Below are 57,671 nucleotides of genomic sequence, written 5' to 3' on the forward strand. Positions count from 1 at the left end.
CCTGAAACGGTTTCATCTGCAGAAGCGACAGAACTTAAAGTAATACCCGCTACATAAAGTAAACGCTGTCGGATTTGATTACTAATTTCTTGTAATGATTGTGTTCGCTCATGACGTGGAGTGAGTTGAACATAAAGCGAAGCATGATTTTTTCCCTGATAGTTCGTTGAGTTAATCACCGCATAACTATCCTGAATATTTGGCATTTGTTTTAGAATGGCTTGAACCTGCTTGACTTTGGCAGCGGTATAATGCAGTGATGCATCTTCAGTGGTTTCAAACTTAACGCGTATAGCACCTTTATCGGCAACAGGGACAAATTCGGTACCAATCAAGTTGGAAAGCCCCAGCGCAGCCAGCAAGGAAATAATGGCAATGGCTAAAGTGAGTAAACGAAAACGTAATGCCCAGCTTAAGGCTTTTTCATAAACATGATTGAGGCGATCCAGTTGATGTGAGGTCCAGTGAAAAAAGCGTTGTAAGCGATTCGGGTTTTGTTGCTGTTTGTTTTTTTCAGCCCAGTGTGCCGAGAGCATGGGATCAAGGGTAAAGCTAACAAACATGGACAATAAAACTGCAACACTGACTGTCACACCAAATTGATAAAAAAAACGTCCAATGATGCCATCCATGAACGCAACAGGCAAAAAGACTGCGACAATCGTTAGGGTTGTAGCCAGTACGGCAAGTCCAATTTCCTTGGTTCCATCCAATGCCGCAGTCACATGATCTTTTCCTAATTCTGCATGACGGACAATATTTTCCCGCACCACAATGGCATCATCAATGAGTAAACCAATACTTAAAGACAGTGCCAGTAAGGTCATCATATTAATACTGAAACCCAATGCCCAAATTACAGTTAAGGTTCCTAATAGTGAAATTGGTAAAGTCAGGCCGGTAATAATGGTTGAACGAATGGAGCCGAGAAATAGTAAAACAATAACAACAGCAAGAATTGCACCTTCGATAATCGTGCGGGAAACATCTTTGATCGAACCCCGAATTCCTTGTGAAGCATCAGTTACAATGCTTAATTTGGTACCTTCAGGTAGTTGTTGATCAAGTTGTTGAAATCGTGAATTCAAGGCATCGACGACTTGAATGATATTGGCATCTGAATTACGCAAAATATCAATTGAAAGTGCAGTTTTTCCATTAAATATTGCACTGCTTTCGGCTTCTTCTTGATCATCAATAATATCTGCAACTTGTCCGAGGTGAATTGCAACACCTGCCCGATTTGCAACAATCAATTGATTAAAATCTTTTAAATTACGAATTTTTCCCTGAATTTCTACCACAAAATCTCGTTGCGAATTGGTGAGTGTTCCTGCTGGGATTTGTACATTTTCATTTTTTAATGCAGAAATGACTTCATTAATACCAACGCCGTAGCTTTGTAACTTCATTGGTTGAATGTTGATTCGGATCTGTCGTTTGGTTTGTCCTAACACATCAACACGTCCAACCCCTGCTACCGTGCGCAATTGCGGTAACATGCGTTGATCAACAAAGTCACTGAGCTGTTTTAAATCCAGTCGAGATGATTCTACGACTACAGACATGACGGGTGTTGCTTGAGGGTTATACCGTTCGATAATTGGCTCATCAATATCATCACGAAATTGTGCACTCACGGGTGCAATTTTGTCACGGATATCCTGTGCGGCTACAGCTGAATCTACATCAAGATTGAATTCGGCAATTACTGTGGACAAACCTTGACTAGAGGTAGAGATAATCTGTTTTAAACCGGAAATGGTATTAATTTGATCCTCAATTTTTTTACTAATTTCGCTTTCTACCACTTCTGGTGAAGCACCAGCATAGGTGGTATGTACGACGACAAAAGGAAAGTCTATATCTGGAAATTCTTCAATATGCATACGTTGCCATGATGCAATGCCCAAAACGAGAAAACTTAACATCATCATGATGGTAAACACAGGATATTTTACGCTAATTCTGGTTAACCACATTTTGGTGTCTTCCTTATTGTTGTTGGTGAGTACATATTTACAATTTTGTCAGCTTGGATCAGGATTGAATCTTGACGGCACGGTTTTGATCTTGCTCATTAAATTTGATGAGGCTGACATTGTCTTTATCATTTAAACCGCTGATTAATGCTTGTTCCTGTTGAGCATCTATTTGTAAGACACTGATATTTATTTTTTGTAGATGCTGATTGCGAATGACCCAGACAAAAGGTTTTTCTTGCAGATTTTGTATGGCACGTGTTGGAATTAATAATCCCTGTTGTGGACTATCTTGAATGATTTGCCCTTCAATAAATGCTCCAATACTTTGTGTATTTAATGGTTGTATAGGTTCTGCAAAAAATTCAAAATTACGGCTTGCTGTTTGACTAACAGGTGAAATTCGGGTGATTTTGGCTTGATATTGGCGAGAATTTCCTTGAATTTTAAATTGAATCAATTGACCAATGCGGATTTTTTGTTGTTCACTGGCAGATAGTGTGGCCTTAATTTGTAAACGTTCAGGATTAACTATTTCAAAAATGGTTTGTCCTGCGGCAATGGTTTGCCCAATATCAATTTGTTTTAAACTGATTTGTCCATCAAAAGGGCTTTTGATTACGGTGTCTTGAGCTGCTTTTTGTGCGATATTGACATTAGCTTGTTGTGCATGAACATTTTCTTGTTGTGTACGGTAATCTACCTGACTTTGCAGGTATTCAACCTGTGCAATAAAGCCTTGCTGATATAGGCGCTGTTTGCGTAGCATAATGGAACGATTTAGCTCAGCTTGCGCTTGTGCTGATGCAAGATTCGCTTGTGCTTGTGCAAGACGGGCAGTATTATCCTGAGAATTAAGTATGGCTAAGATTTGTCCTTTTTTGACAGTTTTACCTACATCTGTCTTCACTTGTATCACTGTTGCAGTGATTTGTGCTTGTATACTGGTTTGCTGTGCAGAATCTATACTGCCGGTAAAAGCTGTGAACTGCTGTAAATAGCCACTTCTTACTTGAATAATATCTTCTGGAATAATTTCCAGCGCTGTCTGTTGTGCCTGATGGTTTTGTGGATCAGGTTGTTGTTTTTGACACGCGGATAAGAAGATTACCATACTGTACAATACAGCAAGGCATAGTGGTCTTGTTTTAATTTTTGTTGGCATAAAGCAAATCATAGAGATTGTTGAATAGTTTGCAACTATATGGATTATTCTAGGCGTTGTAAACGTTGAATAATGTTATCGTAAAATTGAGTTTGTTGAATCAGATTTTGCTTTAGTTGCTCAATTACCTGACGAACACTTTGAGTGTAGGCATGATTTAGCTCCAGTTTTTGTTTTATTTCAGTAGATACTTTTTCACCATTACGCACGTATCCTGCTTGTTGCCGTAAAAGCTGTGCACGTTGTATTTGTAGATTATGCATTTGCTGATATTGTTGACTAAGCTGTTTTTGTATATTTCCAATACTTTCTTGTTTTTTTTGTTTGGCATGGCTAACGTTATGATAAGCTCGCTTGAGCTGTAAATCCTGTTGCTGTTGTCTGGATTGTGCAGCTCGTGCTGGCGCTTGTTTTAGATCTTTTTCAACGTGATAGGCAGGAACGTGCTTGATAAGATTCATATTGTGATCAAGTACATCATAGCCTCGCCGGATATGTTGTTGTGTAACACTTTTACTTACGGTTACAACACCAGCATTGTCATAATAACGATAATAAGCTGGTTGTGTAGCATGACTGATATTTAATGTAGCGAAAAATAATATCGCCAATCCAGCGATCAAATCAAGTTTGCATATTTGTGCTAATTTACTGCTATAACATACCAATCTTTGTAAAAGTAAATAAAGTAACATTGTCACGTATTCTATTTGTAAACTTTATGAGGGAATTGTGATCTTTAATTCATATTTTGGCAAGAGACTAAGGATCTAAATTCATATTTTTTTTATGGTTTTTATCAGTGTAATTGTAGTTATTGAATACTACAAATTGATCGAAAAATGATTAATACAATAGCATAATCATCTTAAGGACTTCTTGCGAAAGTGTACATTATGTTTTGATATCCCTTACAGAAGTTGATAGACATAATATCGCAAGAAATCCTAATAAAATTAATTGTCTTTAATCCATGTTTGGCTACGGCCAATGGCTTCGACTCCAACATAACCTCGCATAGTAATACGCGTACCATTTGGATTCACTCTGAGTGTGCTTTTATATAGTTTTCCGGACAATGGATCAAGGATTGTACCACCAGCATATTCAGATGGGTTTTTGGCAGAGGCTTTCATATCTTGTAATATGGTCAATCCCAGAATAGGTTTATTTTTTAAATGACCTGTACATTGATCACAAATGGTTTTAGGTGTATAGCCAGGACGGGGAATGACTTCGATAATTTTACCTGAATATGTATTATTGGCTTCTTTTCTAATTTCGACGATACCTTTGCTAAAACCTGTTTTATCATCAATTGTTCGCCATTTACCACTGATATCGATGTTGGCAAATACTGGAAATGAAACGGTAACTAGTGTTGTATATAATAAAAAAAGATTGAAATTTTTCATGATTTTCATCCTGAATAGCATGGATTAAAGACAGTTGAATTGGCAAAGGATTATATTTTTCTTGCCTTGATTACTGCGATGAAAATAAATAATAGACTGCTGGCAGCCAGATTGAAGTTAAAATGGCATTAATTGCCATTCCTAGGGCAGCATAACGACCAGCAATAATACCACGTTGCCAAGCCTGTGCAGTACCGATTGCATGTGCAGCCAGACCAATAGCAAGTCCAGAAGCACGTTCATCATTAATATTGCGCAGAATAATAGAGGAAAATGCAGCACCAATTACACCTGAAACAATCACGATCAAAGTGACTAATGCAGGTGGTGAATGCAGTAATTCTGCAATATTTAATGCGACAGGTGTGGTTAATGCACGAGTAGCAAAAGCCATAATAGTTGGTTCTGAGAGGTGTAACAAATAAGCCAACCCCATCGGTAATGCCACACCGATTACGCTGGCAAAAACTAAAATACCACATAATGGTTTTAAGGGTAAATCATCCAGTCGTATTGCTGCTAGAGGAATCGCTAAAGCAACAGTTACATAGCCGAGTAAATGACCAAATAGCGGGTGTATACGCTGCATATATTGTTCATATTGCCATGCGCATGCCCATAAAATTACAACTACCCAAATCATCGAAAATACAATTACAGGAATTCGAGGAACATGCTTTGAGCAAAATTTACCTAAAATATAGGCCAATAAGGTGATGAAAAAACCCAATAATAGCTGTGCAGTATCCGGAAGTTGATGAATCATATTGAGGACATCCTTGTCTTTATAACCAGCGTTTAGCCATTTTTGCATATAACCATAATGGTATCAGCGTACAGAAAAATAGAATGAAAACAATTGCGGGAAGCTCAGTGCCTAAAGTGGCCAGCATAATCACCGAACCTGCTGAAACAGGCAAAAAAGCAAAGGCACTTTCTTTCATGATTTTTGCATTGGCATCAATTAGTCGGCGAGGTAATGCGCTGACTTTTCTCCAAGTAATCAGAAGTATCAGGAAAAAAAATAGTCCAGCTAAATTTCCCAGTTCGGGGTGATTAAATTTTTCCATGATCCAGACCGAGCTTTCACGAACCAGAACAATTAAGATTGCTGTCAATAATAGTGCGATCCAGTCGATTTTTTCCTGCATTTCGATCACCTGTTTATGTTTATGATATGGATCAGTGTTGAAAAATTCATATCAGCACTGATTTTTATTCAAAACTGTCCATTTGTACTTTAAATTGTTGTGCTTGTTCACCCAGAATACTGTCCAGATCAAAATGATTTTGACGAATCATTTGAACAAGTTTATCCGCAGAAATACGAACATCAACAATGTGTTGACCTTGATCGTCATAATGTTCTGATCGAATCACCTGTAGGTGATGAAGTTGGCTATGCAACTTGCCATGCCTAGGATGTAGGCACAGGGTGAAGTGTTGTAGCTGCCCAAGCAAAGCTTCCTGTACGGCCTGATGCAAAAGGGGTAAGCCTTGGCCGGTATGAGCGGAAACATAAACACGATCGGGTAGATCTGGCTCGGAATATATGATTTTAGCCTGATCTTTGGAAAGGTCAATCTTGTTATAGACTTTTAAAATCGGAATGTCTGCGCCTATATCTTGTAATACCTCTTCAACTGCAGCGATTTGTTCCATCATTTCTGGGCTGCTGGCATCGATAACATGCAGTAAAAGAGTTGCCTGCAAGGTTTCTTCTAGTGTTGCACGGAATGAATCAACCAAGGCATGATTAAGATTTTTAATAAATCCGACTGTATCTGCCAGCACTACTGTTCCTACACCTGACCACGCAACTCGTCTTAACGTTGGATCTAAGGTAGCAAAAAGTTGGTTAGCCGCATAAACATCACTGTCTGCCAGAATATTAAAAAGAGTTGATTTCCCTGCATTGGTATATCCAACCAAAGATACAGTAGGAACCTCAGCCTTTTGCCGCGCGGCACGACCTTGTTGCCGTGTTTGTCTGACTTTGTCAATTTTCTCCTTGAGTTGAGTCATACGTAGACGAATCAAACGACGGTCAGTTTCCAGTTGGGTTTCACCTGGCCCACGTAAACCAATTCCACCTTTTTGTTGCTCCATATTGCCCCATCCACGAATCAGACGTGTAGACAGGTGTTTTAATTGTGCCAGCTCTACCTGTAATTTTCCTTCATGGGTACGGGCACGCTGTGCAAAAATATCTAGAATCAATCCAGTACGATCAATCACACGGCATTTTAGAATTTTTTCGAGATTACGTTCCTGTGCAGGGGAAAGGCTGTGGTCAAAAATGGCCAGTTGAATCTCATGTTCTGCAATTAACGCTGCAATTTCATCTGCTTTACCTGAACCAATAAAATATTTTGCATCTGGTCTTTGTCGTTGATGATGTAAATGTTGAATAATTTGCGCACCTGCCGATTGAGCTAGAAGATAAAATTCATCTGAATCATGATTGGTGAGGATTTGAACACTTACACTGATTAAAATGGCTGGTTCACCATCCTGATGATGGGATATAAATTCCACGCAGTAATATTCTCCGATAACAAGATTGTGCAGTTTAACGACTTACGCATCAAAAGGCGTGATTAATCCATGTAATTAATGATAATAAAGCTATTAAGCGTAAAGCTCATGTTAGGGCTTGGACAAAGATTAAAAATAGATTAAGGTGATCAACAATTCAAGTGATCCATTTTATTCTATTCATTTTGATTAATATTATGACTACAACGCCAACACCTGTTGCTTCAGCCACTTTACCGCCCCGTAATTTAATTTCCAGAGCTCTGCTGTATAGTAAAAAAGCCTTACATGGTCTGACGGTACTTTCAGAAGGGTTTTATATTATTTTTCGTTATGATTTATATAAACAGCCCAATAATCCGAAAAATACCCGTTATATCCAGTATTTTTGCCGAAAATTTTGTAAGGTCTTTAATGTAAAAGTGCAGATTCATGGTGAAATTCCAAGACATACTGCGCTTTGGGCAAGTAATCATGTGTCGTGGTTAGATATTATTGTCTTGGGTGCAGGGGCTAGAGTATTTTTTCTGTCTAAGGCAGAAGTTAAAAATTGGCCGATCATTGGTCATTTGGCAAAGTGGGGCGGAACATTGTTCATCAAACGTGGTTCCGGTGACTCTTCTCGAGTGAAAGAGCAAATTGCCATATTCTTAAAACAGGATATTCCGGTACTTTTTTTCCCTGAAGCAACAACTGGGGATGGCCGAAAAATCAAAAAAATTCATGGTCGTTTGCTTGAGGCAGCCATAGAAGCAAGGCAGCCTGTACAGGCTTGTGTACTGTGTTATAGCAATACCAAAGGTGAACTTGACCAAATTGTCCCATTTATTAATGATCAAACTTTTATTGATAGTGTCACAAAAATTTTGCAAATGGATCAGGTTACTGCACACTTAAAAGCCTTGCCAGCCATTGATTCATCTGGACATAGCGTAGAATCCCTGACAAAAGCCGTTCAAGATACCATGACAGTAGGATTGTATGAACTTCAGACAGAGGTTTTGGGTGAACATCTTTAAAATTATGGCGTAATTGGATATTTGCGTTGATCAATATCCATATTACATTTGACCTTCAATGGGTAGAATTGCCATAAGTTTCAAAGCAATTTTTTGCCACCATTTTAAATAGGGTTCATGATAATACGTTTTTAAACCTGAAGGTGTTTCTGTGGTCCAGATTATACGATTTTGTGAATCAAGCTTGACTTGAAAGGAATATTTTAGTAAATCCTTGTCCATATTTTCATTAATAACACTGGCAAGACCGGGACTGTCCAAAATTACGCCAATTTCTGTATTTAAATAGACGGAACGTGGATCAAAGTTGAATGAGCCAATAAAGACCTGTCGATTGTCCAGCGCCATAAATTTGGCATGTAAACTACTTCGGCTAAAGCCCTTTCGGTTAAATTTTTGAGTACCAAATAGACGGGTACGATGCCCTGAATCCAGTGTTGACGGAAGAACCGGTAAAAACTCATAAAGCTGAACGTTATCCTCAAGCAGTTCACGACGATGCTTTGCATAAAAGGCATGTACTACAGGAACATCATTGGCTTTGAATGAATTGGTTAATACTCGAATCTGTACGCCTTCATTTGTCAATGCTTTAATCACTTGCCGTGCATCTTTGTCTGGAACAAAGTAGGCAGAAACCAGATCCACATGCGATTGTGGATGGTTGAAAATATTTTTCATTTGAAAGCTAAGATGTTGTTCACGTGGAATTTCTTTATTGATTTTATTGGCAGAATCTTTGATGACTGTAGCATTGACCCAATCCAGATTGAGATCCTGTTTAAACCAGTGTTCAAAGGATTGATGATTTAGATCCTGAGTCAAATCATTGTCCAGATGCATATTTTCCCAGTGTTTGGCTAATTGCTGTCGTAGTCCTTTATAACTCAAACGTTGTGGATTATATTTTGCGACCTGTGTGATGGGGTAAGCGTATTCATGATTCCAGTATTCATCAAAAGAATGACGAATATCATCTACCGCACTTCCTACCAGAACGACATCCATATCTGAAAATTGGAAAGATTCTCCCACATCGTAATACTGGTTACTCATATTGCGACCACCAATTAAAGCAACCTGATGATCTGCAATAAAGGTTTTATTGTGCATGCGGCGGGTGATGCGGTTATAATCCAGTAAAATATCTAACGCACGCATTTTGCGGAAACGATAAGGATTAAAAACCCTGACTTGAATATTTGGATGTTGTGAAAGTGCCAGATAAGTGGATTCCAATCCTTTGCTGTTGTTATCGTCAATCAGTAAGCGAACTTTTACACCACGGTCAGCAGCACGGAGAATGGCAGCGAGTGCTAATGCACCAACTTTATCGTTGTCCCAGATATAATATTGTAGATCCAGCGTTTTTTGTGCTTCATTGATAAGTTGTAAACGGGTTTCCAGTGCTTGTGGTGGGTTATACAAGACGTGAAAACCGGTTTTTCCCGGATATTGCGCTTTTAACGGTTCAAAAAGTTGTGCAAGATAACTGTCTTGGGTATTGATTTGAGTAGAATAACTTGATGTGACTGCTTGTCTGGTGGGTAACGTTGAACATGCCTGTAACAAGCACAAGCAACAACTCAAGCATAAAACCAATACAGAATGAAAACGCATAATGCACGTTGTTCCTAAGTTTAAACTTTAAAATATAAGCTAGACTTACTTAAAGACATTAAATTTGCAAGAGTATAAAGTGGCTATAGTAAAATAGATATAGTCGTATATTTCCAACATCCTTATCCTGTCCATCTGATATGACGAGAAAAGCTAACAACAATGTATATTACACAAACTATTCACTGGATTTTATTGATTATTTTTGTTTGGGCATTGGCTCAGGCATGGCGTAGCAGTCAACGTACTGAAACCACTCAGCCAATTAAAGCTTTTGGTCTGTTGTTGATTTATTATGCTTCTTATTTACTTTTCCCATGGATTATCCTGACTGTATGGCAATGGTATCGTACAGAATTAACTCATATTCAGGCAATTTCTTATTTATTGATTGCTATGGTATTAATTTATGCACGTTTTATTGAGCCAAGTCATATTGTGGTCAAGGAAACGCATCTGGTATTGGATCAACAGAAACCTTTAAGTAAGCCGGTAAAAGTTGCGCTCATTGCAGATTTACATATTGGTCTATATTCAGGCAGAGAACAGCAATTGCAATTGATTGTGAATAAAATTAATGCACAAAAACCAGACTTTGTTGTTGTTGCCGGGGACTGGACCTATGAACCTGAAAATAAATTGGCAACAGAACTCAGTGTTTTAACGCAAATTCAATGCCCAGTATATTCAGTGAATGGCAATCATGATGAACAATATCCAGGGCCGCCAATTCAGGCGTTGCTGGCTAATGCACTTAAGGTGAATAAAGTGCTGGATATTGAAAATCAGATTGTTGAATTTGAAGATTTTCGTTTGTTGGGTATTGGAGATTTATGGGCTGGTAAAGTTAATCTTGAGGTTTTATCAGCCTTACCACAGGATAAACCTTGGGTCATTCTGGCGCATAATCCTGATACCGTTGCCATGGTGCCACAATTATCTAGTAAGCCATTAATGCTATCTGGGCATACACATGGTGGGCAAATAGAATTGCCTTGGTTGACCAGTTATGTTATGAAAAAAATTTCCATGTTGGGACATAAACGTGGTTTCTATGAACATGAAACCGCTAATGTCTATGTTACTGTAGGAACAGGGATGGTTGGTGCACCTTTTCGTTTCCGTGTACCGCCTACAGTAGATATTTTACATTTACATTAGGTTCTGTTGACATTGCATAAATGGATTGTGTTGTAGGCTAAAAAATTAAGCTTTTTGCAAAACTAAACCAAATGTCAATCATTCCTAATCAAACGCTCTGAGAGAAATAGATGTCAAATTTGACAGATCCACGTGTGTTATTGGCACTGGAACGCACATTATTGGCATGGATTAGAAGTGCATTGGCATTGATTGCTTTTGGTTTTTTAATTGAACGATCCACTTTGCTTGGTGAAATACTTCAACCTGCACAATATCAACAAAAAGCAATTGTTAGCAAAATTTTTGCAGTGATTATTGTGGTTGTAGGAATGGTGGTGAGTGTATGGTCTGTAAGGCAATATCAAATTGCTTTTAAATCATTGAACGAATATGAGCTTATTCCGGGTTATAAAACCAGTTTAGTGATGTTTATAGGGTGGTTTAACGTGTTTTGTGGTGTGCTACTGTTGATTACTTTTTTTATATAATCAGCTTTATTCGACTTCTGATCTGATTACCCATACAGGTAATCAGATCAATTTAGATTTAACGTAAGACACTTAAAAAGTACAAGTGTCTTTCATACTGATCAATAATGTCTTTTAATAAATCTTCTTGTGTCCATTCCATCACATCATAGTTTTGTCCGCCTTCGCGCAAGTAGACAGCCGCCTGATAAAACTCTTGCTCAATATCCATCTTTTCAGTCATAAAACTTGGTGGTAAAGTTTTGTCACAGATGATTTGATAAATAAAATTAATCTCATCGCGATGATTGATCCTTAAACTTAGTCCGTGTTCTACCTCGTCAATTGATACCTTTAAATTGCGGCGTTTTAATTCACTGGCAATACTGGTAAATGCCTGTTTAGCTGTTGTGGCAATATAATTTTCTACTTCCGCCTTGCTATGGGGATAATGCATGATTAAACCCAGACGTTGTTGCCAACTACGTGGTTTATGAATCGCGTAAGGTGTGGTACGTGCCATCTGTAAAGATTGCATTTTAATTACATCAATACGCAAAGCTTTAATCAGGCCGATACAGATGAGTAACATGATAAACGTGAATGGTAGGGCACTCATAATCGTAGCGGATTGTAATGCACCTAATCCTCCTGCCAGTAACAAAATAATCGCCAATGTTGCCATTAAAATAGTCCAGAAAAGGCGTTGCCATAATGGGGAATCTTCTGTTTTTGCGGTAAGATAATCTGTAACCAATGCGCCTGAATCTGCGGAGGTTACAAAAAATAGAATGACCAAAATGGTTGCCAGAAATTTAGACACTAATGCAAAAGGTAAAGTGTCCAGAAACTCAAATAAGGCAACAGATGAATCTAGCTGTACGGCAGAAATTAAATGGGCGTTTGCCTGTTGTAGTACAGTATATAATCCAGAATTCCCCATGAAACCCATCCAGATGATGGTGAAGCCAGTTGGAATAAGTAAAACACCAATAATAAACTCACGTATTGTACGTCCTTTAGAAACCCGGGCAATAAACATACCGACAAATGGCGACCAGGAAATCCACCATGCCCAGTACATAATTGTCCAGCCACCAATCCAACCATTAGGTTGATAGGCATATAGATTAAATGTCATGCTAAATAAATTAGAAATATACTGTCCGGTATTTTGTAATGTGGTTTGTAGTAAATAAATCTTTGGACCAGCAAGAAAAACGAATAATAAAAGTGCAACAGCCAGAATCAGGTTAAGTTCTGCCAGACGTTTTATGCCCTTATCTACACCCAATATCACAGAAATCGATGCCATGATACTGACGACAATGACCAAAATAATTTGAGTAGATGCGCTTTGTTCGATGCCGAATAGATAATTTAAACCGGAATTAATTTGTGTAACGCCAAAACCTAATGTTGTGGCAACACCAAACACTGTCCCAATGGTTGCAAATGTATCTATCCCATCGCCAATCGGACCATAGATGCGTTTGCCAATTAACGGATACAGTGATGAACGTACTTTTAACGGTAAATTATGGCGGTAAGCAAAATAAGCGAGTGATAAACCAACTAGTGCATAAATTCCCCAAGCATGTAACCCCCAGTGGAAAAAAGTGATTTGCATAGCCGTTTGAGCGGCTGCAATCGTTTCTGGTTCACCGGTTGGTGGATTAGCATAATGCATAATCGGTTCGGCAATACCGAAGAACATCAGACCAATTCCCATGCCAGCAGTGAATAACATGGCAAACCATGAATTATTACTATATTCAGGTTGTACATGATCTGGACCAAGTTTAATTTTTCCGGCATCAGAAAAAGCCAGAATACCAAGAACTAATAAGAAAATAGCCACAGAAAGGACATAGAACCAACTAAATGAAGATGTAATCCATGAGTTTAATTGTTTGGTTAAAAGATCAAATGCATTGGGTGCTGCAATCACAGTGGCTAGAAAAATACCAATAATAATCACAGCACTGAAAAAGACATTGGGGTTTACATTGGCGAACCAATTTGACTTTTTGGGAGTCATGTATTCTCCATGTTTAACTTTAGAATATGAAAATTGAAAGGAAAAATTAAAATTTGATAAAATCAAAAAAATAGTGTAGCGGAAATATAGAATATAATTATCGTTACAGTGTTGCAAAAAGTTAAAAAGCAGCTCAATTTGAACTGCTTTTTAGATTATTTTATTAATGTAATATTTTATTTAGGAATTGTTGCGCACGTTCACTACGTTGACCAGTAAAGAATTCATCTTTGGAGCAATCTTCAAGGATTTTACCTTGATCCATAAAGATAATCCGGCTGGCAACTTGTTTTGCAAAGCCCATTTCATGTGTGACACACATCATGGTCATGCCTTCTTTAGCAAGTTCAACCATGACATCTAGTACTTCATTAATCATTTCTGGATCAAGTGCAGAAGTCGGCTCATCAAACAGCATTGCAATTGGATCCATACTTAAAGCACGAGCAATTGCAACACGCTGCTGTTGCCCACCGGAAAGTTGTGCCGGGAATTTTTTTGCATGGGCGCTTAAGCCCACACGATCCAGATATGCCAACCCTTTTTTTCTGGCCTCATCTTCTTTTCTTCCCAATACTTTGATTTGTGCAATGGTCAGATTTTCCGTAATACTCAAATGCGGAAACAGTTCAAAATGTTGAAATACCATTCCAACCCGGCTACGTAATTTGGTGAGGTCTGTTCTTGGGTTTGCAATTGAAATTCCATCAACAACGATATCGCCTTTTTGAAAAGGTTCAAGTCCATTCACTGTTTTGATTAAAGTTGATTTTCCTGACCCTGAAGGTCCACATACGACAACAACTTCACCTTGTTTAATCTCGGTAGTACAGTCAGTTAAAACCTGAAATTGACCATACCATTTACTTACATTTTGAATGTCAATCATGATTTTACTATTGCTCATACATGTAACCTTTTCTGTAATTTTTTGACTGCATACGTGGCTAGAAGACTAATCGTAAAATAGACCAAACCAGCAAAAAGAATATATTGTGTCAATAATGACATTAAATCACCACGTACATAATTGGTGCGAAAGAAATCAAGCAGACCAATTGCATACACCATTGTTGAATCTTGAAATAGGATAATGGTTTGTTGCAAAAGTAATGGCGTCATTTTGCGAAAAGCTTGAGGCAAGATCACTAGGCGCATGGTTTGTCCATAGCTCATTCCCAGTGCATAAGCAGCAAAAGATTGTCCTTTGGCAATAGACTGAATTCCTGCGCGGACAATTTCAGCAAAATATGCAGCCTCAAAGAGCATAAAAGCCACAATGCTGGAAACCAGTGCTGTATCAATGGTGAGATATTTGCCGGTAATACCTGTATAAATGAATGGCACAGCAAAATAAAACCACATTAAAACCAGTAGCAGTGGGATGGAACGAAAGAGATTTACATAACTTTTTGCAATAATATTTAAGATTTTAATTGAAGATAAACGCATTAATGCCAGAATTGTTCCAATAAAAACCCCACCAATCGCAGCAGTGATGACCACTTGTAAAGTGATTTTTAAACCATGCCATAATGCAGGTGCTGAAGCTTGTAAGTCTAAAATAAAAGAGGTAATCCACTCCATTATTTACCTCCTTCGGACATTAAACCGGGAATATGTAAGCGTTTTTCCAAAAAGTTCATAAACACAATTAGGCAGACATTGATAACAATGAAAATCAGTGTGACATAAGTGTAAATTTCAATTGTATTCTGAGTATATTCACTAATGGTTTTCATCTGGGAGATGATTTCTGCAACCCCAACCAGAGAGGCGATAGAGGTATTTTTAACACAGTTGGTTAATTCAGAACTTAAGGGTGGCAAAATTGTACGGAATGATTGTGGTAAAACGACATAACGATAAAGTTGTGATGTGGTAAAGCCTAATGCATAACCTGCATTTTTTTGTCCTACTGGTAATGCTTCTATCCCCGTGCGTACCTGCTCGCAAACTCTTGCTGCGGTAAATAATCCCAGACCAATACTTGCAGAAAGAAAAGCTGTTGTTCCTGCACTTAAATCATTCATCCACCAAGATTTAATTGGTTCTGGTAAAAAGTTGGGTGCCACATAAAACCAGATAAATAGTTGAATGAGCAGTGGGATATTACGGAAAATTGTAACGTATGTGGTACCGATTGTACGTGCTGTTTTATTCGGTAAAGTACGCAAAATACCTAACAGGCTTCCAAGTACCAATGCAATGGTCCAGGCTACAACTGCGATTAGACACAACCAGCCCAAACCAACCAGAACCCACTGTAAATACGTTGTGTTGTCTACGCCAGTGGGTTGCAAGAGTACAGCCCAATTCCAATTATAATTCATACTCACTCCAGTGCATTCACTGTATTCTAAACTTTATATACGGTTTGCTTTTATCCTGCCATCATGACGATGACAGGATGAGTATGAGCTTATTGATCTCGGTCATGTGGGTTAGCAATTAATGCTTTTACATCATCTGACATTGGGAAGTTCAAATTAATATTTTTTGGTGGAATTGGCGATTCAAACCATTTTTTATACATTTGGTTAATTTCACCAGATGTATAAGTTGCTTTGATAGCATCATCTACAACCTGTTTAAAACCAGTATCGCCTTTACGTAGCATACAACCATAAATTTCTTTAATTGGTGGAGTACCTACAATAACCCATTTATTCGGATCAACAGCTTTGGATTTTTCTCCTGCAAGTAAGATATCATCCATCATAAATGCAGCAGCGCGACCATTTTGCAGCATGAGAAATGATTCAGCATGATCTTTTGCAGAAATAACTTCACCTACACCAAGTTCGGTTGCATGTTGTTTTAACCAGCGCTCAGAAGTTGTTCCTGCTGTCGTTACAACTTTTTTACCTTTTAGATCTGAAAAATCTTTGATACCAGAATTTTTAGCTGTGAGCAGACGACCACCAACTTCAAAGTAGCCAGTAGAAAAATCAACTTGTTGCTGCCGTTCTTTATTATTGGTTGTAGAACCACATTCAATATCAACTGTACCGTTGGATACCAGTGGAATACGGTTTTGGCTAGTTACCAGATTGTAACGTACTTTAAGGTCTGGCAAATTTAACTTTTGTTTTACAGCTTCTACAACTTTCATCTGCAAGTCATGGGCATAACCTTCAGGTTGATTTGGATTACCAGCAATATAAGAAAAAGGAATAGAGGAATCGCGATAGCCTAAAACAATAGTTCCTGATTGTTTAATTTTATCCAAAGTGCCACCTGTTGCTGCACCTGATGCACCTTCACCACCTGCGGTTGATTTATCGCCACCGCATGCAGTCAGCCCCAACATTAGGGTACTGGCACAAAGGACAGAAAGCAGGGTACGTTTATTTGACATAGGATAACTCCTTTTTGGTTTTGTTCTAAAATACAGTTGAACAAGCATGTCCTCTATATTTTTGAATCTATAAATAGATGTTGTATCTCCGTTACAAACTCAAAAATATATGAATATGCATAGTTACACAAGATAATCACTGCAAATATCATGCTAAAGATTAGTCGTGAGTGTTTATAAAATAATCTTATGATTTAAAAGTTATAAAAAGTAAAAATAGATTTGAGTTAAAATTAACTACGATGATAAAAATAAACAAAAAATTCTCTCTGATAATTATGAGGAACTGAATACAAAATATAGTATTAATTTTTTAATGAATCATTTTGGTGCAATAATTTAAAATATAAAATAATTGATTTATTGCATTGTTTTGGTGCAATTTTTACTTTTGTAAGCCTAACATACTATCGAGTTATTAAAAATTGATGAATAATCCTTTAGGTTAAAGTGACTAAATTGTCTTGCAATAAAGTACGGTTTTTGATTGGTATTGTACGTTATCACTGAAATTGGCTTGATTCCTTGAGTAATCCATATTAGAAATAACAGGATAGATCAGGTTTAAGGAAAAGCTATGCAACAAACGTATACACCTCAAGAAAAACGAAAAAGAATTTTCGGTATTGTGGGGGCAGCATCGGGTAATCTGGTCGAATGGTTTGATTTTTATATTTATGCAGTATTCGCAATTTATTTCCAGCATGCATTGACTGCGCCTGGAATGAGTGACACTGCACAGGCCGTTTATGTATGGGGCGTATTTGCTGCCAGTTTTTTTATGCGTCCGATTGGTAGCTGGTTATTTGGTCGTATTGCAGACAAATATGGTCGTAAACAATCTATGGTGATTTCAATTGCCATGATGGCATTAAGTGCGTTCTTATTTGCCTGCTTACCGACTTATGAACAAGTAGGAATGGCCGCACCCTTTCTTCTACTTGCCGTGCGACTTTTACAAGGTTTATCTGTAGGTGGTGAGTATGGTGCCGTTGCCACTTATATGTCTGAAATTGGATTAAAAGGTCAGCGTGGATTTTTTTCATCTTTTCAGTATGTTACGTTAATTGGCGGTCAGCTTCTTGCCAGCTTGTTAAGTGTTATTATTTTATTTTTTATGACAGAACAGCAATTGATGGATGGCGGCTGGAGAATTCCATTTGTGATCGGTGGTGTTGCTGCGATCATCTCTTTATTAACACGAAGTAAACTTGAAGAAACGCTACATGCTGATGAGGCCAAAGCTGAAGATTCTGGCTCATTACGTGCATTATTTCGGGATCACTGGAAATCATTCTTATTGGTTGTGGGTTATACAGCAGCCGGTTCGCTAACCTTTTATGTCATTACGGTATATTCAAAAACTTATTTTACCAAAAGCTTGGGGATGGATGGGCAGACTGTTGGTTTGATGATGACCTGCGCATTATTTGTATATATGCTTGCTCAACCATTATTTGGTTATATTGCAGATCGTATTGGCCGACGTAGTGCAATGTTGTTCTTTAGCGGATTAATGGCTGTCTTTATTTATCCCGTTATGGTGATTGGCATGAAAGCATTTGCCGGTAATGCAGTGATGGTTACTTTATTGCTCATCTTTTTGATGTTAATTTTAAGTTTTTATACATCTATCAGTGGTTTAGTCAAAGCAGAGATGTTTCCACCGCATGTCCGCGCTTTAGGGGTTGGTTTTTCCTATGCAGTCGGAAATGCGTTATTTGGTGGTTCTGCTCCGGCAGTTGCATTAAAGTTTAAAGAATTTGGCATAGAAAATGAGTTTTTTGTTTACGTTATTGTAATGTTAATTATTTGTTTTATTTGTAGTTTTTTCTTGCCAAAAAAACCAGAATATCTAGAGCATGAGCATTAGTTTTTTACAAAAGCCAGATCACTGTATCTGGCTTTATTCAGTTTTTCATATTCGGTAGTTATGTTTTAAATTGTTTTATTCAAAGAAATCTATTTTATTTTCCAAAATATTTCCTGTGTTTTTCAAGGTATAAAATTCTTTTTAAACTTCTATCAGACCTAAATATTTTCTCAGATAAAAACCAGTAAATGAATTATCTGGATGATGAATCAACTCATGTACTGTTCCGGCAAAAATCAATTCACCACCTTGATCTCCGGCAAGAGGGCCAATATCAATTATCCAGTCGGCTTGACTCATAATGTCTAAATTATGTTCAATGACAATGATGGTATTACCCTGATCAACCAGATGATTAAGTAGTTTAATGAGCTTTTCCGTATCCGATGGATGTAGTCCGGAGCTTGGTTCATCCAGCACTATCATATGACCAGTGCCATGAATTTCCTTGCTTAATTTTAAGCGTTGCCGTTCCCCACCGGAAAATGTATTTAAACGCTGGCCAATGGCAATATAGTCTAGCCCCAAACTGATTAGTAAGCGGAATTGTTGTTGCAGGTATTCATGATCAAAAAAATCAAATGCTTCCGCAACGGTCATGGTCATGATCTCGGCAATATTCTTGTTTTTATAATGATATTTTAAAATATCAGGTGTATAACCCGATCCGTGACACATCTCACAGGTCAACTCGATATCATCAAGAAAAGCCAAATCGACTTTTTCAATACCAGTACCTTTACACTGTGGGCAGGCACCTTCACTGTTAAAACTAAACAATTTTGGGCTGACATGATTCGCTTTGGCAAACAATTGACGAATAGGATCAAGAAGATCAAGATAGGTGAGTAAATTGGAACGGGCTGTCGCCGTAATTGCAGATTGATCTATCAGTTTGGTTTGAGGATATTGCTGTGGCAATACTTTACTGATTAATGTACTTTTTCCAGAACCAGCAACACCTGTCACCACATTTAGACAATTTTTGGCGATCGGTACATCAATGTGTTTTAGATTAAACACATGCGCATCTTTAATCCAGATTTTCTCATCACTGTTACGTGGTGTTTTTTGATAACTGGTGGCTTTTTGAAAATACTGTCCTGTCAGTCCTGAAGAGTGTTTTAGTCCGGCAAAATTACCTTGATAAATCACTTCTCCACCTTTAGTACCAGATAATGGACCCATATCGATAATATGGTCTGCAATTTTAATCAAATCTGGATCATGTTCCACCAGTAATACACTATTTCCTTTGTCCCGAATTTTTTTAATAATTTGAATGATATTGTCCAAATCCTTTGGATGCAGCCCAATGCTGGGCTCGTCGAAAATATACAGTAAATCGACCAGACTATTACCCAAATGTTTAACCATCTTAATACGTTGCGATTCGCCACCAGAGAGGGTGTTACTGATGCGATTCAAATTAAGGTAGCTTAGTCCGACCAATTTTAAATTCATCAATTTATTTTTGATTTCATTCAAAATGGTCTCATATTTTTCACTGTGCAAAGATTCGACGAATTGCAGTAATGCATCTACAGAGAGTGCTGTACAGTCGGCAATATTTTTGCCATTAATCTTACAGGATAAAGATTTTTGATTAAGTCGTTGCCCATGACATAAAGTACAAGGCTTGGTGGTAATAATCGGATCAAGACTATGGCGATAACGATTGCGTTCCTGTGCTTCACCTTTTAAATAATTACGTTCAAATCGGGGAATTAATCCTTCATAAAGTGCAGTTTTTTTCCAGTTACTGGTAGGATGTAAAGGTTTGTGCTGTGGTGCATTTAAAAACAAATCCCATTCTTCTGCACTATAGTCCTTCAATTTTTTATCCAGATCGAAATAACCAGAGTCTGCATAACGTGTCCAACGCCAAGCATGCGTGCTATAGGTCGGAAAATTAATTGCACCTTCCTCATTCAGTGATTTATTTAAATCCAGAATTTTGTAAATATCGATGCTTTGTTCAAGACCGATGCCTTCACATTGTGGGCACATGCCGCTCGGATGATTAAAGGAAAATACAGTGGCGTATCCGACAAATGGTTCGCCCATACGAGAAAATAACAAACGCAAATTGGCATAAATATCGGTAATGGTGGCAACTGTCGAACGAATATTTCCGGTTAATGGTTTTTGATTAATCAAGACTGGAACATTCAGATTCTCAATTTTATCGACATCAGCGACACCAAAATGCTGTAAACGATGGCGAATAAAACTATTTTGTGTTTCATTGATCTGTCTTTGTGCTTCTGCACCAATTGTTTCAAACACAAGTGATGATTTACCCGAGCCAGATACACCAGTAAATGCGACGATTTGATGTTTGGGAATTTTTAGGGAGATATTTTTAAGATTATTTTGTCTTGCCCCGTAAATATTGATTGTTTCATTGACCATTTCATTTTACTCCGGTTCTAAAAGATTACATTTATCTTTTTAATAGCGAGAGTTTAGCAAGCTGCATTGGTACAGTTACAATACTCAGGATGATTTTCACTTATGATGTTTAGGAATGTTTAAGTAATTTTATCGTATATTTTTCTGATAATGGGGTTATAAACAGAATACCAACAAAACCTGATTTCTATTTCTTATCACAATCAATTGATTATGAGGGTAAAAGTCATTCATTCATTTGATTTTGGTTAAAACCACACTGACATTATCAAGTTTTCCTTTGAAATAAAGGGAGTATGTTTTCATAAAAATCTTAAATATTGGTTTGTTTGACCTTGGTTTCCTGTTTATAGGTTCGGTATAGGCCGTGCAACCATGCTGCCAATGCAATGATCACAAATACAAGGAGTTTATAGTTTAATTCCTCAGCCTTGATCATATCTGAAATACTAGAGCCGAAAACTAAAATTCCAAATACCCAAAAGAATGAATACCATTTATTTTCGTTTGTCATTTTTAAATCCTCATGATGATTTTTCATCGTCTTTATCTAGCATGAGCTGACGATGTCTTTCTTTATTATTGATTATTTCTAGTCGATTTAATCCATACTGAATTGCATATTGATATTTGGCAAAGAATGCAAAAAACAAAAAAATGAGTGCAGGCTTGAGTTCTATACTGCTGGTGTATCCCATATACTTATCATACAGTGTCACACTCATAGAAAAAACCGCTAGTATTGAGAATAAGTAGAAAGATAATTTTAAAATATTATCAAAAATTTTGTCTTTAAATATCATCATAACTATAGGTAAATATCCTTTAATAATTATTGGCTTATTTATTAAAAATTTAACTGAAGAATATAAAAAATAAATATTTAAAAGCCCAAAACACATCTGTTGAGGGCTTTTAAAAGACAAATTACAAGTTCGCAATCTGTTCCATATTGGCCTTAATTTTTACTAATTGATCAGCAAATTCAGCCAGTTTAACTTTTTCACCTTCCACTACCGCAGCAGGGGCTTTGGCAACAAAGCCTTCATTGGCAAGTTTTCCTGCGATTTGGTCATGCTGCTTCTGGATTTTATCCAGATCTTTTTGCAAACGAGCCAATTCAGCTTTTGGATCAATCAAACCTTTCATTGGGACAAAAACCGATGCTGCACCAATCACACTTGATGATGATAATGGTGGTTCTTCTCCATTTGCCAAGAAGGTAATGCTTTCAACTTTTGCCAAGGCTTTAAATAATGGTTCAATACGTTCAATTCGAGTGCGTTCGGCATCAGAGATATTTTGTAATAGAACTGGTAATAAACGCGCATTACCTAGTCCCATTTCACCACGGATATTACGCACCGCACCAATCAAGCCTTGTAACCACTGCATATCGGCTTCGGCTTGTTCACTGATTTTCTCTTGTTCGGCAATTGGGTACGGTGCGAGCATAATCGTGTCACCGCCTTTACCAATCATCGGCGCAAGAGTCTGCCAAATTTCCTCAGTTAGGAATGGCATTAATGGGTGTGCAAGACGTAGCGCAGTTTCCATTACACTTAGCAAAACACGACGTACTTCGGCTTTACGATCTTCTGAAACATTCGCATCATTTAGAACTGGTTTGGTCAATTCGACATACCAGTCACAATATTCATTCCATATAAAGTCATAAATGGTTTGTGCTACCAGATCCAGACGATAAGTGTCAAAACCAAGTTTCACGGCTTGCTCTGCTTTTTGTAAGCGGCTGACAATCCATTGTTCCGGCAATTCCCAAAGATCAGGACGTGCCGTTTGACCGACGGTTTGACCTTCGACATTCATCAACACAAAACGGGTGGCATTCCAGATTTTATTGGCAAAATTACGATAGCCTTCAACACGTTTTAAATCGAACTTAATATCACGACCGGTATTGGCCAGCGCACAGAAGGTAAAGCGTACTGCATCGGTACCGTAAGCATTGATGCCGTCTGGAAATTCCTTACGGGTGGCTTTTTCGATTTTTGCTGCCTGTTTCGGATTCATCAGACCCGTAGTACGTTTTGCCACCAGACTTTCAAGGTCGATGCTGTCGATCAAGTCCAATGGGTCAAGTACGTTACCTTTGGATTTGGACATTTTTTGCCCTTCACCATCACGTACCAAACCATGCACATATACGGTTTTAAACGGGACTTGTGGTGTGCCATCTTCATTTTTCATAAAGTGCATGGTCAGCATGATCATGCGTGCCACCCAGAAGAAAATGATGTCAAAACCAGTGACAAGAACATCGGTCGGATGGAAAGTTTTTAGAAAATAGTTTTCAGCATCTTTTTTTGCATCACCAGTCCAACCCAGTGTAGAGAATGTCCACAGACCTGATGAGAACCAAGTATCCAACACATCTTCGTCCTGATAGATATAATAATCCGCAGCCAGATTGTATTTTTCACGCACTTCGGCCTCGTCACGACCGACATAGACCGCACCATTTTCGTCATACCATGCAGGAATGCGATGTCCCCACCACAATTGACGAGAGATACACCAGTCCTGAATATTGTTCATCCATGCCATATACATATTGGTATATTGTTCAGGCACAAATTTGATACGACCATCTTTCACTGCTTCAATCGCTGGTTGAGCCAAAGGTGCAATTTTCACATACCATTGGTCGGTTAATAAGGGTTCAACGATTACACCGGAACGGTCACCACGAGGTGCTTTCAAGGTGTACGGATCGATTTTTTCCAGCCAGCCTTCGGCTTCTGCCTCATTAACCAGTTTTTTCCGTGCTTCATAACGTTCTAAACCGACATAATCTTCCGGTGCAACCAGTGTTTTGCTGATCGGTTCACCGGCTTTTTCCATCCAGTCAAATTCGCCGAGAATTTCAGCATTTTTATTAAAGATATTAATTAAAGGCAGATTATGGCGTTTACCTAATTCGTAATCGTTAAAGTCATGGGCAGGCGTAATTTTAACGCAGCCAGTCCCAAAGTCTTTTTCGACATAGTCATCAGCAACAATCGGTACAATTCGGTCGGTAATTGGCAGACGAATATTTTGACCAATTAGATGTTTATAACGTTCATCTTCTGGATGTACTGCAACAGCGGAGTCACCCAGCAAGGTTTCGGGACGAGTTGTTGCAACAACCAGATAATTTTTACCATCAGCGGTTTTTAGATTTTTATCAGCAAAGAAGTATTTGAAGTGCCAAAGCGAACCTTGTTCTTCGCTGCTTTCCACTTCCAGATCAGATAGGGCAGTATGTAGTTTTGGATCCCAGTTGACCAGTCGTTTACCACGATAGATCAAGCCTTGTTCATGCAGTTTGACAAAAACTTCTTTGACCGCATTGGATAAGCCTTCATCCATGGTAAAGCGTTCACGTGACCAGTCTACCGAAGAACCTAAACGGCGGATTTGACGGGTGATGTTACCACCGGATTGTTCTTTCCATTCCCAGACTTTTTCGGTAAATTTTTCACGGCCTAAATCATGACGGCTAATGCCTTGCGCCCCAAGCTGGCGTTCTACCACCATTTGTGTGGCAATTCCGGCATGGTCTGTGCCAGGTTGCCATAAGGTGTTTTTACCATTCATGCGGTTATAGCGGGTTAGTGCATCCATAATGGCATTGTTAAAGCCATGCCCCATGTGCAGGCTACCGGTGACGTTTGGCGGTGGGATCATGATACAGAATGATTCACCTTTGCCGGAAGGTTTAAAGTAGCCATTTTCTTCCCAAATTTTATACCATTTGGTTTCAATTAAAGAAGGATCATAAGTGGTGGCAATGTTCTCAGCAGTGCTAGAAGTCTGAGTTGGTGTCTTTGTATCAGTCATGTTCAATAGAATTAAATCAGATGAAAAATTGTCACCATTGTAGCAAAAAAATAATACACACGCTGGGTAGAACAAAAGCATTATTTAAAATTTACACACCATGCTACACTGGTGATACAAGGGATTCATGACTAAATTAGGATATTAGGAGTTTTGGGTTAGATTTTTATGTCAGCGCATCGTGTAAAACTTCCTGTTCAAGCAGAAACTTATCAAAGTTTATTGCAAATTACTCAGGCATTAAATGCTGGAGAAAAAAATAGTTTATCCAAATCTCTCGGTGAGGTTTTGACAAAATTAACCTGTGAAATTCTGGATCAGGTTTTTGCCGATTTAATTCGTGCACAAGCCCAGCTTGCATCAAGTAAAAGTACTGGAGAAAGCCAGCAGGTGCTTGATCAAATTAGCCAGCAATTACAAAAATATATGCCGATGTCGATTGGGATATTTGCCAATGAGCGTTTAAAACCGGTTGCCAATTATTTACTGGCGCAATTTGATACCGAGAATTCTGAACAAGCTTACTTATGTTATGAAGTTTCTGATGCTCTGGTTGAGCAGTCTAAAACACATTATCAGCAGTTAATGCAAGGTGATCAACACGTTATTGATGGTGTATTTACTGATCTGGTTCAAATTATTGATCAGGGGGTCAGTGCTTTAATTCGTGCGCCTAAAGCTATGTTAAAGTTTAATCTGGTTTTGGATAAAACACTCAATAGTGTCATTAATGTCACAACAAACATTGGTTATAAACGTATTGGTAAAATTGGCAAGTCACTTCAGTTGACACAGGCACAGGATTACGCAAAACATTTTAATCACTTTTTACGAATTGAAGAAAGCAGTTCCTCATAAAGACTAATCAGAGAAAATAATATGTACAACAACCAGAGAGTGTGGATTACAGGCGCCAGTTCGGGGATCGGGCAAGCTTTGGCAATACAATTTGCTGAGCAAGGTGCACATGTGATTTTATCTGCAAGACGGTTACCTCAACTGGAACAAGTACGACAGTCCTTAAAGCATCCAGAGCGACATCATTGTGTAGCTATGGATATTACCGATGAAAAGCAAGTCGCCCAAATAGTTGCACAAGTATTTACAACCATTGGAACGATTGATGTATTGATTAACAATGCAGGTCTAAGTCAGAGAGCCTTAATTACAGATACCACGATGGCAACTGAACGCAAAATTATGGAAGTAGATTACTTTGCACAAGTCCATTTGACTAAACAAATTTTGCCCTATCTAGTACAGCAAAAATCCGCACAGATTGTTTTTATTTCAAGTGTGGCAGGATTGTTGGGTACACAATATCGTGCCAGTTATTCTGCTGCCAAAGCAGCTATTCACATGTGGGCTAACAGTTGCCGTGCAGAATATGCAGATCAAGGAATCAGTGTTTCGGTTATTTTTCCTGGATTTGTACAAACTAATGTATCTTTTAACGCTTTGAATGGTAAGGGGGAAGCGCAGCAACATCAAGATGAGGCAATTGCTCAAGGACTAGCTGCAAATGATTTTGCCCGACAGGCAGTTAAGGCACTGGCAGTGAAAAAGGAATATATCGTAATTGGTGGTCATAAAGAAAAGTTAGGTGTAGCTGTATCGAGATTATCACCACAATTTTTATATAAAATGATTCGTAAAGCTAAAGTTAAATAGTCTAGGCATAAATGCTTGTATAAGATGGTTTTATTATATAAATACCCAAATTATAGGGATGTATAAAAATATAAAATTATCTTTAAATACGTCTTATTTAGGATAAATAGGACTAGAAGTCATGCAGTTTTTAATCAATAAGACATTTATAAAGTATAGTTTTTTTTTGTTTGCATCTATTTTTGGCGTTGTGAATACCTGGGCGAAATCTGCAACTGCTGAACAAGATTGTAGATGTAATTCAGTGGTCACAGCAAAGAAAGAAAATACCAATAAAAAATCAAATAATATTCAAGCTCCTTTACAAAATAAAGAACTTCGCAAGATGGATACGCAACAAGCAAGACAATTATTAGAGAATGGCGAGCAAAACTGGATGGTGCAAGTTGCATTGGCATCCAATCAGGCAGGTGCTGACCGACTAACCAAACAAATCAAAGCAAAAGGTTATAATGTTGTACAAAGCTTCACATCTAAAGGCATCAGAATTATGGTGGAGCCACTAAAATCACAAGAGTCTGCTGAAATTACCAGAAGAAAGATTGCTGCTGATAAAAGTTTAAATTTAGAATCTGCATGGGTGATTCAGTGGACAAATGACAAGAAATAGTAAGATCACCATAATGATTTGCAAGGAGATGTAAAAAGTATGCCTAATCAAATCTCCTTGAGTTAAACAATAAATTGATTATAAATCAAAAATTATTGCTCAATAATGTCTGTTCCTTTTGGTGGGGTAAAGTTAAAGATACTTTGGTTAAGCGTTGGATTAACTTTAACATTACTAAAATTCACCTGAGTTGTTTGACCCATAGAATCTTCCAGAATCATTGTGGTTGGTGCATTATTGGCACCAAAACTGATTAATAGGCGATTAAAGGCACCCTCACGATTTTTAGGTGTCAAGCTATAATAAGTTTTCTTAGCATCGGGCTGGCTAATATGATATGCCTGCATAATTTGTTGCGCATTACCTGATAGCAATAATGCCGGTGTGTTGGCAATTTGTTCATCTAGACTTTGTTTTACAGCTTGTTGTAAGTCTGGATCATAAATCCATACGGTTTTACCCGTAGTGACAATTGTTTGTTTAGCTGGCCTTAAAGTTTCCCAATAGAATTTACCAGGACGAGCCACTTTCATCGTACCAGTAAAAGTCTGATTCATGTGCTGTGGTGCAGGTTTATTGGTTTGTTTTTTGCCACTGGTCAGTTTGGTCGTTTGAGTGAAATTGGCACTTAAACTTTGAATACCACTGAGTTGTTTTACCAGATTGTTGGTGGCTTGTTGGGCTGTTGCAGGTGCAGCGTTCGCAGTTTGAGCCATAATGACTGGAGTAAGGGTACATACGCTGATGCTCAATGTACATGCTGTTTTCTGCAAAATATTCATAAGTCTGCCTTTTACTTGTCTGTTTATGACTATATCTTACTGTTTTTATTAATCCCTAAGATTAATAAAATATACTTATTTATGTAATTTAATGTCGCAAGCTGATGATTTGTGTTGAAAATGAATATGGATATGAAGTTTTTATGAAGATAACAGCATAAAAACCGAAAAATATGATCCATAAAAAAACCTCGCAAAAAGCGAGGTTTTTCAGCACTGTTAAGACTTATGCAGATTCAACAGTTACATAGCGACGGCCAAATTGACCTTTCACTTCAAATTTTACTACGCCATCAGCAGTAGCAAATAGTGTATGGTCACGACCCATACCAACATTTGCACCAGCGTGGAATTCTGTACCACGTTGACGAACAATGATGTTACCAGCAGTCACAGTTTGACCACCGTAAATTTTAACACCAAGCATTTTAGGGTTTGAATCACGACCGTTCTTAGTCGATCCACCAGCTTTTTTAGAAGCCATGTCTATTTACTCCTCGTGATTAACCTGAAATACCAGTAATTTTCAACTCAGTAAACCATTGACGGTGACCTTGTTGTTTACGGTAATGTTTACGACGGCGTAATTTCACGATACGGATTTTGTCGTGACGGCCGTGGCTAACCACTTCTGCAGTTACTTTTGCGCCAGCAACAACTGGAGCACCGATTTGAACACTTTCACCGTTCACAACCAATAGTACATCATCAAATGTAATGGTTGAACCAGTTTCAGCTTTCAATAATTCAACTTTAAGGGTTTCACCCTCAACTACACGGTGCTGTTTACCACCGCTTTGGATTACTGCGTACATAAAGTACTCCGTTCATGCCCGTGTCGTCGTGTCAATAAAGGGATATATTGATCTTAAAACGAACGCCACTGGGAGATAAGGCGCACGATTTTACGAAATCTTCAGTTAAACAACAAGAGTTGTGGTGAAAAAATAACAAAAAATCAGTCAAGTGTTATGTAAATAAATGGATATAGCGATGTGATCTGTAAAAATTAGGCGTTATGCTATGGAGATGTGATCAAATACGCATAATTTCTATTGTGATAGACTTGCAACCGATTAAGACATTCATGAGAATAGGCATGCATGAGTGAGGATAGTTATCGAAATTGTAATTTTGCGATAATAAGATCAGTGTTAAATAGCTTTGTTGGATGAAATAAGAGTTAATATTTTGATTTTGATGTAAATTGCAGAATATTTTCTTTCATTATAGATTGAATAAATATGCCATGTATTTAGAGGGGATTTCATGACAATTGATTTTAAACGAGATGTATTGGCACCAGTTGCTCATGATTTTACAGCCATGGATACCTTTATCAATGAAGGAATTACTTCTAAAGTTGCATTGGTCATGGCGGTGAGTAAGCATGTCGTTGAGGCTGGTGGCAAGCGTATGCGTCCCATCATGTGTTTGTTGGCAGCCAGAGCCTGTGGTTTGTCAAAGATAGAACATGCGCATCATCTGGCTGCAATCATAGAAATGTTACATACAGCAACGCTGGTACATGATGATGTTGTCGATGAGTCGGGATTACGCCGTGGCCGTCCAACTGCAAATGCAACATGGAATAATCAGACGGCTGTTCTTGTCGGTGATTTTTTGATTGCACGTGCATTTGATTTATTGGTGAATATTCAAAATTATGACCTATTGAAAGATTTTTCTACAGGAACCTGTGAGATTGCAGAAGGTGAAGTATTGCAATTACAATCACAGCATCAGCCGGATACCTCAGAAGAAACATATTTAAAAATTATTCATGGTAAAACATCACGTCTATTTGAATTGGCAACAGAAGGTGCAGCTATTTTGGCTGATCAGGCAGAATATCGTGAGCCTTTGCGCCATTATGCCGGACATTTTGGCAATGCATTTCAAATCATCGATGATATTCTGGATTATACATCGGATGCAGAAACGCTGGGTAAAAATATTGGTGATGATTTAATGGAAGGTAAGCCAACCTTACCATTAATTGCTGCAATGCGATTAACTGATCATGATTCAGCGCAATATCAAATTATCCGTAGAAGTATTGCAACAGGCGGTATAGCAGATTTAGAGCAGGTGATTAAAATTGTCAAGCAATCAGGAGCATTGGATTATTGTATGCAACGGGCAAAACAGGAAACGGCTCTGGCGATAGAGGCTCTGCAAGCTTTGCCTGAAACTGAATATCGACAAGGATTACAATCTCTTGCCGAACTTGCATTAGAGCGTATCCAATAATTTGATTTGGAGTACATGGAATGCAAACTGGGCTTAATCAACTTTTTTCCGAAATGCGGCATCAACTGGAAACAGATCAATTAACATCAGACTTACTGGTAGATCTGTTTGATCAGCTCAGACCACAAGATGTAAGCAATCGACAAGATATTCATGACAAAATACAAACTTTGATTTATAGCTTAACTTTTATTCCTGATGCTGCGGCAACATGTCAGCTTTTTTTACTCAAGTTATTAAACCAGTATAAGCAGGTAAGCCTATATGCTGAGAGTGGTATTTTAAGTCCGGAAGGTTTTCCGACACAGCTTGCCAATCGAATTGGTGCGCATGTTTTACCTTTGTTGAAAGATGAATCTGAACTTAAATATCTTGTGGGAAAAGTATTTCATCAATCTACAGATGTGCAATGGCTTGAAACGATTGCTCCACAGGACTGGCAGGATATTCTAGCGCTTTTATGTCAACCTCAAAGTTATGTGTTACAAAAGAAACAGATTCGAGTTAGAATTTTACAGGCAATTCAAACCTTATCTTATCGAATTAGTGCAATAGGATTACATCCCGAACTACAATACATATATCCTGCTTTAAATGAACTGACTTCGCCTTTTTTAATCCAGAATCGTGAAATTCTGGATTTTCTGGATCATTACCAAAAGTTTGATGAATTTATAGATGATGATTTAAATATTGGTCCTCAGATTGCCAACCTCGATCCTGATCAGGCATTGGTGATGCTGGATCAATGCCGGGAGGTAATGCAAAAAGTTAGACGTTTAACCAAACGGCAGGGGGTGAGTCTAAGCTTGACCTATTTGTTGACCGTTTTGGAACAAAGTCTGGAAAGAATTGAATTACTGCTTTCTGTCGTGAGTGATCAAGTTGATGAACAACAACTTGCTATTAAACAATTGTTATTTGATCTGGTTGACGCGCATTATAGTGATCAAAGTGTACGTGCTTTATTGCAAACCAATACTGAATTATTGGCTTTACAAATGACTGAAAATGCTAGCCGTACAGGTGAGCATTATGTAAGTACGGATAAATCCGGCTATTTTAAAATGTATCGTTCTGCTGCTGGTGCTGGTGCCATTATTGCAACAATGGCAACATTAAAAGTATTAATGTCCAGAGTTACCATGGCACCCTTTATGCAGGCATTTGCATATAGCATGAATTATAGTCTGGGATTTGTGTTGATTCACATGTTACATTTTACTGTAGCAACCAAACAACCAGCGATGACTGCTGCTGCACTGGCAGCCACCATTCAAAATAGTACGGGTTCACAAAATGCCAAGTTAGCAGAAACTGCGGCTTTAATTATTAATATTGGGCGGACGCAATTTATTGCAATTATTGGCAATATTTCTATTGCAATTCCTGTAGCAGCATTGATTTGTTGGTTGTGGCCGATTTTATTTTCGGAGCAATTGGTCACTAATATTAAAGCGATGCACTTACTTAATGATCTTAATCCATTTACGTCTATGGCGATTCCTCATGCAGCAATTGCTGGGGTTTGCCTGTTTTTGTCGGGTTTGATTACTGGATATTACGATAATTTAGCTGTTTATCGAAAAATTGGTGCCAGAATTAGTGCTCACCCTAAACTAAGAAAAATATTTAAACTCAGTACATTGGATCGAATTGCAAGTTATATCGAATGTAATCTGGGGGCAATTATGGGAAATTTTTTGTTTGGAATCATGCTTGGTAGTATGGGAACGTTGGGATTTATTTTGGGGCTACCTTTGGATATTCGGCATATTGCCTTTGCCTCTGCTAATTTGATACAGGGATTATTGAATTTAAGTGGTGGCGCTGATCTGGGTATTATTATCATTTCAGTCTTGGGGGTGATGTTGATTGGGATTACCAATTTATTCGTAAGTTTTAGTTTAACGATTATCGTGGCATTACGTTCAAGACGAGTTAAAGTTAAGCAATGGAAACCTTTGTTTAAACTCATTATTACACATTTTGCAACTCGACCAAGCGATTTCTTTTGGCCACCTAAACAGCCATTGCAAATTGAGGAGCAGAACAAACCATAAACTTTCTAATATCATAAATTATTGTTTAATGATTATATTTTTTCTAAGAGATGAGATTTGTTGATTTAAAGTGATGCAAGGTTCAAAAAATATATAAAAAGTGTGATAATTTTTGAGATCAATAAAATTGATTATTTTTTAACAAAAATATCCATTTATTTTGTTATTCTAAGATTGGGTGCTTGAATTCAAGTGTACTACTCAGTACACTTTGTTTGGGTTAAAGTGTGAGCGCAGAATTACACTGTTTATATTTAATTATCAGGTCAGGGGGAAAGTGTTTGCGTTTAAATTTTCTTTTGATGATCTGTTTTATCGTATTGACAGGGATTGGCTGGTTTTATCCGGCTAATTTTATCGATATCAAAATCATTGAATATATTCAGCAACATCAAAATTTTGCACTGACACAATTGTCACAGATACTTTCTCGTTTGGGCGGTTTGCCTGGAACATTGATCTTGGTGGCAGCCTTATTCATCTATAGTCTTTATCAAAAACGTTTTGATCACAGTGTGTTGGTGGTTATAAGTTTTATGCTGACGGTCTCTGTTGCATGGGTAGTAAAATGGTTAGTGAATCGGCCACGTCCTGATTTAGATCTCAGTATTGTAAAAACTTATGGTAGCTCATTTCCAAGTGCACATAGTGCTTATGCAATGCTGATTGCCTGTTTATTGATATTTGTTGTTTTAAACAATCAGTTAGGCTGGAAGCGATACAGTATATTGTTATGGGCATTAATAATGGGATGGTCTCGTGTGAATCTGGGTGTACATTACCCTTCGGATGTGTTGGCAGGGTGGGTATTGGCAGCTTTGATCGTACTTGGCCTTAAAATAATTCAAGATAGACGTATAGATAAAACAGCATGATTTTTCAAAAAGTTGTAACTCGAGGTGAAACAATGAGATCAGTAACAGGCTGGAAACCTACGCTGACAGCATGCACATTGGCTTTAAGTATTGCGTTGGTTGGCTGTGGAAAATCTACAGATCAGACACAACAAAATGCGGCGGCTGCGCAACAGGCTCAAGCTGTGCCTGTAGGTGTGATTGTTGCTCAGGCACAAAATGTTGATCGTACAGTGGAATTGGCGGGTAGAACGACTGCATACGAAGTTTCTGAAGTTCGACCACAAACCAATGGTGTGATTCTGAAACGTTTATTTGCGGAAGGTAGTTACGTCAGAAAAGGTCAGGCGTTATACGAATTAGATTCAAGAACCAATCGTGCAACACTGGCAAATACTAGAGCAGCATTGGCACAACAACAGGCCAATCTAAATTCTTTACGTATTAAAACCAATCGGTATAGACAATTACTTTCTACCAATGCGATTGCAAAACAGGATTATGATGATCTTGTTGGGCAAGTACGTGTTGCGGAAGCACAAGTTGCTGCTGCTGAAGCACAGGTTCAAAATGCACAGATTGATTTGGGGTATTCGACCATTACAGCACCAATTTCTGGTCAGTCTGGTCGTTCTTCAGTAACAGCTGGTGCCTTGGTGACCGCAAATCAAACCAATGCCTTGGTAACGATTCAGCAGCTTGATCCAATTTATGTTGATATTAATCAATCCAGTAATGAGCTGCTTGCATTAAGACAGCAATTGAGTCAAGGTAGTCTGGGTCAAGTAAATAATGCAAAAGTTAAATTAAAACTCGAAAATGGTTCAATTTATCCAGTGGAAGGTACATTGGCTTTTTCTGATGCCAATGTGGATGAAAATACCGGTACGGTAACTTTACGTGTGGTATTTAAAAATCCTAATCATTTATTATTACCTGGTATGTTTGTGAATGCGCAAATTGTACAGGGTTCATTGCCAAATGCATTTTTGATTCCACAAGTTGCATTAACTCGTACGCCTACTGGCCAAGCAACTGTCATGGTTGTAAATGCTAAAGGTGTTGCTGAATCTCGTATCGTGGAAACTCAGGGAACACAAGGATCTAGCTGGATTGTAACTAAAGGGTTGCAAAATGGCGATAAGGTTATTGTTGAGGGTATTGCAAAGGTTAAAGACGGTGCCAAGGTTGATGCTAAACCTTATCAGGCCCCAGCACAAACTGCTAATGCTCAATCCGCTGCTCAAGGTCAAACATCCAAGCCTGCACAAGCTAAGCCTGAGCAAAAAGCTAATTCAAATACATAAGAGGTAGATTGAATGGCTAAGTTCTTTATCCATCGCCCCATATTTGCATGGGTGATTGCATTGGTGATTATGCTCGCTGGGATTATTTCCCTGATCGGCATGCCAATTGCTCAATACCCTACAATTGCACCACCCAAAATCAGTATTTCTGCCAGCTATCCCGGAGCTTCTGCGGAAACCATTGAAAACTCTGTTACACAGGTAATTGAGCAGCAACTGAATGGTTTGGATGGTTTACGTTATATTAGTTCACAAAGTTTATCCAATGGTTCGGTTTCTATTGATGTAAATTTTGATCAGGGTGTAGATGCCAATATTGCTCAGGTACAGGTACAAAATAAAGTACAGACAGCAACAGCCTCTTTACCTGAAGTTGTACAAAGACAAGGTATCACGATTAAAAAATCTGGTGCCAGCTTCTTACAGGTTATTTCTTTTTACTCACCTGATGGCAGTATGTCTGGTGCAGACATTAAGGATTATGTTAATGCAAGTATTAAAGATCCTTTAAGCCGTATTCCAGGTATTGGTGAGGTACAAGTGTTTGGTGGTCAGTATTCAATGCGAATCTGGCTTGATCCAGCAAAACTGAATAGCTATCAATTAACACCAAGTGATGTCACTGCCGCGATTTCTGCACAAAACTCACAAATTTCAGTTGGACAAATTGGTGGTGCACCTTCTGTCGAAGGTCAAATGATCAATGCCACCATTAATGCACAAAGCATGCTGCAAACACCAGAGGAATTCCGCAATATATTTCTAAAGAATGCAACATCTGGTGCGCAGGTACGCTTGGGTGACGTTGCAAGAGTTGAACTGGGGTCAGAAAATTATCAGTTTGATTCTAACTTTAATGGCAAGCCATCGGGTGGTATTGCCATTCGTCTGGCAACGGGTGCCAATGCACTGGATACAGCAAAAGCTATACAAGCAGAGTTAGAACAATTACGTCCTAATTATCCAAAAGGGTTAAAGGATGCAATTGCTTTTGATACCACACCTTTTGTTAAACTTTCTATTGAAAACGTTGTACATACTTTAATTGAAGCCATTGTGCTTGTATTTATTGTGATGTTCCTGTTTCTTCAAAATTGGCGTGCAACAATTATTCCAACCCTTGCAGTTCCTGTAGTTGTTTTAGGTACTTTTGCAGTTATTAATTTGTTTGGTTTTACCATTAATACCTTGACGATGTTCGCTATGGTACTGGCCATTGGTCTTCTGGTCGATGATGCGATTGTCGTGGTCGAAAACGTCGAACGTATTATGACTGAAGAGCACGTTGAGCCAGTTGCTGCGACAGAAAATTCAATGAAACAAATTTCTGGTGCATTGGTTGGGATTACCAGTGTGCTAGCAGCTGTGTTTGTCCCAATGGCATTTTTTAGTGGGACCACCGGTGTAATTTATCGCCAATTTTCTGTAACACTGGTTACGGCGATGATTTTATCTCTGATCATTGCTTTAACTTTTACACCAGCACTTTGTGCAACGATTTTAAAACAGCATGATCCGAATAAAGCGCCAAGCAATAATATTTTTGCAAGATTCTTTCGTGGTTTTAACCGTACATTTGAAAAGATTTCGGAGAAGTATCAAAATGGTGTAAGTCGTATGACTCACCATAAAATTTTTTCCGGAATTCTTTATGTGGTTGTAGTTGCTGCATTTATTTTTGTGATTAGAAGTTTGCCATCATCTTTCTTACCCGATGAAGATCAGGGAATGGTGATGACATTGGTACAATTGCCGCCGAATGCAACCCTTGAACGTACTACAAAGACACTGGATGATGTGACGAATTATTTTCTTAATGAAGAGAAAAATAATGTCGAATCTATCTTTACAGTTTCAGGGTTCTCTTTTGCAGGTCAAGGGCAGAACCAAGGTATTGCCTTTGTAAAATTAAAGGACTGGGCTGAACGTAAACAGGCTGATCAGCAGGTGGGCAGCATTGTTGGCCGTGCGATGAGTTTGAATGGTCGTATTCAGGATGCGACTCTGATTTATCCAATGCAATTGCCAGCCATGCCAGAGCTTGGTGTTTCTTCTGGTTTTGACCTGATGTTGAAAGATACCAACGGTCAGGGACATGAAAAATTACTACAGGCTCGAAATACTGTATTGGGTATGGCTGCTCAAGACAAGCGACTGGTTGGAGTACGTCCAAATGGTATGGAAGATACACCTCAATACAAAGTAACTATTGATCAGGCGAAAGCTGGTGCACTTGGCGTAAGTTTATCAGATCTGAATAATACCATGAGTGTTGCCTGGGGTAGTGCCTATGTGAATGACTTTATTGATCGTGGTCGTATCAAAAAAGTTTATGTCCAAGGGGATGCAAATAGTCGTATGCTTCCTGAAGATTTAAACAAATGGTATGTACGTAATAGTGCAGGCACAATGGTTCCATTCTCCGCTTTCACAACAGGTGAGTGGACGTATGGTTCGCCTCGTCTAGAGCGCTACAACGGTGTATCTTCTGTAAACCTTCAAGGATCGCCTGCGCCAGGAATCAGTTCTGGTGATGCAATGAACGCAATGAAGGAAATTGTCGCAAAATTACCATCAATGGGACTTAGTGGTTTTGATTTTGAATGGACCGGATTATCTTTGGAAGAAAGTGATGCCGGCTCACAAACATTGGCATTGTACGCTTTATCTTTATTGATTGTATTCTTGTGTCTTGCAGCTTTATACGAAAGCTGGTCAATTCCTTTCTCAGTCATGCTGGTTGTACCACTAGGCTTATTTGGTGCAGTATTATTGACTTTCTGTGGATTCTTCCTGTTAAGCAATCCAAATCTGTCTAATAACATTTACTTTCAAGTGGCTATTATTGCTGTAATTGGTTTGTCAGCGAAAAACGCTATTTTGATTGTAGAATTTGCGAAAGAGTTGCAGGAAAAAGGCGAGGATTTATTTGAAGCAACGATGCATGCAGCCAAAATGCGTTTACGTCCAATTATCATGACCACACTTGCATTTGGTTTTGGTGTATTACCCCTTGCACTTTCGACAGGTGCTGGTGCGGGTAGTCAGCATTCTGTAGGTTATGGTGTAATTGGTGGTGTGCTAAGTTCCACACTATTGGGTATTTTCTTTATTCCAGTATTCTTTGTTTGGATTCGTACAATCTTTAAGTACAAACCAAAAAATACAAATAATCAGGAGCAACAATCGTGATGCAAAAATTATGGTCTAACTCAGGTCGTGGCATTGCGGTATCTGCGCTAGCAATGGCTTTGGCTGCATGCCAAAGCATGCGTGGACCAGAACCTACAGTGCAAAGTAATATTCCTGGTGCATATACGGTCGCACCAGGAACATCTATAGCCTCGATTGCTTCGCAAGGTTATCAGGATTTTTTTGCTGATCAACGCCTCAAGCAAGTCATTACACTTGCGTTGCAAAATAACCGTGATTTACGTGTTGCTGCTCTGAATGTTGAAAAAACACAGGCACAATATCAAATTACTCGTAATGACCAATTACCTACTGTAGGGGCAACCGGTGGATTTACTCGTGCTGCTGCATTGGACACAGGTTATAAACCTGCCTCTGTTTGGAATGTAGGTTTGGGTGTAACCTCCTATGAACTGGATTTCTGGGGGCGGGTGCGTAGTCTGAAAGATGCGGCATTGGATAATTATTTCGCAACACAAAGTGCTAGAGATTCAACACAGGTTTCTTTGGTTGGACAGGTTGCTCAAGCGTGGGTTGCGTTATCCTTTGCAGAGCAGAACTTGAAGCTTGCGCAACAGACCCTAGCGGCTCAACAATCGTCTTATACTTTAAATAAGCGCCGATTTGATGTAGGTATTGACAGTGAGGTTCCTGTTCGTCAGGCACAAATTTCTGTTGAAACTGCACGTAATGATGTTGCGAATTATAAAACCCAGATTGAACAGGCAAAAAATGCACTCAACTTATTAGTTGGTCAGACTGTTCCGGAAAATCTATTACCGAAAGATCGAGTACGTCAAGTTACTGCCCAGACATTACTTGGTTCGGGTTTACCAAGTGAATTATTGGAAAATCGTCCCGATGTTAAATCAGCGCAGTATCAACTTTCTGCTGCTGGTGCAAACATTGGTGCAGCTAAAGCTCGATTGTTCCCAACAATCAGCTTAACCAGTTCGGCCGGCTATGCTTCGACAGAGCTTAGTGATTTATTTAAATCTGGTAGTTTTGTTTGGAGCATTGCACCAACACTGGATTTACCGATCTTTGACTGGGGTACGCGTAAAGCCAATATCAAAATTTCTGAAGCAGATCAAAAAATTGCTTTAGCAAATTATGAAAAGTCAATTCAAACGGCATTTAAAGAAGTCAATGATGTGTTGGCGACACGTGCCAATATTGATGAACGTATTACAGCACAAACTCGATTGGTTGAAGCAACCAATAAAACCTATGAGCTTTCGCAAGCACGTTTCCGTGCGGGTATTGACAGCTATTTAACGGTTTTGGATGCGCAGCGTAATTCCTATTCAGCAGAACAGGGATTATTGACCTTACAACAGGCCAACATCAATAGCCAGATTGAACTTTATAAAACATTGGGTGGTGGCGTAAAAGACGTGACAACTCAGCCAGCAGTATCTTCAGCGCAATAACTCTTATTAGCATTGCAAAAAACAGTCCAGCTTGTTCTGGGCTGTTTTTATTTAATAAACAGAAAAATCTTTTATCTTGCCTTACTGACCAAATTGCAATGTGCTGTTTCGAAACTTTTTGATGAAAATTTGAATATAAAATTCATTTTATGAGATGATAAAAAATTATGAAAAAGCACAAAATTTTTGTTAAAACCTTGAGTAGTCAAGTACTTGAATTTAAAATTTATAGGAAAAAATTATGTTATTGAGTAATTTAGAATCTGTTCCGGGGCATCATATTGTTCGGCAATTGGATGTTGTTTATGGTAGTACGGTTCGTAGTAAACATGTCGGACGTGATTTGTTGGCTGGTCTTAAGAATATTGTTGGTGGTGAACTTAAAGCCTATACCGAATTACTAGAAGAATCCCGACAGGAAGCCATGCAACGGATGATAGATAAAGCACGACAAATGGGAGCAAATGCGATTGTTGGCATTCGGTTTTCAACTTCAAATATTGCACAAGGCGCATCAGAATTATTCGTTTATGGTACAGCAGTGATTGTGGAAATTGAACATCCTAAACTTCCTGATCCTTTTATAAATTAAGGCGAAAATATGTCAGAGCTTATTTTCAAGATTATTATTTTCTTAATCTTATTTACAATTGGTTGGCTTTTTGGTCGTTATATTGAAGCCAGACATTTAAGGGAGTTGGATGATAAGGAACAACAACTTGCAGATATACGCATGGATAGTCGGCGTTTTTTACAAGTTAGCTCATCTGGAGAATTAATATCTAGTAGTGTCGTGATTTCATCAGATTATTTTAAATACGTATTGGCAGTGATTCATAATCTTTTGGGTAAAAATTTACAAAGCTATGAAAGTATTCTGGAACGTGCCAGACGAGAAGCTATCGTACGTTTAAAACAACAAGCTCGAGAGCGAGGTGCAAACTGTATCCTTGGTGTACGGCTAAGTACCACAGAACTTGGAATGCAAGGAGGCATGGTTGAAGTTTTTGCCTATGGCACAGCGATTAATGAAGAGTAGATGAACTGATTAGCCGAGTTATCAACAATAGCTCGGATGTATTTTGTGATTATGCTGTGGTTAAGTTCGCTGTCTTTTATGATATTGACGTCAGGTTTTGTACATTGATCAATAAAATAAAATGTGGCTGAAACATCAGTTTAGATTCTAAGAATTATAGTCAGGCTGGATAGTGATCGCTGTATTTTTTTTCGGGATGCGCTACACTATAACGCATTCTTTTTAATATTTTTGATTGACATGATTGATCCAAAACTTTTACGTAATAATATTGAAGCAGTTAATGCCGCACTTGCTAAACGTGGCATTCAGTTGAATGTACAAGAATGGGCCGATCTTGAAGCCCGTCGCAAAGAAATTCAATCCAAAGCAGAAGCCTTACAGGCAGAGCGTAATGCTGGTGCCAAACAGGTTGGACAAATCAAGCGTGAAGGCGGTGATGCTTCAAACATCATGGGACGTATGCAGGCCATTGGTGATGAAATCAAAGCTGCTGAAAATGCTTTAGCAGAATTACAGGCAGAGCTTGAGCAAAAATCCTTATCTATTCCAAACTTGCCTGATACATCTGTGCCCGAAGGCAAAGACGAAAGTGATAATGTTGAAGTTTTACGCTGGGGTACACCACGTCAATTTGATTTTGACATTAAGGATCATACCGATCTGGGTGAATTGATGGGTGGTCTGGAATTTGAAACAGCAACCAAATTAACGGGTTCACGTTTTAGCGTGTTAAAAGGGCCACTTGCACGTTTGCAGCGAGCCATTACTCAGTTTATGCTGGATACGCATACGCTTAAAAATGGTTATACCGAAGCCTATGTACCTTATCTGGTCAATGCTGATTCCTTGCGCGGTACAGGGCAATTGCCTAAATTTGAAGAAGATTTATTTAAACTTCAAGGCGAAAAAGAATATTATCTGATTCCAACTGCAGAAGTGCCGGTGACCAATTTTGTACGTGATGAAATCATTGATGCAGAACGTTTACCACTTAAATATGCAGCACATACACCATGTTTCCGTAGCGAGGCTGGTTCTTATGGTCGTGATACTCGAGGTTTAATTCGTCAGCATCAGTTTGATAAAGTTGAAATGGTACAGATTGTTAAACCTGAAACCTCTATGCAGGCACTTGAAGCTTTAACCAGCCATGCCGAAGGTATCTTACAGGCACTTGAATTGCCATACCGTAAAATCGTGCTGTGTGGTGGAGATATGGGCTTTGGTGCGACTAAAACTTATGATCTGGAAGTGTGGGTGCCAAGTCAAAATACTTATCGCGAAATTTCCTCTTGTTCAAATATGGGTGATTTTCAGGCACGTCGTATGAAGGCACGTTATCGTGTTGATCAAAAGAAAACTGAACTTGTGCATACCTTAAATGGTTCTGGTCTGGCTGTTGGTCGTACCTTATTGGCCGTGATGGAGAATTATCAACGTGCGGACGGTTCGATTGAAATTCCACATGCGTTACGTCCGTACATGGGCGGTGCAGAGTATATTGACTAAATTTTGTTGAATGACATTGCATGATTTTTGCTTAAATTTGCTTAGCCGTCGCCATCAAACTTATGTAGAGGTTCATCTTTGGATATTTTTCCGATTTCTCTAAAATTGAAAGATCAACCTTGTCTGCTTGTAGGCGGTGGCAAAATTGCTTACCGCAAAGCAGTTTTATTGGCAAAAGCAGGGGCAATCATTGATGTGATTGCGCCTGAGATCGAACCTGCATTACTGGATTTACTGCATGATACTGGTGGGCAGTTTCGCAATATTGAATTTTCCATCACAGTTGAGATTGCCCATTATCGACTGGTCATTGCGGCAACCAATCGGGCAGAAGTGAATAAGCAGGTTTTTCTGCACTGTGAAACCCAAAATGTATTGGTCAATAGTGTTGATGATATTCCGCATTGTCGTTTTATGGTGCCGGCGATTATTGACCGTTCACCTTTGATCATTTCGGTGGCAAGTAATGGAACATCACCAGTATTGTCTCGTCAGATTCGTACTCAATTAGAAAGTACCATTCCTCATGGCATGGGCAAATTGGCAGAATTTTCCGGTAAATGGCGAGCCGCAGTAAAAGCAAAAATCGCCAATCCCGACGAAAGACGGATTTTTTGGGAAGAGTTATATGCGAGCCCTTTAAGAGAACAGATTTTTCATGACAATTTAACCGAAGCAGATACTTATATTCAGCATGCACTGAATGATTGGCAAGCACCAAAAGGTGAAGTCTATCTGGTTGGTGCTGGGCCGGGTGATCCGGAGTTATTAACCTTAAAGGCCTTGCGGCTAATGCAACAAGCTGATGTCGTCATCTATGACCGTTTGGTATCCAAACCAATTCTGGAGATGTGCCGTCGGGATGCGGAAAAAGTTTATGTCGGCAAAGCACGTTCCAATCATGCAGTACCACAAGAAGGCATTAATGCTTTACTGGTGAAATATGCACAGGCCGGAAAAAGGGTATGCCGTTTAAAAGGTGGTGATCCGTTTATTTTTGGACGTGGTGGGGAAGAAATTCAGCAGTTATTTGATGCTGGCGTGAGCTTTCAGGTAGTGCCGGGGATTACCGCAGCATCGGGATGTTCAGCCTATGCCGGTATTCCTTTGACGCATCGTGATTATGCGCAAAGTGTTAGATTTTTAACGGGTCATTTAAAAGAAGGTTCACCGGAACTGCCCTGGAATGAATTGGTCTATGAAAATCAGACCTTGGTGCTGTATATGGGATTGGTTGGGCTGGAAAAAATCTGTAAAAATCTGATTGATCATGGGCAACGGCCAAGCATGCCAGTGGCATTAATTTCCAAAGGCACAACCCCTGAACAGAAAGTAGTGGTTGGTACGCTGGCTGATATTGCAGATAAAGTTGCTGAATATGAAATTCAGGCACCGACCCTAACCATCATCGGTGAAGTGGTTAAATTACGTGAACAATTGCAATGGCGATGAGCGAGGATAGGTGCGATAGCACCGTAACAGCGATTAATAATCGCTGTCCAAGCACAAGGCGAAGGCTGTGCCTGAGCAAAGAGGATAGATGCGATAGCACCATAATAGTGATTGATAATTGCTATCCAAGTGCAAGTCGGAAGCTATGCATAAAACATTGTTCTAGAACCAAAATGATCGTTAAGCTACAAATGAAATTGTTATAAGTGAGTAATCAAGTGATTCATGTTGTCCTGTTTGAACCTGAAATTCCAAGCAATACCGGTAATATTATTCGCTTATGTGCCAATACGGGTGCGAGATTGCATCTAATTAAGCCTTTAGGTTTTGAACTGGATGACAAAAAGCTGAAACGGGCAGGGCTGGATTATCACGAATGGGCACGTATGCAAATCTGGGACGATATCGAGGCTTGTCTTGCTCATTTGGCGGAACAGGGCATCACGCCTGAACAGGTTTTTCCCTTAACTACCAAAGGTTCTGCGGCACCTTATACGGTTGATCTCAATCAACCTGTGGTGTTATTGATGGGACCGGAAACCCGAGGTTTACCCGAACAGGTACGTTTAATGTTTCCGCAGCAAAACTGGATTCGCCTGCCCATGGCGGAAAATTCCCGCAGTTTAAATTTATCTAATGCCACAGCTGTAATTGTTTATGAAGCATGGCGGCAACAAGGGTTTCAATCCCTCGCTTAAGGTGTTGATTGCTTAAAGTATTTTAATTGTGCTGTGCATCATAGTACTGTTGTGCAGCCAACACCTGTTTGATGTTTGTTTCAGACCAATCCTTAAGCTGATAGGCAGTTTGTGATACATCACGACCCAAAGCGGTTAATTGATACTCTACCCGTATAGGTGAACCTGCTTGTACATGGCGACTAATAAATCCATCACGCTCTAACATTTTTAGTTTTTGTGACAAGACCTTAGGTGAAATTCCCTCAATATTTTTTTTCAACAAATTAAAATGTAATGGCTGATGCATAAGCACATATAAAATTAATAATACCCATTTATCTGCAAGACGTTCAAAAAACAATCTTCCTGGACAATGTTGTTTGTAAATATCAAACTTTAACGGAGCTTGCATTGCTATTTTCTTCCTTTTCATATTTGTAAACATTATGTAAAAAACTAAATTTTTAACAGGTAGTTACCCGTTGGTAACTAATTGACATCTAGTTTCTAAAATATATTATAGAGTAAATTCTAATGCTCTAACAGGTGAAATATGACAAAAGTTGCAGTGGTATATTTTTCAGGCTATGGTCATACCAAAGTGATTGCCGAAACATTTGCCAATGAAATCCAGGCTGTATTGGTTGAAGTTGATCAACAGGGCGAAATTGCTGACGAAAATTGGCAAACACTCAACGATGCACAAGCGATTGTATTTGGTGTTCCGACCTACATGGGTGCTGCACCTTGGCAATTTAAAAAGTTCGCAGATGCGACCTCAAAATTATGGGTTACACGGGAATGGCAAGATAAAGTTTTTGCAGGATTTACCAACAGTGCCAGTCTAAATGGGGATAAACAATTGACTTTATATCAATTGCAAACACTTGCTTCACAGCATGGCGGTATTTGGGTGAGTTTAGGGTTGTTGCCGGCCAATACCAAACAGGCAACACGAAATGATATTAATAATCTGGGTGGTTCGGTCGGTTTATTAATACAAACACCTGCCGATGCAAGCACCGATGAAATTCCAACAGGTGATTTAGACACTGCCAAAATTTTTGCTCAACGAGTATTAAATATTACTGAAAAATTTTATGATTAAAAAATAAAGGGTGCGAATCGCACCCTTCACTTCAGAAATTGATTTAACGATTATTTATCATCAAACTCATTATGTTGTGGAACAGGACGGGTAAAGCCACCTGTTTTGTATGCCAAATAGAACACACCAATCACAGCCCATGATAAACCAGCTTTTAATGATGTTTCATCTGTTTCGATCCATAATGCAGCGATACAAATAAAACCAAGAATTGGAATGATGACATAATTCAGAATTTCCTTGAAAGTCTTGGTTTTGCGATCACGTAATGCATAGCGCGAAATAACAGACAGGTTGACAAAACTAAATGCAGTCAAGGCACCAAAACTAATCAATGAAATGACAAAATCAAGATCCATAAAACCAGCAGTTAAAGCAACAGCACCTACGATCATAATGTTATATGACGGAGTAAAAGATTTTGGGCTAATATGACCAAAAATCTTTTTATTGATAATGCCATCACGCCCCATCACATACATTAAACGGGAAACACCGGCATGTGCAGAAATCCCTGAAGCCATTACCGTAACAATGGCAAATGCCAATACATAAGACTGAAATAATGATCCACCTACCAATAGTAAGATGTCAGGCTGTGTTGCTGCAATATCTTCAAAATATGTTGCAGGATCATTCGGAAAATAAATCTGAATGAAGTAAGTGCTAATGATAAAGATAATTCCAGCAAACAATGCAGTCAAAAACATTGCTTTTGGTAGCGTGTTTTCAGTATCTTTGGTTTCCTCAGCCAATGAACTTAAAGAATCAAAGCCTGTGAAAGAGAAACATAATAAGGTTGCACCAGTAATTAAAGCTCCTACAGATGTCAACTCATTCCAAAATGGTTGTAAACTCCAGAGTTGATAACGTTGATCAGCTGTAATTGGACCATCTGCATTGATTCCCATGCTCAGTTTTTGATAAACCAAATAAGTAAAAACAATGATGACAATAATTTGTATAAGTACAATCAGACTATTAAAGTTAGCGACAAATTTGGCACCACGTAAATTAATACCTGTCATGAATGCAGTAAGTACAACCACCCAGATCCAGTGATTTACATCCGGAAATAATGCTTGTAAATAAATTACGGCAAGAATGATGTTGACCATTGGCGACAATAAATAGTCAAGCCATGATGACCAGCCCACCATAAAACCGACATTTGGGTGTATCGATTTTTGTGCATAAGTATAAGCTGAACCTGATGAAGGATAGCGTCTAATCATGTGACCATAACTAATCGATGTTAGCAAAATGGCAACAAGCGCAAAAATATAAGATGTAGGTACATGAAAATGACTTTCTTCAGATACTAAACCGAAAGTATCAAATAGAGTCATGGGTTGAATATAAGCTAAACCAATAATGATGATGTGCCAGAGTCCCAGCGTTTTCTGTAGTTTAGCTACCGATTGAGTCCCAGTATGAGTAGTCAATGGCTTTATCCTCTTGGAAATAAGGATGATCAAGGATCGCGATATGTTTAAGGATCTATCTTAGAGATCCTCCCCAAATGTGCTTTTCAAAAAAGGTGTGCCAATCTAGCCTAAATTAAGCTGGTTGTCAGTAACTTTGTAGCCAAAAATAGCAAAAAGTTAGCCAATTTCTGCTAAATAATAGAAAAATTAGAAAAAAATACTATAGTGATTTAAAGATTTATGATTGGAAATATTGATTAAAAAATAGATATTTAGATTTTAATAATATTAAAAAAGGGCATGGAATCATGGATTCTAAGCCCTGAATGAATAAATAACGATCTATAACTGGCGGTTAACGTCTACATGTTTAGTTTCTTTAATCAGTAAAAAAGCAATCAAGGATAAAATTGCTGCGCCAGAAAGATAATATCCCACAGCTTGTAGGCCATAAGTTGTTGCCAAATAAGTGGCAATTAATGGTGCAAAAGATGCACCCAGAATACCGGCAATGTTAAAAGTTAGTGCGGAGCCAGTATAGCGCACTGAAGTTGGGAATAATTCTGATAAGACTGTGCCAATTGGACCATAAGTTAGTCCCATAATGGCCAGACCTGTGCATAAAAATAAGAATACAATTGTTGGATTATTTGAGGCAAGCATATCTGCAAAAAAGAAACCAAAGACTGCAGCAAGAATACAGATTCCAATTGAAGTAGTGCGACGACCAAACTTTTCTGCCAGAATTGCAGATAGTGGAATAAAGACGGCAAATGATAAGGTTGCTAAAGTCACCATTTTAAGGAATTCTTCACGACTATAACCCAGTTGTTGTGTGCCCCAATTCAGTGAAAATACAGTGGTGAGATAGAACACGACAAAAGTACACACCGCAGCCAGTGTACCCAGAATTAACATCGGGAAGTGATATTTAAATACTTCTGCTACAGGTACATTTTTTTTCTCTTGTTTATCTAGAACGCGTTGAAAAGCTGGTGTTTCGTGTAGTTTTAAACGGATATATAAACCCATAATCACCAAAATAGCACTGGCCAGAAAAGGAATGCGCCAGCCCCATGCCATAAATTGTTCTTCACTCAAAACCGCACCGAGCAATAAGAAAAAACCATTGGCAAGAATCAGTCCAAATGGTGCCCCAAGTTGTGGAAACATGCCATACCATGCGCGTTTACCTTCCGGTGCATTTTCGGTTGCAAGCAATACTGCACCACTCCATTCGCCACCCAAACCGATTCCTTGTCCTAAACGGCAAAGCGCCAGTAACAGTGCAGCAGTAATACCAATGTCGTGATAGGTTGGTAGCAAACCAATGGCAATGGTCGAAATTCCCATAGTTAATAATGCTGCAACCAATGTAGCCTTGCGTCCAATACGATCACCAAAATGGCCAAATAAGGCTGAACCAATTGGACGGGCGATAAATGCTATCGCAAACGTTGCTAGTGATTTTAAGGTATTGGCTTGTGCATCGCCCTCAGGAAAAAACAGATGTGGAAAAATAATCACAGCTGCTGTGGCATAAATATAAAAGTCGTAGAACTCAATGGTGGTACCCACCATACTGGCGGCCAGAACCCGACCTTTGGAATTTATTGGCGTATCTGTAGCAGTTGATGCTTGCATTTCCATTTCCCTGAAAATAAATCGCAGTAGTTTAACGAGATCAACGCTATCATGGAAATAAAAATTAACGAATAACCTGTTTGAGCATCATCCAAACCGCAAAAAAATGGCTGGCTGCACCTAAATTGACAAAAATATGCCAGATAACATGCGCAAATTTAATTTTCTGTGAAGCATAAAAAAACGTACCGACAGTGTAGAATACGCCGCCTAGTACCAATAAATACAGACTACTTTGGTTTAAAAAGGTACGCATATCTTGAATGACAAAAATTGCACACCATCCCATAGCAATATAGGCAGCCAAAGACAATTTTTCAAAACGATCAACAAAAAATAATTTAAATCCTGTTCCCATCAAAGCGATTAACCACAACACTATTAACAGCACTTTTGCTTTCATCGTGGGGATAAATAGTGCCAAAAAAGGTGTATAAGTTCCAGCAATCAAATAGTAAATCGCAGTATGATCTAGTTTTTTGAACCATAAGCGTTTTTGTGGTTGATGTGAAGAATGATAAAGGGTAGAGGCAGTAAATAGTAGCACCAGACTTAAACCATAGGCTGTTACACTGATAAATGCTTGCCATGAAATTTGTCCTGCCATGATGCACAAAATGATTGTACCAATCAAAGCGACAATTGCTGCAATGCCATGGGTTAAAGCATTCAAATGTTCTTCTTCAGCACTATATACAAAAGGAATTTTTTTCATTGAATATGGGAGAATTACATAATAAGTCGATGAAGATCTGTTGGCATTTCATCTGATGGATTTGCGCAATATATGGCTTATCCTCATCTGAATAAATTTTAGCCGATAACACAATTCATTTATGGAAGGCTAATATATGCTAATTAAGCAATGAAATAAGGAAAAAAGATATGGCAATACTGCCCAATTCTGCTAAAGCGGATGCAGTTCTGTGTAAATCTGGTTAAAATACTCTACTTATTTGAATAGATAAGTGATTTGAAGATGACCATGCAACCGATAATGCCAAAAGTTGAATTTGTTCAGCATTTAAAACAATCTTGGCAAGATCAGCAGTTGCTTCGAGTGATTTTTAGTCAATATCATGGTGATGAACCAAAACTACAGAAAATAACCCTACGTCCGATAGTTTTGAAAGATCAAGTACTATTGTCAGTTATTTACCGCTATCAAACAAAAGACATTACCAAAAATTATACTTGGTCGGAGTTTGAGAATCTGCTGCAACAGTGGTTACAGGAGTTTGAACAATTTAACGTATTGACCCAAACGCAGGAAATTCAATTGAAATATAAGAAAAAAGATTGGAAATTGACACAGAGTAAAATAAAACAAACACCGATTAAAACTGAAGTCAACCTGCATGATCGTGAGAAAAAACGCTGGATTAAGATTGATCGACCATTTCTACAAGGTCTAGGTATTACCAATGCACAGCATCAGGTGATCCCCAGTATGGCGCGTAAATGGAAGCAGATTAATAAATTTGTAGAAATTTTTGCCGGTGCCATAGAGCAGGCACATTTACAAGGACAAAAAGATTTACATGTTGTTGATTTTGGTGCAGGTAAAGGTTACCTCACTTGTGCGGTTTATGATTATTTAATTCAGCATCATGCCCAGCCTGTTGTTACCGGCGTTGAGCTACGTCGTGAATTAGTCGAATTTTGCCAAAATGTTGCCAGCCAGTCAGGTTATCAAAATTTACAGTTTTTTCAGGGAGATGTACGCAGTTATCAACCGGAAAATAAAGCATCATCTCAAACAGGTAAAATCGATGTGATGATTGCCTTACATGCTTGTGATATTGCAACGGATTTTGCTATTCATACGGGTATTCGTTTGGGAGCAAAAGTCATTATGTGTGCACCATGCTGCCATAAGGAATTACGACCACAACTTAAATCTCCTGAAGTGCTAAAACCAATGTTGCATTATGGCGTTCATGCTGGTCAACAGGCGGAAATGTTAACAGACAGTTTAAGAACCCTGTTGTTACAAGCCTATGGTTATGACACCAAAATTTTAGAGTTTGTTGCATTGGAGCATACCAGTAAAAATAAAATGATTCTGGCAACCCGACAAGAGTCATTTAAAGAGGTTGATCAAAATATTCTGGATCAGGTGCAACAGTTAAAAACTTTTTATGGTATTGAAAATCAAACACTGGAATTGTTATTAAAGGATTTACCTGTTGATAATAAAGTGGGCTGTGCATGCTAGGCTATTGTTGAGAAAGCTTGACCTGAAAATTAGCGTGGGAAACTCACATATAATTGCAGGATATGTGATATTGCCTTAAACATTGATATTGGAATACTTGGCAATGACGATTAATCCCAGTGTAATTAGTGTAATGCCAATCCATCCGGCAATATCAATAATTTGTCCCAAATATATTCTTGATAGTAAAGCGACTGCCATAACACCGATACCAGACCATAAAACATATAAAATACCAGCTTGCATATATTTCAAGGCGATTGCACAACAAGCGAAGGAGATGATATATAACAATAAGGCAAAAATTTGTTCATATTTATTTTCTAGACCATTTGCCTTGGCCGAATAAAAGGTTGAGAACACGTCAGTTAAGATGGCAATCATTAACCAAATGATTCCTGGATTAATTTTGCTGGAAAAATCGAGCATGAAGATGTCCTTGCTGGTTAAAATCTAAAAACCAGCATATTTTCTGTACAAAAAACCAAGAATTTCTTGGTAACTTAATCAAATTCATCAAATCATTAAAACAAAAGAGGCGATCAATACTGATGCAAGAGATCTAATCACTAACTGACGATAAGGCCACTATTCTATCTTTTTCAGTTCAATAATCCAAAGAACATAGAATTTTTTTAAACAAGTCATATATTCATAGCAGTATTGGCAATATCCTTGAACTAAAATGCCAGAAAGCCTTAATCTTGCAAAAAAAACTGTTAGAATAATTCGTTTTCTAAAATTATTTATCATTCACGAGAAGTTTATTATGTCACTGGAAGCCCTGACGAATGAAGCGCTTTCTGCGATTGCAGAGGCCAATGATCTTGCAACACTTGACCAAGTTCGTGTGCAATTTACAGGGAAAAAAAGTCAGCTTGCAGAGCAATCTAAAGCCTTAGGTAAAATGGATCCTGAAGCACGTAAAGTAGAAGGTGCAAAAATCCATGCTGTGCGAGAAGCCATCAATACGGCGCTCACTGAACGTCAAAGCATATTACAGCAACAGGCACTTGCAGCAAAACTGGCAAGTGAAACCATTGATATTAGCTTGCCTGGTCGTGGACAACAATTAGGTAGTATTCACCCAGTAACCCAAGTGCGGGAGCGGATCAGTCAATTCTTTACCAAAGCAGGATTTCTGGTTGCAGAAGGGCCTGAGGTTGAAGATGATTATCACAACTTTGAGGCACTAAACATTCCTGGGCATCATCCAGCACGTGCGATGCACGATACATTTTATTTCGATGTTCAGCATTTACTACGGACTCATACTTCAGGTGTACAAATCCGTACGATGGAAGTCAGTAAACCGCCAATTCGGATTATCTGTCCGGGACGTGTCTATCGTTGCGACTCGGATCAGACGCATTCTCCAATGTTTCATCAGATTGAAGGATTATATGTTACCGAAAACACCAACTTTACAGAATTTAAAGGCATCATTATTAATTTGCTGGAAGCTTTTTTTGAAAAAGAATTAAATGTCCGTTTCCGACCATCTTATTTTCCATTTACTGAACCATCTGCCGAAGTCGATATTATGGACGAACGTGGTAAATGGTTAGAAGTTCTGGGCTGTGGCATGGTACATCCTGTTGTGTTGAAAAATTGTGGTATTGATTCAGAAAAATATTCAGGCTTTGCTTTTGGCTTAGGTGTTGAGCGTTTTGCCATGTTGCGTTATGGCGTAAACGACTTGCGTATGTTTTATCAAAATGATGTGCGTTTCCTGCGTCAGTTTGCCTAAGTCACAGATAAAAAAGTTTGAGGAAAGACTTACATGAAAATTAGTGAAAATTGGTTACGCACATGGGTTAATCCAAGTGTTGATAGTGATGTACTTGCAGATCAACTGACCATGTTGGGATTGGAAATTGATGACAGTTCACCTGTAGCAAAACCATTTACTGGAGTTGTAATTGGTGAAGTATTAACAGTTGAACAACATCCAGATGCAGATCGTTTGCGTGTGACCACAGTGAATATTGGCGAAGGACAGCCTTTACAAATTGTTTGTGGTGCGCCAAATGTACGTGCAGGATTACGGGTTCCAGTTGCAATCATTGGTGCAGTTCTACCAGGTGACTTTAAAATTAAAAAAGGTAAACTGCGTGGTGTTGAGTCACATGGTATGTTGTGTGGCGCATCAGAAATTGATCTGGAAGACAAAATTGATGGTTTACTTGAATTACCGGAAGATGCGCCCATTGGAATCAATATTCGTGATTATTTGAAATTAGATGATCGTGTGATTGATATTAGCATTACACCCAACCGTGGTGATTGTTTCTCTATTCGGGGAATTGCACGTGAAGTTGCGGTCATTAATAAAATACATTATCAGGCGCCTGATATTAAAGATGTAACAGCAACCATTCCGGATGTAAAAAATATTCATCTTGAAACGAAAGGCGTACCACGTTATTTGGGACGTATTATTAAAAAAGTGAATACTAAGGCAGCAACACCTGAATGGATGCAACAAGCATTATCACGTTCAGGTATCCGAAGTCACAGTATTTTGGTTGATATTACCAATTACGTTCTTATGGAACTGGGACAACCAATGCATGCTTTTGATCTGGCAAAAATTCAAGGTGATTTGCATGTACGCCAAGCTTATGCAAATGAAAAATTATTTTTACTGAATGAGCAGAATGTTGAATTGCAGGAAGATATCATGGTGATTGCTGATGATCATCAAGCCTTGGCAATTGCAGGAATCATGGGTGGATTATCTTCATCGGTAACAGATGAAACGCAGGATATCTTTTTAGAAAGTGCTTTTTTTGGGCAATTGGCGATTGCAGGTCGGGCTCGTCGTTTTGGGTTACATACTGATTCATCACAACGTTTTGAACGTGGTGTAGATTTTGAGTTACCACTTGTTGCGATGCAGCGTGCCAGTCAATTGATTCAAGAATTGGCTGGTGGTGAGTTTGGTCCAATCAGTATTCAGGAACAATCTGAACAATTACCAAAACGTACAGCAATTCATTTGACACAGGCACAAGTTGATAAATTGCTAGGATTTAAAATTGACTCACAATTTATTGAAGATGTATTGATTCGTCTGGAATGTAAAGTTGAAGGAGATGCACAAAACTGGACGGTGATACCGCCATCACATCGTTTTGACTTGAATATTTATCAGGATTTGGTTGAAGAGATTGCACGAATCTATGGTTACAATAACATTCCAACGGCCAAACCAACCATTGAAATTCAATTGGCAGATTATCAAGATCAAACAGAAATTGGACAATTACGTCAAACTTTAGTGGCTTTGGGTTATCAAGAGGCCATAAGCTTTAGTTTCGTGGATGAAAAACTGGAAAAACAATTAAATCCACAGGTTCAGGCATTGGCATTGGCAAATCCAATTTCCAGTGATTTGGCTGTAATGCGTAGTACACTACTGTCTAGTCTCATTCCATGTGTACAATATAATTTGAATCGCCAACAGGATCGTGTACGGTTCTTTGAAATAGGCTTGCGCTTTGATTATCATGATGCAAAAAATATTGATGATTTAAAACAAATACCAACTCTTGCAATGATAGCAGTTGGTACAAAAACACCAGAATCTTGGCATGCTAAAGCACAGCCAATGGACTTTTTTGATCTAAAAGGTGATCTTCAATCTATTTTGGCAACAGCACATATTCAGCCAGAATATACCCGATCCAATCGAGCATGGCTACATCCAGGGCAATCTGCAGAAATTATCGTTAATGGTCAAAGTATAGGCTACTTCGGCCGTTTGCATCCATCTTTGGAAACAGCACTTGATCTTGGTATTACATGGGTTGCAGAACTCGATCAACATGAAGTTTTGTTGCCGTATGTCTATAATTTTACAGAAATATCACGTTTTCCTTCCGTTAGACGTGATATTGCTGTATTAATTAATGATACTATTGAACTCAGTCGTATAGAGTTAACCATTAAACAAGCAGCAGGTGAGTATTTGGCTGCTTTAAGATTGTTTGATGTATACACGGGTCAAGGTGTAGAAACAGGAAACCGTTCATTAGCATTTGCTTTGCATTTCCAACATGCATCACGTACGTTGGAAGATGCTGAAATCAAACAAGCAATGGACAACGTGATTGAAAGCCTAGAAACAACGTATAATGCAAAATTGAGGGCATCATGACAGCATTAACTAAAGCCGAGATGGCTGATCATCTCAGTGTAAAGACTAATCTCAATCGTAGAGAAGCAAAACAAGTTGTGGAACTTTTTTTTAATGAATTAAGTGAAGCATTGATTGCTGGTGAGCAGGTTAAACTTTCTGGATTTGGTAATTTTGAGTTGCGTGACAAGCGTCAACGTCCCGGTCGAAATCCAAAAACAGGAGAAGAAATCCCTATTACTGCGCGTCGAGTTGTTACTTTCCGTGCGGGACAAAAGTTTAGACAGCGTGTCGAAAACGAACAGGGTTAACGATTGATTTCAGATTAGAGATAAATAAAAGGTGTCGGATACGATGCCTTTTTTATTACTATTTTGTCGTGTTCTTAATGATATTGATATTTTTTTATATTTTAAATTAGAGCAGTATTGATAAGTTACAGTATTTTAATATCAGAATTGGGCTAAGATATAATCAGTAAGTAGCCTCATAGCTATAATTTTAGTTATAACAATAATTATTTTGGCGTATCAGCTGCATTGTAGTATTAAAAATATTTTTATCATAAAAAAAGAGAGCAAAAGCTCTCTTTTTCTCTAAATATAAAATTTAGATTATTGTGCAGTTGAAGCAGCAGCAGCGGCAGAAGCAGCAGCAGTGTCAGCAGAAGCAGCAGCAGTTTCAGCAGAAGCAGCAGCAATTTCAGCAGAAGCAGCAGCTGGAGCAGCATCTACAGGAGCAGAAGCTTCAGCAGAAGCAGGAGCAGAAGCTTCAGAAGAAGCAGCAGCTGGAGCTTCTTTCTTAGCACAACCAACAAAAGCTAAAGTAGCGGCAACAGCAGCAGCAACAGCGATATTTTTGAATAACATGGCATCACTCTCTATATAACATGAGAAAAAAATTTAGATGGAACTATATATTTTAATATCCTTATTCCTCGCATTGAACTTGGATATATTAGTTCTATCAACTTGAGCATATCCTATCACTGGCTGTAGGTAATTTCTACTCCCTAATGTTTAATGATCATGAAAAAAATAAATAAATAGAGAGATATTAAAAAGAATTAGCAATGATATAAAAAAATAAAAGACGTTTTTTGATTTAAGTATTTGATTTAAATTAATATAAATCTTATAAAATAGTTGACATTCATTTTTAAAATATATAAAAATGCAGTGTAAAAAAATGTAAGTCATGTCAACCCATAAAAAAACTGTCTATTTTCATTTGAAAATAGACAGTTTTTAATGGTAATAGGAATGCTATTGCTTGCGTTTCATTTGATCAAAAAAGTCATCATTAGTTTTTGCTTCTTTCATGCGATCAAGCAGGAACTCCACTGCTGCAAGTTCATCCATTGGATGAAGTAATTTACGTAAAATCCAGACTTTACGCAGTTTATCTTCATCCATTAAACGTTCTTCACGACGTGTACCAGATTTCTTGATGTTCATGGCAGGGAAGACACGTTTTTCAGCAATACGACGATCTAGTGTAATTTCCTGGTTACCTGTACCTTTGAATTCTTCGTAAATGACTTCATCCATTTTACTGCCCGTTTCAATTAGCGCAGTAGAAATAATGGTAAGAGAACCACCTTCCTCAATATTACGTGCTGCACCGAAGAAACGTTTAGGGCGTTCTAAAGCATGTGCATCTACACCACCTGTTAATACTTTTCCTGAAGATGGAATGACAGTGTTATAAGCACGCGCCAAACGAGTAATCGAATCAAGCAAAATAACAACATCTTTTTTATGCTCTACAAGGCGTTTGGCTTTTTCAATCACCATTTCTGCAACTTGTACATGGCGAGCAGGAGATTCGTCAAAGGTTGAAGCCACAACTTCACCACGAACACTGCGTTCCATTTCTGTTACTTCTTCAGGGCGTTCATCAATCAATAGAACAATTAAAAAAACTTCTGGATTATTACGCACAATAGACTGCGCAATGTTTTGTAATAACATGGTTTTACCGGCTTTTGGAGGTGCAACGATAATTGAACGTTGGCCTTTACCGATTGGTGCAATCAGATCGACAACACGAGCAGTTAAGTCTTCAGTTGTACCATTGCCTAATTCCATAACCAGTTGTTCTGTTGGAAAAAGTGGTGTTAAATTTTCGAAAAGAATTTTATTACGAGAATTTTCAGGCGTGTCATAGTTAATCTGATTAACTTTTAACAATGCAAAATAACGTTCGCCTTCTTTTGGTGGGCGAATAGTACCTGTAATAGTATCACCTGTACGTAGATTAAAACGGCGAATTTGTGAAGGGCTGACATAAATATCGTCAGGTCCTGCAAGATAAGAGCCTGCGGCCGAGCGTAAAAAACCAAAACCATCAGACAAAATTTCTAATACACCATCACCAAAAATTTCTTCACCATTCATGGCATGGCGTTTAAGAATCGCAAAAATAATATCTTGCTTGCGATTACGTGCCATTCCTTCCAGACCCATAAACTCAGCGATTTTAATCAATTCGCCAATAGGTTTTTTTTTCAGTTCGGTTAAGTTCATATGAGGATAATCAGTGGTTAGTACTTTTTACTACAATGGAAAAAAAGGGTTATACAAGTTCGCACACTCAAAGCGGCAAGAGTGATGTCTTGATCGTATCTGCACAAGTAAACGCGGAATAAATAGTTAAGGCAAAATATCGGAAGACAGAGAAAAGCCGAGCGGCGATCTTATTGTTAGACAAAATCCCTTTTAAAGTTTAAGGAATTTTAATCCTGAACGAACTATAAGTGAGTAGATAGATTTTGTCAATGAGTTCGGCAAAAATATACCATCCGCAAAGGATGGTATACAAAAATTATGCGTTTGTATCAATAAATTCAACAAGTTTAGAACGTGGTACAGCACCGACTTGTTGTGCTACCACTTCGCCATTTTTAAATAACAATAAAGCCGGAATGTTACGAATGTTATAATTGATGGCAGTTGCTTCACAATTGGTCACATCTACTTTTACAATTTTAACTTTGCCCTGATATTCTTGTGAAAGGTCTTCTAGAACAGGTGCAATGGCTTTACATGGTGCACACCATGCCGCCCAGAAATCTACTAGTACAGGGGTGTCACTCTCTAATACATCTGATTTAAAATTGTCATCAGTTGTATTGATGATATGTTCTGACATGAGGTACTCCAATTAATGGTTATTTCATTGTAAAAATATGCCGTTAGTTTAACGAATTTGAGGGTTAAATCACAACGCCATACTGTGTTAATTGATTTGATAAGGGTTGTTTTGCAATTTTCAAGGTAAAAGCCTTGAAAAGCAAATAGAGCTTTCTGATTTAAATTATCGGCAGTCTCGATTTATATCAATTAGATTGATGTCTTAAAAAGGATTTAAATTTTCAGAATTTATGGCGAAAAACTTT

The 57,671-nt window shown here is 38.4% G+C and carries 51 protein-coding genes (1 of these 51 only partly in view); 23 read left to right on the top strand and 28 right to left on the bottom strand.

Annotation, left to right across the window (positions count from 1 at the left end; all coding sequences use genetic code 11):
* The 7 genes from F4V57_RS11500 to hflX all read right to left on the bottom strand — a co-directional run.
* Window positions 1-1,982, bottom strand: the 5' portion of a protein-coding gene (locus F4V57_RS11500) for an efflux RND transporter permease subunit (protein WP_070068393.1). It extends 1,120 nt beyond the left edge of the window; the window shows 1,982 of its 3,102 coding nt (coding positions 1-1,982); it begins with the start codon at window positions 1,980-1,982; its stop codon lies off the left edge, out of view.
* Between the two features lie 58 nt (window positions 1,983-2,040).
* Complete coding sequence (locus F4V57_RS11505; RefSeq protein WP_070068392.1) at window positions 2,041-3,147, bottom strand: efflux RND transporter periplasmic adaptor subunit; 1,107 nt, start codon at window positions 3,145-3,147, stop codon at window positions 2,041-2,043.
* A gap of 44 nt (window positions 3,148-3,191) precedes the next feature.
* Complete coding sequence (locus F4V57_RS11510; protein ID WP_070068391.1) at window positions 3,192-3,842, bottom strand: hypothetical protein; 651 nt, start codon at window positions 3,840-3,842, stop codon at window positions 3,192-3,194.
* Between the two features lie 261 nt (window positions 3,843-4,103).
* A complete protein-coding gene (locus F4V57_RS11515) occupies window positions 4,104-4,562 on the bottom strand; it encodes a DUF2147 domain-containing protein (RefSeq protein WP_070068390.1) in 459 nt (152 codons plus the stop codon).
* A 70-nt stretch (window positions 4,563-4,632) separates the two neighbouring features.
* Window positions 4,633-5,328 carry an LrgB family protein gene (locus F4V57_RS11520; RefSeq protein ID WP_070068389.1) on the bottom strand — a complete coding sequence of 232 codons (696 nt, stop codon included), beginning with the start codon at window positions 5,326-5,328 and terminating at the stop codon, window positions 4,633-4,635.
* Window positions 5,329-5,347: 19 nt separating this feature from the next.
* Entirely contained in the window at window positions 5,348-5,719 is a 372-nt protein-coding gene (locus F4V57_RS11525; protein ID WP_070068591.1) for a hypothetical protein, read from the bottom strand.
* Window positions 5,720-5,777: 58 nt separating this feature from the next.
* Window positions 5,778-7,100 (bottom strand): ribosome rescue GTPase HflX, encoded by a 1,323-nt coding sequence (gene hflX / locus F4V57_RS11530; RefSeq protein WP_070068388.1) that lies wholly within the window; start codon window positions 7,098-7,100, stop codon window positions 5,778-5,780.
* A 197-nt stretch (window positions 7,101-7,297) separates the two neighbouring features.
* On the opposite strand from hflX, the gene F4V57_RS11535 reads away from it, so the two are divergent.
* Entirely contained in the window at window positions 7,298-8,119 is an 822-nt protein-coding gene (locus tag F4V57_RS11535) for a lysophospholipid acyltransferase family protein (RefSeq protein ID WP_070068387.1), read from the top strand.
* 42 nt (window positions 8,120-8,161) lie between these two features.
* On the opposite strand, the gene F4V57_RS11540 is transcribed toward F4V57_RS11535, so the two are convergent.
* Window positions 8,162-9,739, bottom strand: a complete 1,578-nt coding sequence (locus F4V57_RS11540) for a phospholipase D family protein (protein WP_070068386.1) — start codon at window positions 9,737-9,739, stop codon at window positions 8,162-8,164.
* Window positions 9,740-9,901: 162 nt separating this feature from the next.
* Here F4V57_RS11540 and F4V57_RS11545 point away from each other — a divergent pair, with 162 nt between their 5' ends.
* The gene (locus tag F4V57_RS11545) at window positions 9,902-10,900 is read left to right on the top strand and encodes a metallophosphoesterase (RefSeq protein ID WP_070068385.1); all 999 of its coding nucleotides are present in this window, start codon (window positions 9,902-9,904) and stop codon (window positions 10,898-10,900) included.
* A 110-nt stretch (window positions 10,901-11,010) separates the two neighbouring features.
* Window positions 11,011-11,370: a YidH family protein gene (locus F4V57_RS11550; RefSeq protein ID WP_070068384.1), complete on the top strand. Its 360-nt coding sequence runs from the start codon at window positions 11,011-11,013 to the stop codon at window positions 11,368-11,370.
* A gap of 58 nt (window positions 11,371-11,428) precedes the next feature.
* Here the strand turns inward: F4V57_RS11550 and F4V57_RS11555 are convergent, their stop codons facing one another.
* The 5 genes from F4V57_RS11555 to F4V57_RS11575 form a co-directional block, all read right to left on the bottom strand.
* The gene (locus F4V57_RS11555) at window positions 11,429-13,390 is read right to left on the bottom strand and encodes a BCCT family transporter (RefSeq protein ID WP_070068383.1); all 1,962 of its coding nucleotides are present in this window, start codon (window positions 13,388-13,390) and stop codon (window positions 11,429-11,431) included.
* 163 nt (window positions 13,391-13,553) lie between these two features.
* Window positions 13,554-14,279 (bottom strand): amino acid ABC transporter ATP-binding protein, encoded by a 726-nt coding sequence (locus tag F4V57_RS11560; RefSeq protein WP_171257508.1) that lies wholly within the window; start codon window positions 14,277-14,279, stop codon window positions 13,554-13,556.
* Between the two features lie 14 nt (window positions 14,280-14,293).
* Window positions 14,294-14,977, bottom strand: coding sequence for an ABC transporter permease subunit (locus F4V57_RS11565; RefSeq protein WP_070068381.1), 684 nt, complete (start codon window positions 14,975-14,977; stop codon window positions 14,294-14,296).
* Window positions 14,977-15,723, bottom strand: coding sequence for an amino acid ABC transporter permease (locus tag F4V57_RS11570; protein WP_070068380.1), 747 nt, complete (start codon window positions 15,721-15,723; stop codon window positions 14,977-14,979). The genes F4V57_RS11565 and F4V57_RS11570 overlap by 1 nt, the downstream gene beginning before the upstream one ends.
* A gap of 89 nt (window positions 15,724-15,812) precedes the next feature.
* A complete protein-coding gene (locus F4V57_RS11575) occupies window positions 15,813-16,751 on the bottom strand; it encodes a transporter substrate-binding domain-containing protein (protein ID WP_070068379.1) in 939 nt (312 codons plus the stop codon).
* 577 nt (window positions 16,752-17,328) lie between these two features.
* Between F4V57_RS11575 and F4V57_RS11580 the strand changes: the two genes are divergently transcribed.
* Window positions 17,329-18,624 carry an MFS transporter gene (locus tag F4V57_RS11580; protein WP_070068378.1) on the top strand — a complete coding sequence of 432 codons (1,296 nt, stop codon included), beginning with the start codon at window positions 17,329-17,331 and terminating at the stop codon, window positions 18,622-18,624.
* Window positions 18,625-18,765: 141 nt separating this feature from the next.
* Here the strand turns inward: F4V57_RS11580 and F4V57_RS11585 are convergent, their stop codons facing one another.
* From F4V57_RS11585 to F4V57_RS11600, 4 genes are all read right to left on the bottom strand, one after another.
* The gene (locus F4V57_RS11585; protein WP_070068377.1) at window positions 18,766-21,039 is read right to left on the bottom strand and encodes an ATP-binding cassette domain-containing protein; all 2,274 of its coding nucleotides are present in this window, start codon (window positions 21,037-21,039) and stop codon (window positions 18,766-18,768) included.
* Window positions 21,040-21,352: 313 nt separating this feature from the next.
* A complete protein-coding gene (locus tag F4V57_RS11590) occupies window positions 21,353-21,553 on the bottom strand; it encodes a hypothetical protein (protein ID WP_141729190.1) in 201 nt (66 codons plus the stop codon).
* Between the two features lie 10 nt (window positions 21,554-21,563).
* Window positions 21,564-21,965 (bottom strand): hypothetical protein, encoded by a 402-nt coding sequence (locus F4V57_RS11595; RefSeq protein ID WP_227515642.1) that lies wholly within the window; start codon window positions 21,963-21,965, stop codon window positions 21,564-21,566.
* A gap of 1 nt (window position 21,966) precedes the next feature.
* Window positions 21,967-24,885: a valine--tRNA ligase gene (locus tag F4V57_RS11600; RefSeq protein WP_070068375.1), complete on the bottom strand. Its 2,919-nt coding sequence runs from the start codon at window positions 24,883-24,885 to the stop codon at window positions 21,967-21,969.
* 168 nt (window positions 24,886-25,053) lie between these two features.
* Between F4V57_RS11600 and F4V57_RS11605 the strand changes: the two genes are divergently transcribed.
* The 3 genes from F4V57_RS11605 (at window position 25,054) to F4V57_RS11615 (ending at window position 27,166) form a co-directional block, all read left to right on the top strand.
* Window positions 25,054-25,743: a hypothetical protein gene (locus F4V57_RS11605; protein WP_070068374.1), complete on the top strand. Its 690-nt coding sequence runs from the start codon at window positions 25,054-25,056 to the stop codon at window positions 25,741-25,743.
* A 21-nt stretch (window positions 25,744-25,764) separates the two neighbouring features.
* A complete protein-coding gene (locus F4V57_RS11610; RefSeq protein ID WP_070068373.1) occupies window positions 25,765-26,556 on the top strand; it encodes an SDR family oxidoreductase in 792 nt (263 codons plus the stop codon).
* 121 nt (window positions 26,557-26,677) lie between these two features.
* The gene (locus F4V57_RS11615) at window positions 26,678-27,166 is read left to right on the top strand and encodes an SPOR domain-containing protein (protein ID WP_070068372.1); all 489 of its coding nucleotides are present in this window, start codon (window positions 26,678-26,680) and stop codon (window positions 27,164-27,166) included.
* Between the two features lie 92 nt (window positions 27,167-27,258).
* Here F4V57_RS11615 and lolA read toward each other — a convergent pair whose 3' ends face one another.
* From lolA to rplU, 3 genes are all read right to left on the bottom strand, one after another.
* Window positions 27,259-27,948 carry an outer membrane lipoprotein chaperone LolA gene (gene lolA / locus F4V57_RS11620; protein WP_070068371.1) on the bottom strand — a complete coding sequence of 230 codons (690 nt, stop codon included), beginning with the start codon at window positions 27,946-27,948 and terminating at the stop codon, window positions 27,259-27,261.
* Window positions 27,949-28,174: 226 nt separating this feature from the next.
* The gene (gene rpmA, locus F4V57_RS11625; RefSeq protein WP_070068370.1) at window positions 28,175-28,432 is read right to left on the bottom strand and encodes a 50S ribosomal protein L27; all 258 of its coding nucleotides are present in this window, start codon (window positions 28,430-28,432) and stop codon (window positions 28,175-28,177) included.
* A gap of 19 nt (window positions 28,433-28,451) precedes the next feature.
* Window positions 28,452-28,763, bottom strand: a complete 312-nt coding sequence (gene rplU / locus F4V57_RS11630; RefSeq protein WP_070068369.1) for a 50S ribosomal protein L21 — start codon at window positions 28,761-28,763, stop codon at window positions 28,452-28,454.
* Between the two features lie 454 nt (window positions 28,764-29,217).
* Between rplU and sdsA the strand changes: the two genes are divergently transcribed.
* From sdsA to F4V57_RS11685, 11 genes are all read left to right on the top strand, one after another.
* Entirely contained in the window at window positions 29,218-30,201 is a 984-nt protein-coding gene (gene sdsA / locus F4V57_RS11635) for an All-trans-nonaprenyl-diphosphate synthase (RefSeq protein WP_070068368.1), read from the top strand.
* Window positions 30,202-30,221: 20 nt separating this feature from the next.
* Entirely contained in the window at window positions 30,222-32,264 is a 2,043-nt protein-coding gene (locus F4V57_RS11640) for a site-specific recombinase (protein WP_205634516.1), read from the top strand.
* A gap of 281 nt (window positions 32,265-32,545) precedes the next feature.
* Window positions 32,546-33,139, top strand: a complete 594-nt coding sequence (locus F4V57_RS11645) for a phosphatase PAP2 family protein (protein WP_141729189.1) — start codon at window positions 32,546-32,548, stop codon at window positions 33,137-33,139.
* 32 nt (window positions 33,140-33,171) lie between these two features.
* Window positions 33,172-34,425, top strand: coding sequence for an efflux RND transporter periplasmic adaptor subunit (locus F4V57_RS11650; RefSeq protein WP_070068588.1), 1,254 nt, complete (start codon window positions 33,172-33,174; stop codon window positions 34,423-34,425).
* Window positions 34,426-34,437: 12 nt separating this feature from the next.
* Window positions 34,438-37,617, top strand: a complete 3,180-nt coding sequence (locus F4V57_RS11655) for an efflux RND transporter permease subunit (RefSeq protein WP_070068366.1) — start codon at window positions 34,438-34,440, stop codon at window positions 37,615-37,617.
* Entirely contained in the window at window positions 37,617-39,050 is a 1,434-nt protein-coding gene (gene adeC, locus F4V57_RS11660) for an AdeC/AdeK/OprM family multidrug efflux complex outer membrane factor (RefSeq protein ID WP_070068365.1), read from the top strand. The genes F4V57_RS11655 and adeC overlap by 1 nt, the downstream gene beginning before the upstream one ends.
* A 241-nt stretch (window positions 39,051-39,291) precedes the next feature.
* Window positions 39,292-39,642: a YbjQ family protein gene (locus F4V57_RS11665; RefSeq protein WP_070068364.1), complete on the top strand. Its 351-nt coding sequence runs from the start codon at window positions 39,292-39,294 to the stop codon at window positions 39,640-39,642.
* 9 nt (window positions 39,643-39,651) lie between these two features.
* Entirely contained in the window at window positions 39,652-40,089 is a 438-nt protein-coding gene (locus F4V57_RS11670) for a YbjQ family protein (RefSeq protein WP_070068363.1), read from the top strand.
* Between the two features lie 240 nt (window positions 40,090-40,329).
* Window positions 40,330-41,601, top strand: coding sequence for a serine--tRNA ligase (gene serS / locus F4V57_RS11675; RefSeq protein ID WP_070068362.1), 1,272 nt, complete (start codon window positions 40,330-40,332; stop codon window positions 41,599-41,601).
* A 78-nt stretch (window positions 41,602-41,679) separates the two neighbouring features.
* Window positions 41,680-43,053, top strand: coding sequence for a siroheme synthase CysG (gene cysG / locus F4V57_RS11680; protein WP_070068361.1), 1,374 nt, complete (start codon window positions 41,680-41,682; stop codon window positions 43,051-43,053).
* A gap of 218 nt (window positions 43,054-43,271) precedes the next feature.
* Entirely contained in the window at window positions 43,272-43,751 is a 480-nt protein-coding gene (locus tag F4V57_RS11685; RefSeq protein WP_070068587.1) for a tRNA (cytidine(34)-2'-O)-methyltransferase, read from the top strand.
* A 22-nt stretch (window positions 43,752-43,773) separates the two neighbouring features.
* Here the strand turns inward: F4V57_RS11685 and F4V57_RS11690 are convergent, their stop codons facing one another.
* Window positions 43,774-44,145, bottom strand: a complete 372-nt coding sequence (locus F4V57_RS11690) for a winged helix-turn-helix transcriptional regulator (RefSeq protein ID WP_070068360.1) — start codon at window positions 44,143-44,145, stop codon at window positions 43,774-43,776.
* A 141-nt stretch (window positions 44,146-44,286) separates the two neighbouring features.
* Here F4V57_RS11690 and F4V57_RS11695 point away from each other — a divergent pair, with 141 nt between their 5' ends.
* On the top strand, window positions 44,287-44,841 hold the full coding sequence (locus F4V57_RS11695; protein ID WP_070068359.1) for a flavodoxin family protein: 555 nt from the start codon (window positions 44,287-44,289) through the stop codon (window positions 44,839-44,841).
* Between the two features lie 50 nt (window positions 44,842-44,891).
* On the opposite strand, the gene F4V57_RS11700 is transcribed toward F4V57_RS11695, so the two are convergent.
* The 3 genes from F4V57_RS11700 to trhA all read right to left on the bottom strand — a co-directional run bounded on the left by F4V57_RS11700 (window position 44,892) and on the right by trhA (window position 48,627).
* Entirely contained in the window at window positions 44,892-46,286 is a 1,395-nt protein-coding gene (locus tag F4V57_RS11700) for an APC family permease (protein WP_070068358.1), read from the bottom strand.
* A 324-nt stretch (window positions 46,287-46,610) separates the two neighbouring features.
* The gene (locus F4V57_RS11705) at window positions 46,611-47,912 is read right to left on the bottom strand and encodes an MFS transporter (RefSeq protein WP_141729188.1); all 1,302 of its coding nucleotides are present in this window, start codon (window positions 47,910-47,912) and stop codon (window positions 46,611-46,613) included.
* Between the two features lie 64 nt (window positions 47,913-47,976).
* Entirely contained in the window at window positions 47,977-48,627 is a 651-nt protein-coding gene (gene trhA, locus F4V57_RS11710) for a PAQR family membrane homeostasis protein TrhA (RefSeq protein ID WP_070068356.1), read from the bottom strand.
* A gap of 264 nt (window positions 48,628-48,891) precedes the next feature.
* On the opposite strand from trhA, the gene F4V57_RS11715 reads away from it, so the two are divergent.
* Window positions 48,892-50,130, top strand: coding sequence for a class I SAM-dependent methyltransferase (locus F4V57_RS11715; protein ID WP_070068355.1), 1,239 nt, complete (start codon window positions 48,892-48,894; stop codon window positions 50,128-50,130).
* Window positions 50,131-50,205: 75 nt separating this feature from the next.
* Here F4V57_RS11715 and F4V57_RS11720 read toward each other — a convergent pair whose 3' ends face one another.
* Entirely contained in the window at window positions 50,206-50,559 is a 354-nt protein-coding gene (locus F4V57_RS11720; protein WP_070068354.1) for a DMT family transporter, read from the bottom strand.
* Window positions 50,560-50,899: 340 nt separating this feature from the next.
* Here F4V57_RS11720 and pheS point away from each other — a divergent pair, with 340 nt between their 5' ends.
* From pheS to F4V57_RS11735, 3 genes are read left to right on the top strand one after another with little or no spacing between them, the layout of a single operon-like run.
* The gene (pheS, locus tag F4V57_RS11725) at window positions 50,900-51,880 is read left to right on the top strand and encodes a phenylalanine--tRNA ligase subunit alpha (protein WP_070068586.1); all 981 of its coding nucleotides are present in this window, start codon (window positions 50,900-50,902) and stop codon (window positions 51,878-51,880) included.
* Window positions 51,881-51,913: 33 nt separating this feature from the next.
* The gene (gene pheT, locus F4V57_RS11730; RefSeq protein ID WP_070068353.1) at window positions 51,914-54,292 is read left to right on the top strand and encodes a phenylalanine--tRNA ligase subunit beta; all 2,379 of its coding nucleotides are present in this window, start codon (window positions 51,914-51,916) and stop codon (window positions 54,290-54,292) included.
* On the top strand, window positions 54,289-54,582 hold the full coding sequence (locus F4V57_RS11735) for an integration host factor subunit alpha (protein ID WP_070068352.1): 294 nt from the start codon (window positions 54,289-54,291) through the stop codon (window positions 54,580-54,582). Before pheT ends, F4V57_RS11735 begins: the two co-directional genes overlap by 4 nt.
* A gap of 303 nt (window positions 54,583-54,885) precedes the next feature.
* Here the strand turns inward: F4V57_RS11735 and F4V57_RS11740 are convergent, their stop codons facing one another.
* The 3 genes from F4V57_RS11740 to trxA all read right to left on the bottom strand — a co-directional run bounded on the left by F4V57_RS11740 (window position 54,886) and on the right by trxA (window position 57,424).
* A complete protein-coding gene (locus F4V57_RS11740) occupies window positions 54,886-55,140 on the bottom strand; it encodes a hypothetical protein (protein ID WP_070068351.1) in 255 nt (84 codons plus the stop codon).
* Window positions 55,141-55,536: 396 nt separating this feature from the next.
* Window positions 55,537-56,799 (bottom strand): transcription termination factor Rho, encoded by a 1,263-nt coding sequence (gene rho / locus F4V57_RS11745; RefSeq protein ID WP_070068350.1) that lies wholly within the window; start codon window positions 56,797-56,799, stop codon window positions 55,537-55,539.
* A gap of 298 nt (window positions 56,800-57,097) precedes the next feature.
* The gene (gene trxA / locus F4V57_RS11750) at window positions 57,098-57,424 is read right to left on the bottom strand and encodes a thioredoxin (protein WP_070068349.1); all 327 of its coding nucleotides are present in this window, start codon (window positions 57,422-57,424) and stop codon (window positions 57,098-57,100) included.
* Between the last annotated feature and the right edge of the window lie 247 nt (window positions 57,425-57,671).

Source organism: Acinetobacter qingfengensis (genome assembly GCF_008693185.1).
GTDB classification, from domain to species: domain Bacteria; phylum Pseudomonadota; class Gammaproteobacteria; order Pseudomonadales; family Moraxellaceae; genus Acinetobacter; species Acinetobacter qingfengensis.

Excerpts from the sequence above, each read along its gene's own strand:
- F4V57_RS11505 (WP_070068392.1), bottom strand. The coding sequence starts at position 3,147 with ATGCCAACAAAAATTAAAACAAGACCACTATGCCTTGCTGTATTGTAC.
- F4V57_RS11510 (WP_070068391.1), bottom strand. The coding sequence starts at position 3,842 with ATGTTACTTTATTTACTTTTACAAAGATTGGTATGTTATAGCAGTAAA.
- F4V57_RS11515 (WP_070068390.1), bottom strand. The coding sequence starts at position 4,562 with ATGAAAAATTTCAATCTTTTTTTATTATATACAACACTAGTTACCGTT.
- F4V57_RS11520 (WP_070068389.1), bottom strand. The coding sequence starts at position 5,328 with ATGATTCATCAACTTCCGGATACTGCACAGCTATTATTGGGTTTTTTC.
- F4V57_RS11535 (WP_070068387.1), top strand. The coding sequence starts at position 7,298 with ATGACTACAACGCCAACACCTGTTGCTTCAGCCACTTTACCGCCCCGT.
- F4V57_RS11540 (WP_070068386.1), bottom strand. The coding sequence starts at position 9,739 with ATGCGTTTTCATTCTGTATTGGTTTTATGCTTGAGTTGTTGCTTGTGC.
- F4V57_RS11545 (WP_070068385.1), top strand. The coding sequence starts at position 9,902 with ATGTATATTACACAAACTATTCACTGGATTTTATTGATTATTTTTGTT.
- F4V57_RS11550 (WP_070068384.1), top strand. The coding sequence starts at position 11,011 with ATGTCAAATTTGACAGATCCACGTGTGTTATTGGCACTGGAACGCACA.
- F4V57_RS11555 (WP_070068383.1), bottom strand. The coding sequence starts at position 13,390 with ATGACTCCCAAAAAGTCAAATTGGTTCGCCAATGTAAACCCCAATGTC.
- F4V57_RS11560 (WP_171257508.1), bottom strand. The coding sequence starts at position 14,279 with ATGATTGACATTCAAAATGTAAGTAAATGGTATGGTCAATTTCAGGTT.
- F4V57_RS11565 (WP_070068381.1), bottom strand. The coding sequence starts at position 14,977 with ATGGAGTGGATTACCTCTTTTATTTTAGACTTACAAGCTTCAGCACCT.
- F4V57_RS11570 (WP_070068380.1), bottom strand. The coding sequence starts at position 15,723 with ATGAATTATAATTGGAATTGGGCTGTACTCTTGCAACCCACTGGCGTA.
- F4V57_RS11575 (WP_070068379.1), bottom strand. The coding sequence starts at position 16,751 with ATGTCAAATAAACGTACCCTGCTTTCTGTCCTTTGTGCCAGTACCCTA.
- F4V57_RS11580 (WP_070068378.1), top strand. The coding sequence starts at position 17,329 with ATGCAACAAACGTATACACCTCAAGAAAAACGAAAAAGAATTTTCGGT.
- F4V57_RS11585 (WP_070068377.1), bottom strand. The coding sequence starts at position 21,039 with ATGGTCAATGAAACAATCAATATTTACGGGGCAAGACAAAATAATCTT.
- F4V57_RS11590 (WP_141729190.1), bottom strand. The coding sequence starts at position 21,553 with ATGACAAACGAAAATAAATGGTATTCATTCTTTTGGGTATTTGGAATT.
- F4V57_RS11600 (WP_070068375.1), bottom strand. The coding sequence starts at position 24,885 with ATGACTGATACAAAGACACCAACTCAGACTTCTAGCACTGCTGAGAAC.
- F4V57_RS11605 (WP_070068374.1), top strand. The coding sequence starts at position 25,054 with ATGTCAGCGCATCGTGTAAAACTTCCTGTTCAAGCAGAAACTTATCAA.
- F4V57_RS11610 (WP_070068373.1), top strand. The coding sequence starts at position 25,765 with ATGTACAACAACCAGAGAGTGTGGATTACAGGCGCCAGTTCGGGGATC.
- F4V57_RS11615 (WP_070068372.1), top strand. The coding sequence starts at position 26,678 with ATGCAGTTTTTAATCAATAAGACATTTATAAAGTATAGTTTTTTTTTG.
- lolA (WP_070068371.1), bottom strand. The coding sequence starts at position 27,948 with ATGAATATTTTGCAGAAAACAGCATGTACATTGAGCATCAGCGTATGT.
- rpmA (WP_070068370.1), bottom strand. The coding sequence starts at position 28,432 with ATGGCTTCTAAAAAAGCTGGTGGATCGACTAAGAACGGTCGTGATTCA.
- rplU (WP_070068369.1), bottom strand. The coding sequence starts at position 28,763 with ATGTACGCAGTAATCCAAAGCGGTGGTAAACAGCACCGTGTAGTTGAG.
- sdsA (WP_070068368.1), top strand. The coding sequence starts at position 29,218 with ATGACAATTGATTTTAAACGAGATGTATTGGCACCAGTTGCTCATGAT.
- F4V57_RS11640 (WP_205634516.1), top strand. The coding sequence starts at position 30,222 with ATGCAAACTGGGCTTAATCAACTTTTTTCCGAAATGCGGCATCAACTG.
- F4V57_RS11650 (WP_070068588.1), top strand. The coding sequence starts at position 33,172 with ATGAGATCAGTAACAGGCTGGAAACCTACGCTGACAGCATGCACATTG.
- F4V57_RS11655 (WP_070068366.1), top strand. The coding sequence starts at position 34,438 with ATGGCTAAGTTCTTTATCCATCGCCCCATATTTGCATGGGTGATTGCA.
- adeC (WP_070068365.1), top strand. The coding sequence starts at position 37,617 with ATGCAAAAATTATGGTCTAACTCAGGTCGTGGCATTGCGGTATCTGCG.
- F4V57_RS11665 (WP_070068364.1), top strand. The coding sequence starts at position 39,292 with ATGTTATTGAGTAATTTAGAATCTGTTCCGGGGCATCATATTGTTCGG.
- F4V57_RS11670 (WP_070068363.1), top strand. The coding sequence starts at position 39,652 with ATGTCAGAGCTTATTTTCAAGATTATTATTTTCTTAATCTTATTTACA.
- serS (WP_070068362.1), top strand. The coding sequence starts at position 40,330 with ATGATTGATCCAAAACTTTTACGTAATAATATTGAAGCAGTTAATGCC.
- F4V57_RS11690 (WP_070068360.1), bottom strand. The coding sequence starts at position 44,145 with ATGCAAGCTCCGTTAAAGTTTGATATTTACAAACAACATTGTCCAGGA.
- F4V57_RS11695 (WP_070068359.1), top strand. The coding sequence starts at position 44,287 with ATGACAAAAGTTGCAGTGGTATATTTTTCAGGCTATGGTCATACCAAA.
- F4V57_RS11705 (WP_141729188.1), bottom strand. The coding sequence starts at position 47,912 with ATGCAAGCATCAACTGCTACAGATACGCCAATAAATTCCAAAGGTCGG.
- trhA (WP_070068356.1), bottom strand. The coding sequence starts at position 48,627 with ATGAAAAAAATTCCTTTTGTATATAGTGCTGAAGAAGAACATTTGAAT.
- F4V57_RS11715 (WP_070068355.1), top strand. The coding sequence starts at position 48,892 with ATGACCATGCAACCGATAATGCCAAAAGTTGAATTTGTTCAGCATTTA.
- F4V57_RS11720 (WP_070068354.1), bottom strand. The coding sequence starts at position 50,559 with ATGCTCGATTTTTCCAGCAAAATTAATCCAGGAATCATTTGGTTAATG.
- pheS (WP_070068586.1), top strand. The coding sequence starts at position 50,900 with ATGTCACTGGAAGCCCTGACGAATGAAGCGCTTTCTGCGATTGCAGAG.
- pheT (WP_070068353.1), top strand. The coding sequence starts at position 51,914 with ATGAAAATTAGTGAAAATTGGTTACGCACATGGGTTAATCCAAGTGTT.
- F4V57_RS11735 (WP_070068352.1), top strand. The coding sequence starts at position 54,289 with ATGACAGCATTAACTAAAGCCGAGATGGCTGATCATCTCAGTGTAAAG.
- F4V57_RS11740 (WP_070068351.1), bottom strand. The coding sequence starts at position 55,140 with ATGTTATTCAAAAATATCGCTGTTGCTGCTGCTGTTGCCGCTACTTTA.
- rho (WP_070068350.1), bottom strand. The coding sequence starts at position 56,799 with ATGAACTTAACCGAACTGAAAAAAAAACCTATTGGCGAATTGATTAAA.
- trxA (WP_070068349.1), bottom strand. The coding sequence starts at position 57,424 with ATGTCAGAACATATCATCAATACAACTGATGACAATTTTAAATCAGAT.